The following is a 57,671-nucleotide window of genomic DNA, read 5'->3' as shown; positions in this document are numbered from 1 at the left end:
TTTTCCGGCATATTACGAGAATTCTCAACAATCTGCCCTCGCTCAACACGAAGACCGGCATCAAGCAGGAGGACGCTATGCCCCTTTGCCGAGATCTCTGTTGCCATCATCGCCCCCACAATTCCACTACCGACAATCACTACATCGGCTTCCCAATCCCCATTTGCTAACTGCTTAGCGCTATTTGTTACTCTATTTTCTGCCATATTACGCCCTCTTTCTTCTTATACTGATCTTCTTATACTGATCTATTTTTATGAGCCTTATTGGCTCTCTTATTGATCCCTATTAGGTCCGGATATCTCAATCGACTTAAAAAGTGATAGGAAAATCGGGTTCTTTAGTAATTCCCGGCGGTAGCGCTTTAAACCAGAGCTCACCGCGAAAGCAGTAAGTAGGTGTCGGCAAGCCATCCGCCGTTGGGCGATACATAAATGCATCCTTATAGGCAATAACGCGCACCTGCCCTGCTTCATTCGGGCCGACAGTACCGGTATACCAAGAGTGAAGAATCTTCTTCTGAAGTGTTTTATCACTTTCAAATTGGGGCGCTTCATCGGGGAAAAGTTCTAGAAAAGCGGCAAGATAACGGGTAGCTAATTCTCGATTAAGCGTTTCATAGCCGGTTAGTTTTCGTGAAAGATCTAAAAATGCATCGAGATGTTGCTCCACAAGTGGAGAGGCTATCTGTGCCATAGAGATGGGAGGCAAGAGAGAGGTAGAGAGAAGAAGAGCGCCGGCATAGATAAAGCGGCGGCGAGAGAGATCAACTCGAATCATAGAGGCCTCACTTCAGGTCGGTACCACGATATTCCCCTATCAATAGTCTCATCAATCATGCATCAATGATTGTGTGATAGATTGAATATTGGAAGCATCGGATACAAAGGGGTTAAGTGGCTATCTTCAATATCTATCATCCATTAACTGATCAATCGATCCATCGACAATTATTTCGTTAATGGTTATTGTTAATGGCTATATTTAATGTTTATTTTAATACTTCCATTAACGATCTATATTAAAAACAGATTAAGCCCCATTTAATCACACTGTTAGAAAATAGAATAGAATTCTATTTATTAAAATATTTAATAGCTATTTTATATTGATAACTGATCTCTATTAACTCTCTTTTTATTAGAGATTATCTTGTTTTAGCTCGATTTTATCAGCAGATTGCCACTAATATTCGAAGAGTATTCCAGCATTGCGCTGTGGCTAATTCTCTGCCGGTATAATTTCACCATCAATCAAGGGGACCTGATACTCTTCCCATAACTTTTTGATGCGTTCAAAGAGAATTAAAGGATCGGCCTTTTTGCTAATAATGCCCAAAAGTGCCGGCGGACGAGGAAGAGAGTGTAAAACTAAACGATCATTTTGCGTCACAATAATGCCGGGAACCTCTTTCGGCGCTAACTGCTTTTGCAGAAGATCTAAAGTCTCAACACCGGTGATAACAGGGAGGATCAGATCCACAATAATCAGATCTGGCGTATAGCCAGCATTTAAGAGCCTTGCCGCCTCCGCATAATGAAAGCAATATTGACACTGCTCCGCGTTAAAGAGCCCCCGAAACTTCTCCTGAAGTGAAGCATCTTCCGTGACTAATAGAATTCTCTCTAACATTAACATTGACGCTCCTTTTGACCACGATTTAATATTTGTTACCCAATCTTGAGTGATCTCTCTAATCAATCCTGTATCTCTTGATCTTTCTCTCTTTCCATCGACTTGATCTATCGACTTGATCCATCAACTTGATTTGCTTGACCTTGTTTACTTGATCTTTTTTGCAGCGCTAAAATAATCTCTAGAACGAAAGAGTGCCGAGCAAGTCTGCTTCGGCACTATTCATTCATCGCATTGAGATAATCTCATTGAGCTTATCTCATTGATGCGCATATCTCGCTAACGGTTTCCGGATACTCGACGATCATAAGCTAGAAAGGTATCTGACCAAAGAATCACTTCTTGAACTCTTGGCGTCACTCGCCGTAGCGCTTCTGCTCGGGTAACCCAAGCCCATTCGCTATGCTCAGGTCTTCCTAGTTCTGGATTGATCGGCAGACGAATGCCACGACGCTTTGTCTCGGCAACATAGTATCGTGCCACCTTCTTACCGCGAAAGTAGGGATCTGTCTCAAAATAGTCATATCCCCATGGAAAGGTGAGATCCCGAATGGTTGTCTCCTCTCGCACTTCCCGTAATGCTGTCTCTAAAGGGGTCTCTCCTGCTTCGATCTGCCCTTTGGGAAAGTCCCAAAAGTTATAAGCTCGGAGCAGAAGATAACGAAACTCCCGTCTATCCCATCGTACAATGACCGCTCCACAAGATAAAATCTCAGGAGGACTCTGTTTCATCTATTAGCCTTTAGTGATACTCGGGGCTAAACTCACGAACAGCGTCAACCATGGCTTTAACATTCTCAGGATTGATTCCCGGATGAATCCCATGCCCTAAGTTAAAGATATGGCCTTCATCTGCAGCCACTTTACCAAAGCCGGCAAGTACCTTCTTCACATTTTCACGCACGATTTCAGGCGTTGAGTAGAGAACACCCGGATCCATATTCCCTTGAAGCACAACCTGCTTACCTACTAAAGCTTTCGCTTCAGCAATATCGGTCATCCAATCTAAACCTAAGCCATTAGCACCGATAGCCGCTTGCTCTTTAAGCCACATGCCCCCATTTTTCGTAAAGACGATGGAAGGAATTTTCTGCCCATCATACTCCGTGATAAGGCCGGCAAGGATCTTCTCCATATAGCGAAGTGAGAACTCTTGGTAATGCTCTTTCGATAAGATGCCACCCCAAGTATCAAAGATCTGAACAGCCGCTGCACCATTTTTAATCTGGGCGTTGAGATAGTCGATCACGATATCGGAGAGCTTATCGAGCAGTTGATGCATCTCTCTTGGATGCTCATACATAAAACCGCGCACCTTACCAAAATCTTTACTACCGCCCCCTTCAATCATATAGGTGGCAAGTGTCCAAGGGCTTCCGGTAAAACCGATTAGTGGCACTTCATTCTTCAATGCTTTACGAATGGTTGATACCGCATTCATCACATAGCCTAATGAATCTTCCACATCAACGACCGGGAGTTTTGCAACTTGTGCAGGATCGGTAATCGGCGTTTCAAATACAGGACCTTTCCCAGGAACAAAGCTTAAACCTAAGCCCATTGCATCTGGGATTGTTAAGATGTCAGAGAAGAGAATCGCAGCATCAAAACCGAAACGATCGATCGGCTGCAGTGTCACTTCACATGCAAGATCGGCATTACGGCAGAGCGCCATAAAATCACCTGCCTCTGCACGCACACGGCGATACTCTGGTAGATAACGCCCTGCTTGACGCATCATCCAGACAGGAGTTCTGTCTACTTTCTCTTTTAAAAGGGCACGAATAAAACGATCATTTTTATAAGTCATTGTTCTGTCCTAACACTCAATTTATATCGGCACGATTATACCATATTCCCCCTTTCCCCTCTCTCTTTATTATTTTAAATCGCTAGCTTATAAGGCTTTTTTGGACTATAATACGGGGCTTGCTATTTTGATTACTTTCTACTCATTGAGCAACTCATTGAGAGGGGTAACAAGGGCAAAGAAGGCTGGTTTAACCCTTTTTATGACCCATAAACGGAAGGGCTATTCCGGTAAAATTTAACTTAAACTACTCACAGATGAAAACTCCTAGACGGGGGTGCTCTGTAGCTCTTAACTTCTCAATAACACTCCTTCTTCTTCAAAAAGAGCGTGTAGAGAGGTGCCCAAGAACTACCTAGAGTTACGTCTTAGGAAAATCTGGAGGCTTAACCCTAAATTTACAAAGGAAATTATATATGTCACAAGTTTCAATGCGCGATATGCTCGAAGCAGGCGTTCACTTTGGTCACCAAACTCGTTTCTGGAACCCAAAAATGAAGCCTTACATCTTTGGATCACGTTCTAAAATTCATATCATTAACTTAGAAGAGACTCTTCCTATGTTTAATGATGCGATGAACTTTATCTCTAAAGTTGCTTCACAAAATGGTCGTATCCTTTTTGTAGGTACAAAACGCGCAGCATCTGACATTATCACAGAGCAAGCGAAACGTGCAGGTATGCCTTACGTTAACCATCGCTGGTTAGGTGGTATGCTGACTAACTTCAAAACTGTTCGTAACTCAATTCGCCGTCTTCGTGAAATCGAAGAGATGCAAGAAGATGGTTCTATCGAGCGCTTGACGAAAAAAGAAGGTATTTTATTAGAGCGTGAAGTTGCGAAGCTCGAAAAAAGCCTTGGCGGTATTAAAGATATGCCTAATATTCCGGATGCGATCTTCATTATTGATGTTGGCTATGAGAGCAACGCAGTAGCTGAAGCGAGAAAAATGGGTATTCCGGTAATCGGTGTTGTAGATACAAACAGCTCACCAGAGAATATCGATTACGTTATTCCTGGTAACGATGATGCTATTCGTGCAATTCAACTCTATGCAACAGCAGCAGCTGACGCGGTTATCGAAGGCCGTGGTTCAAACGCACAACTCATCTCTGAAGATCTTCAAAAGAAAGATCAATTCGTAGAAGTTGAAGAAGTTGTAGTGGTAGAAGAAGCCGCAGAATAATCAGTAAGGTTAAGCGCTCATCTCGGTGGGCGCTTCACTTTATCACCAATTTCCGATTCACTTTTCATTTATTAAGGTATTTATAATGGCGACAATTACAGCAGCTATGGTAAAAGAACTCCGTGAACGTACAGGTTCAGGGATGATGGAATGTAAAAAAGCGCTCACCGAAACTAACGGCGATATCGAAGCAGCAATCGAATTAATGCGTAAAAGCGGTCAAGCAAAAGCTGATAAGAAAGCAGATCGCGCAGCAGCGGAAGGCGTTCTTTTAATTCGTAACGATGACAAATTTGGTGTAATCGTTGAAATTAACTGTGAAACTGACTTCGTTACTAAAAACGAAGACTTCATCGCATTCTCAAACAAAGTAGCGGATATCGCATTTGAAAAGCGTGCAAACACAATTGATGATTTAGCAGATATCACTGTTGATGGTGTATCTCTTGATGAAGCGCGTAAAAACCTCATCGCTAAGATCGGTGAAAATATCACTGTTCGTCGCGTAGCAGGTCTTCATGCTGAAGGTCGTATCGGTGCTTATGCTCACGGTATCCGTATCGCAGCACTCGTTGACGTTGAAGGTGGAAATGAAGAGCTTCCACGTGATATCGCAATGCATATCGCAGCTTCAAACCCTGTATGTGTAGACGCATCAGGCGTTCCTGCTGAACTCTTACAAAAAGAGCGTGATATCTTCACTGCACAAGCAGCAGAATCAGGCCGTCCTGCAGACATCCAAGAGAAGATGATCGAAGGTCGTATCCGTAAGTATCTTGAAGAAGTAACACTTGTTGGTCAAAGCTTCGTTAAAGATCCTGATATGACAGTTGAAAAACTTCTCAAATCTGAATCAGCAAAAGTAAACGCATTCGTTCGCTTAGAGCTTGGTGAAGGTGTTGAGATTGTTGAATCAGACTTCGCTGCAGAAGTTATGGAACAATTAAAATAACTCTATACTAAACATAGAGCTTATGATTAAAGCCATCTTCTCTTATAAAGAGATGGGCTTCTTCAAGAGAGAGTGGTGATAAATACAATCATCACTCTTTTTTTTAGTCAAAAGGAAAATACTAATGAAGCACTCCCCTTCTAATCTCTTAATCGATCGTCCATCTTCTAAAGATGTAGCACGTTTAGCACAAGTATCTCAGGCAACTGTCTCACGGGTACTAAATCATCCTGAAAAAGTTGGACCTAAAACTCGTGAAAAAGTTTATAAAGCAATTAAGACACTAAACTATCTACCTAATCAGAGTGCTAGGGATCTTGTATCAGGGAGCTCAAAAATCATTAGTCTCATTTCCGGCACCTTGGAAAATCCGTTTTTTGTAGAAAGCACTATGTGGATTGTACAGTATGCTACGCAACGCGGGTATAAAGTTAATATCTATATTATAGAAGATGGGGGTATAGAAGAGAGCTATCGTGCAGCACTTGCAACACAGCCAAAAGGAATCATTATGTCATGTATTCTTTATGAAGACCCTATCATTAAACAGCTTAATGCCCTCAATATCCCTTTTGTCTCGTATAATAGACGTCATCAAGAAAAATTAAATTATGTCGAGCTAGATAATTATAAAGCAGCTGCAATGGGATGTGAGTTACTCTATAAAAAAAAGTACGATTCAATATTTTGGGTTGGGGGCAGACTAGATGTCAGTACTTTTCGTCATCGATACGAAGGATTTTGCAAACAGTATTTTCACTGTTATAAAGAGGCTCCAAAAAAAGAATATAGTTATAATCCTGATGCTATAGACTTTTCTATTTTAATTCCAAAAATTAAAGAGTGGTATCAAACAGCACCTGGAAAAAAGGCTATCTTTGCAGCTACGGATGCTATTGCACTTGAAATAATGGATTACACAAAAAAAACTCTAGATCTTCAGTGCCCTAATGATATTGGAGTTTTAGGAATTGACAACGTCAAACTGAGTAGTCACAGTTATCTCGATCTTACCACAATTGGGCCAACAGAGAATCTTGGTCTTACAGCCATTAAACTCTTAATTGATAATATTGAGTTTCAAAAACAACACAACATCAATGTTACTTTTCCACCCCAAATTTTTGAAAGAGGATCTTTATAGTTAAATAAATCTCAATGATAAAAATATTTACTGATTGACCTCATAAAAGTAATCGTGCTATAGATAAATGAATACGTATTCATTATTCTTTATTTAAAATGCCCTAATAGGGATATTAAATAATCAAGAGGCATGAACACCATAAGCTTGATTCCTTGCTCAAAACTTCAAATAACCTCCCAAGGAGAATAGATCATGATTAAACAAACAACTCTTATTCCTAAGACCTATCATGGATGGGAAGTGGCAAAGTCTCTTAACACTATTATTGAGCCTATGAATGTCCGTAATATATTAATTGTAGCTGATCCTTTTTTAGTATCTTCAGGCTTAATAACTCAAATTACTGACTCTCTTAAATCTTACCAACTCTCATTTTTTACCGAAATAGAACCCGAGCCCTCACTTGCTTTAGGTGAGCGTATTGTCAACTATACACGCAACCAAAACTCTGATCTTGTTATCGGTATAGGTGGTGGTAGTGCATTAGATTTAGCTAAAATCGCAGCTACACTAGCAACCCATGAAGGTGAAGTTTCTCGTTACCTTAACTTAACTGGAGACCTTAAACCAACACATAAAGGATTGCCTAAAATTATGATTCCAACAACATCAGGCACAGGTTCTGAAGTAACAAATCTTGCTGTGCTCTCTCTTGCTCATAGCAAAGATGTCATTGCAAGTGATCACCTACTCGCTGATATTGCACTACTAGACCCTTCTCTAACAGTTACTGTACCTCCTCGAGTAACAGCAGCTACAGGCGTTGATGCACTAACACACGCAATTGAGGCTTATCTGTCAATTAATGCCGATCCCATTACTGACCAACTAGCTCTAAATGCTATTGAACTTATTAATCAGTCTTTGTTTAATGCCTACAAAAATGGGGAAGATCAACAGGCTCGTATCCAGATGAGTTATGGCAGTTATTTAGCTGGCATCGCCTTTTTTAATGCTGGAGCAGGAGCGGTACATGCTCTTGCTTATCCTCTCGGGGGGCAATTCCATATTAGCCATGGAGAATCTAACGCATTGCTTCTGCCATATGTTCTTACTGAGATTGAAACCTCCGCTCAAAAAAGACTGGCAAAAATAGGGGAAAAAATGAATCTTCCGCTAACAGGAAAATCTGTTAGTGAAGCCGCTAGAGTGACAATTTTGGCTATTCAATCTCTTCTGAAGTCAATTAATATTCCAAGCTCTCTGCAATTTTATGAAATCAAACAACAACATCTCACCAATTTAGCTACAGATGCGATTAAACAACAGCGCCTTCTAGTACGCACTCCTAAAAATTTAACTGAAAATGATATTTTTAGAATTTATAACGCTGCATGGCATGGAGAAATAGAGCTTTTACAAAATTAGAACTTTAAAAGTACATGGTCAAATTTTAACAATAAAAAAGACATGTTAGCAAAATTACAATCTACTACTACTTGATGATCTAAAGGAGGTTATCTTATGAGTAATAATAAAATTAAATTATATATGCTTCAAACAGGCAGCATTAAGTGTAAAGAAAATAATATCAAAATGAATGCTGACCCTAATCCCTATGAGATCCCAATTCCCTGGTTCTTAATTACTCACCCTAAAGGTAATGTAATTATTGATGGAGGAACTGCTGTAGAGTGCGCGCTTGACCCTAAAACACATTGGGGAGAAATAACGGATGTCTATTGGCCTATCATGACCGAAGAAGAAGGTTGCTATAATGCTGTTAAAACGTTAGATATTGATCCTGAATCCATTAAATTTGTTTTACAAAGTCATCTCCATCTTGATCATACAGGCGCTATCGGTCGTTTTCCAAATGCGACTCATGTAGTGCAACGAAAAGAATATGAATATGCATATAGTGCCGATTGGTTTGCTACAGGGGGGTACATAAAAAAAGATTTTGACCAGCCGAACCTGAAATGGCATTTCCTCTCCTTAGAAAATGATGACCAATTTGATCTTTACGGAGATGGTACTATCATTATGATCCCAACTCCGGGACACTCACCTGGACACTGTAGTTTTCTTATAACTTTACCTAATCAAGGATCTATACTACTAGCAATTGATGCGGCTTATACCACAGAACATTGGGATGACAAAGTATTACCAGGCTTCCTAACATCAGCAATAGAGTCCGCTCGTTCTGTAGCTAAACTACGCTTTATTGCTCAACAAACGGAAGCACTGGTAGTCACAGGGCATGATCCTGATACATGGGATAGCTTCCGCAAGGCACCTAAATATTATGATTAAAAATCACTTTGTTTGAAGTATAAACTTTCATGCGAAAACCCCCAATGGACTATTGGGGGTTTCTTATTTTGAAGAGTTAATTATTTCCACATAAAACTATGTGTTAATAATTACTGATAAAACCGATACTACCCTTACTCTCTACTTCTTCTTCGGTCTAAAGGCGGTGGTCACCGCTTCATTAACTTCGATATATCCGGCACCAATGAGATCTAGGCAGTATGGAATTGCGGAGAAGATTCCATTGACCACTGTTTTTCCATCACTATCTTTAACGCCGGCAAGCGTCTCTTCAATAGCTCTCGGGCGCCCTGGAAGATTGATAATCAGACTCTCTTTACGGATCACCCCAACTTGTCGTGAGAGGATCGCTGTAGGCACAAAGTAGAGGCTCACTTGACGCATCTGCTCGCCAAACCCTGGCATCTCCTTATCGGCAACCGCTAAGGTGGCATCGGGCGTCACATCTCGCTTTGTGGGGCCTGTTCCTCCGGTGGTCAAAACAAGATCACAATGGAGATTATCCACCAGATCTTTAAGCGCCTCTTCAATCACCGGTTGCTCATCTGCAATCAGGCGTTCATGAAATTCAATCTCATTTTTAATAGCTGAAGAGAGCCACGCTTTAAGATGGGGAATGCCCTCATCTTTATAGACTCCTTGGCTCGCTCTATCGGATACGGAGACAACACCTATCTTAATCACTTGCATCTTTAACTCCCTTCTTACGATTGATCTTTTCTAATCTTTCTCTAATCTTTCTCTAATCTGATCACTCATTTTATCAAATCACCTACTGAAATGCCGGAGATAAAAAAAGATCTTGTAACCGATGATTACAAGATCTTCTCTCTACTCTACTGGTCGATTTAATAATCGATCGACTGAACTATCGATTCTAGAAGAAGCTATAGAGCAGTGATGGGAAGACTCCTAAAAGAATTAAGAGCACCACATTGATATTGAAGAATACTTGGCTTGTACCCGTTGCTTCTAATGTCAACTCACGTCCTGATACCTCTTCATCAAAGAACATCACTTTGATAACACGGAGATAGTAGTAAAGACCGATCACAGACATTAAGAGAGCAAAGATCACAGTGTAGAGATGACCTGCTTCGAACGCTGCACGCAATACTACAAATTTTGCATAGAAGCCGACAAAGAATGGAATACCGCCCATCGATAACATGACACATGCTAAAAGAATCGCATACCATGCATGACTCTTCGCAAAGCCTTTAAGATCATCAATCGCTTGAATCTCTTTACCATTGATCTTCACAGAGAGGATAAAGCCAAATGCAGCTGTCGTCGTCAATGCATAAGTGATTGCATAGAAGATACCAGCGCTAAGCGCATTATCTGATTCTGCAGTAATGAGCAGACCTAGGAGGATAAATCCAGCATGTGAGACCGCTGAATAACCGAGCATACGGCGCAGATTATCCTGTTTAAGTGCCACTAAGTTACCGATGATAAAGGAGATAATTGAGATTGCGATAATAAAGGGCTGCCAATTAGGTGCAAATGCTTCTAAAGCACCGATTAAGAGGAATGCCGCCATGATAAAGCTGGCAATCTTAGGCGCCGCACCGATAAACATCGCAACAGCAACTGGAGCGCCTTCATAGACATCAGGCACCCAGTTATGGAACGGAGCGCCCCCTAACTTAAAGACCACACCCACAATCAAGAAGACTGCAGAGAAGAGCATTAAGCGTGCTTGACTATCGGTCATCCCATCAGCAATCACATTGTTGATATCGATAAATTGTAACGAGCTTGTCGCACCATAGAGAAGCGCCATACCGAAGAGTAAGATCCCCGATGACATCGCCCCGACAACAAAGTACTTCATTGCCGCTTCCGAACCTTTTTGGCTACGGCGATTGAGCGCTACTAAACCATACATCGGGAGTGACATCAGCTCAAGACCTACATAGACCGTTAAGAGACTTGCCGCAGAAACAAGTACTAACATCCCCAAGGTACTCAAGAGGATAAGAACATAATATTCTGCATTTGCAATATCACTATCGGCTAAACGTCCGTAGCTATAGATTAAGCCAAATGCCACAACAATCGTCATCGCCACTTTCAGGAGCAGTGAGATCGGATTATAGGTGATCTCCCCAAACCAGAAAGCATCTGCCCCCATAATGCCACCGGTGAGGTCCACATTATATTGGTAGAGCGAGAGAATTGCTGTTCCAAAGAGCGCAATAAGGGAAAGCGTATAGAGCATCGACTGCTTCGCATTCTTATTTAAGCTCTCATATAACAAGATGATGACGATCATACTCATCAAGAAGATCTCAGGAAGAGCAACGAGTATATCTGTCAGTTTAAATTCCATCATTTTTAACGTCCTTTAGAATTGAGCTGTCAAATGAACAAGAAGTCCATCAATCGTTGTCTGCATGAGATTCGCAATTGGCTCCGGCCAAACCCCAAGAAGAATGACAAGAATCGCTAATGAACCTAACATGAACCACTCGCGACCGTTGATATCTTTCATCTGTCTGACATGGTCATGAACGATATCCCCTAAGATCACTCGTTTTGTTAACCAGAGGTTATATGCCGCACTGAGAATCAATGATAAGGCAACTAAAAGAGCGATATAGATTGAATAGTGGAAGCTTGCAAGGATTGTCCAGAACTCACCAATAAACCCTGAGGTTCCTGGAAGTCCTGAGTTCGCCATTGCAAAGAAGATAAAGAATGCCCCAAATACTGGCATCGCATTGATCACACCACCATAATCTGCAATCTCTCTTGAATGGATACGATCATAGAGAACACCAATACAGAGGAACATTCCCGCAGATACAAGACCATGAGAGATCATCTGCATCATTCCCCCTTGAAGGGCCATCTGCATCGCTTCAGGATCGAGATCGCCACCGCCTAACATCGCAACAGGCAGGATAAATGCTAATGTTACAAAGCCCATATGGGAGATTGAGGAGTAAGCGATCATCTTCTTCATATCGCGCTGTACAAGTGCTACTAACGCAATATAGAGAATCGCAATCACACTGAGCGCCACTACAAACCACGCAAAATATGCCGCCCCTAATGGTGCAATAGGTAACATAAAGCGAACAAATCCATAACCCCCAATTTTAAGGGTAATCGCAGCTAGGATCACAGAACCACCGGTCGGTGCTTCAACGTGCGCTGAAGGTAACCAAGTATGAACCGGGAACATCGGCACTTTTACCGCAAATCCAGCAAGGAATGCGAAGAAGAGCCATTTCTGTGTACTCTCTGCGATCTCAAGATTTTGAAAGCCTAAGATATTGAAGTTACCGCTTTGGAGATAGAGATAGATCAATGCCACAAGCAGGAAGATCGAACCTAAGAAGGTGTAGAGGAAGAACTTCAATGCCGCAGTAATACGACCTGGTCCACCCCAGATCCCGATAATTAAGAACATCGGAATGAGCATCGCTTCGAAGAAGATATAGAAGAGAATCCCATCAACAGAAGCAAAGATACCATTCATCAATCCTTCAAGGATGAGGAATGCTGCAAAATATTGATGTGGACGATCTTTAATAATCTCCCAACCGGCGATCACTACCAAGATAGTGACAAAGGTTGTGAGGACGATAAAGGGCATAGAGAAACCATCTACCCCTAAATGATACCCAATTCCAAGATCTCGACTCCAGACATAGTTCTCTACAAACTGCATCGCAGTTGTGTCTGAATTGAACTGGAATATAAGTGGTAACGATATAATAAATGTAAGAATAGCAAAGGCTAATGAGGTCCAACGGACTCGGGTCGGCTCATTGCCAACCGCGAGTACCACTAACCCCCCGATAATCGGAAGCCAAATGACTAAACTTAACCAAGAGATTTGCATTGTTTCCATTGTTTATTCCTAGTTAAAAAATACGACCCATGTCATAAGCGCTAATAGACCAACTACCATTAAGAATGCTGCATGATAGATGTACCCAGTTTGAATACGACGGATAACGCCACCTACAAAGGAGGCTACATGTGCCGCACCAAATACAATCCCTCGGTCGATCAGTTTGTCATCGATCTTCTGCCAGAAGAAGCGACCTAAGCCCACAGAGCCATTCGCAATCACCTTCTGGTTAAAGTCATCGAAGTAGTATTTATTCTCAAATACTCTATAAAGACCGATCTTCTCAAGGATCTCTTTACCCTTCGCTGCCACTTTCGGCTGAATAAGGAAGCTATACCAAGCGACCGCAATACCGAGAAGCGTGAGATAGAATGCTGGCGCTGTCAATGCTTCTTTCGTCATCGCCCAAGAGCCTTCAAAGCCCTGCTTCATAATCTCTGTTGCCGGATTGACTGCATTATTGATATAGACAGAATCGGCTAAGAAGGTATTTTCAAACATCATCGGCGCCATATACCAACCGAGAATAACCGATGGAATCGCAAGAAGAATCAAGGGAAGTGTGACAACCCATGGTGACTCTTTTGGCGTCTCTGGTAAAACACTCTCATCTTCACTGTGATGATCATGTCCTAAGGACTCATCAACGGTGTAACGCGCTTTACCATGGAAGACTAAGAAGTACATTCTAAAGGTATAGAGCGCAGTCATAAAGACCCCGATCTCAAGTGCTAAGTGAGCAAAACCAGAACCAAATGTTGAGCTATGCTCAAGCGACCAGATAATCCCCTCTTTTGAGTAGTATCCAGAGAAGAATGGCATCCCCACAAGCGCTAAAGAACCGATCAATGTAGTGATCCAAGTAATCGGCATCTTCTTACGAAGACCTCCCATAAAGCGCATATCTTGAACATGGCTCATTCCGATAATCACCGAACCTGCGCCTAAGAAGAGAAGTGCTTTAAAGAATGCATGCGTTGTTAAGTGGAATGCTGCCAGTGAGTATGCAGATGCCCCTAATGCTACCGTCATATAACCTAATTGTGAGATTGTCGAGTAAGCAATAACGCGTTTAATATCATTTTGGAAGAGACCTAAAACTCCCATAAAGAGTGCGGTAATCGCACCAAGGATCATCACCATTGAGAGCGCTGTTGTTGAGAGCTCATAGATCGGTGACATTCTCGCAACCATAAAGATCCCTGCAGTAACCATCGTCGCCGCGTGAATCAATGCGGAGATTGGGGTTGGACCTTCCATCGAATCGGGTAACCAGACATGAAGTGGAACCTGTGCTGATTTACCCATCGCCCCGATGAAGAGGAAGACCGCTGCAAAGGTCATGATATTCCAATCAGTTCCTAAGAAGTGGAGTGTTCCTGCCGCTTCAGGAAGACGATCAAACGCCTCCGTATAGGTCAGTGAGCTCGTCATGTAAGCAACACAAGCGATACCGATTAAGAAACCGAAGTCCCCTACACGGTTCACTAAGAATGCTTTCATGTTGGCATAGGTCGCTGTTGGCTTTTTAAACCAGAAACCGATCAAGAGATAAGAGACAAGACCTACCGCTTCCCATCCGAAGAAGAGTTGCATGAAGTTGTTAGACATCACAAGCATCAACATGGAGAAGGTAAAGAGTGAGATATAGCTAAAGAAGCGGTTATATCCCGGATCACCTTTCATATACCCTACAGAGTAGAGATGAACCATTGTTGATACAGAGGTGATAACCACCATCATCATCGCCGTTAAGTTATCGACTAAGAAGCCAACACCGACGCTTAATGATCCTGTATCCATCCAGGTGTAGATATTTTCATCAAAGATTGGTGCACGTCCTGACATATGCTCAATAAGAACATAGCCAGAGAGAAGTGCCGCAATCGCGACAAAAACGATCGTGACAGTATGTGCCACCTTTTCATTAATTACTCGGCAGAAAAGACCCGAGATAATTGAACCAAAGAGGGGCAATAAAACGATTAAAAGATAGATATACTTTAAGTCCATTGCACTAGCCTCTTAATTCCGTAATTTCATCGACATTAATGCTACCGCGATTTCTGAATACTAACACTAAGATTGCAAGACCAATCGCCGCTTCCGCAGCTGCAACCGCTAATGTAAAGAAGACAAAAATCTGCCCATTTAAATCGCCCGAGAACTGTGAGAATGCAACAAAAAGCGTACTACTTGCTAGTAACATTAACTCGATACACATCAAGAGAACAATCAAGTTCTTACGATTGATGAAGATCCCCGCAGTACTAATTCCAAATAGAATCGTCGAGAGAATAATATAATCATCTATGACTAAATTCATACCTATTTTTCCTCCTCTTCTGTAACTGCGTCTTCGCTCTCTTCCTTCACAGGTGCCGGCGCTAAAACCGCAGAATCCATCTTCACCATACGTACACGTTTTGTTGGATCTGCCTTAATTGCCCAGCTGACAGAGACATCTTTACGACGAAGTGGTCCGATACGGCGTGTTAAAGCGATCGCCGCAATCATCGCTACTAAAAGAATCAATGCGGTCGCTTCAAATGCATAGATATAGTTAGTGTAGAGAAGCACCCCTAACTCTTGCGCATTAGTTAACTCAGTGCCTGCACGGATCGATTCAACACCACCTTCGAGCGCGAATTGATTCGCAATAAAGCTATCGCCCCCTAAGATTACAATAAGAATCTCTGCAATAAAGATGATCGCGACTAATACCGCAATCGGCAAGTAACGAACAAAACCCTCTTTTAAGAGATCATGCGGAATATCGAGCATCATCACGGCAAAGAGGAAGAAGACCATTACGGCACCACAGTAGATAATAATCAAGGAGAGTGCTAAGAACTCCGCTTGAAGAAGTAACCAACAGCAGCTCACCATCACAAAGATCAGAACTAGGTGCAGTACTGATGTCATGGTATTTTTTGCACTCACCACTCTAATCGCTGAATAGATCGTGATTAGTGCGAAGATATAAAATAGTATCTTAAATAACATCTTCCCCTCCTAGTATAAGTGAGAATCTGCAGCACGATCTTTAGCGATTTGTACTTCATACTTATCGCCAAGTGCTAAGAGAGATTCTTTTGTGATGATATTTTCGCCCTTCTCTTCCATATGGTATTCAAAGACGCGTGTTAAGACGATTGAATCCACAGGACATGCTTGTTCACACAATCCACAGAAGATGCATTTGAAAAGATCGATATCGTAACGTGTCGTACGACGAGTGCCATCGCCACGCTCTTCGGTATCAATCGTAATTGCTAATGCAGGACAGACTGCTTCACACAATTTACAACCGATGCAACGCTCTTCCCCATTCGGATAGCGACGCAATGCGTGAAGCCCACGAAAACGCCCAGATTGTGGGGTTTTCTCAAACGGATACTCAATCGTGAATTTCGGTCTAAAGAAATAACGTAAGGTAATTCCTAAACCTTTACGTAATTCTTTTAACGTAAATGTCTCGTAGAGTGATTTTAAATATCTAAACATATGTTAGTTCCTACCTATTCCTTTAAAACCATGGTTTTAGACCGACGCCGTACATTACGAGTACTACCGCAATCCACACAAGAGCTATCGGAATAAAGAATTTCCAACCTAGACGCATAATCTGGTCATATCGGTAACCGGGGAAGGTTGCACGAACCCAGATCATCGCAAAGAGGAAAAAGGCCATTTTGATAATCATCCAGAAGATGCTATCTGTCGCAAGTAATGAAAGAACAGGAATATTCTCTATCGCTTCTACGCCAGAGAGCGGTGCAAGCCATCCACCAAAGAAGAGCAAGCTCATCAATGCAGAGACCAAAATCATATTGGTATATTCTGCAAGGTAGAAGGTCACAAAGCCCGTTCCTGAATACTCCGTAAAGTATCCCGCAACAATCTCTGATTCCCCTTCCGTCACCTCAAAAGGCGCACGATTTAACTCTGCAAGACCGGCAATAAAGTAGATGACAGCCATTGGCAGAAGTGGAATAAAGTACCAATTGATCAGACCGAGTGATCCCCCTTGCCCTTTAACGATTTCGGTAAAGTTAAGGCTACCTGAGATCATCACCACCGTGATTAAAGCAAATCCTAACGCTAACTCATAAGAGACCACTTGCGCCGCACTACGAATGGCGCCGAAGATCGCAAACTTTGAGTTAGAACTCCAACCTGCCATTAATGACGCATAGACGCCAAGAGAGGTCATCGCCAAAATATAGAGGATTGCAGAATCCATCGAGGAGCTAACCCAGCCATCATTGAAAGGAACAACTGCCCACACACCAAATGCTGTTGTTACCGCAATAAATGGTGCAATAAGGAACATTGTCTTATTCGCAGCTGATGGAATGATAAACTCTTTAAAGAGCATCTTTAAAAGATCCGCAAATGGTTGGAGAAGCCCTTTAGGACCTACTCTATTAGGGCCTAAACGGATATGCATATAACCCAAAACTTTACGCTCTGCAAAGGTTAGATATGCCACCGATAGAACGATTGGCAAAAAGATGACCAATGTTTTTATCAGAGCCCACACAAGCGGATAGTGAATAATCGCCATTACGGTATCCATCTAATTTGCCCCCTTAATTGATTGATAAAACTTCGTGGTTCCTGCATATTCTGTAGGAATACGAACACAGCCCTCTGCTACCTTCTCCGATACTCTCGAAAGGAAGGTATTTTCACTATTGAGTAGAGGCATTACTGCACTCTCATCATTTGCGTTATTAAAGGCAATACGGGCACGCTTCGCTAAAGGTGTCTTCTGAAGTGCAACACCTCGTCTAACATAAGCATCTGTTGAGTAGAGAGAAGTTGTCGGTACTGCTAACAGACCCTCTTTCTTCAATGCTCGATAGTCAAAGGAGACTCCTGAAACCTTATTTTGGTTCTCTACTAATTTTGCGCCATTCTCCGCTTTCCACTTCGTTAGAAGCTCATCAGAAGAGATGTAATCGAAGCCATCGATCTCAAAATGGTTACCTAAAACACGTAAAATCTTCCAGATAGGACGCGCTTCACCATGTGGGAGCGATGCAGCTTGTAATGTCTGTAACGTTCCCTCAAGGTTAACGTAACTTCCTGAGGTCTCTGTCCAAGCAGCTCCCGGAAGAATGACATTTGCAACTGACTTTAATGTCTCGCTAGCAAATGGGGTAATTGCAACGACAGCTTCAGCAGTTTGCAGTGCATCGAGCGCTAATTTTGACTCAACAAAATCAGATTCTGGATCGATAGCGCCGACTAAGAGGTAAGCTTTTAAAGGAGAAGCTAACATCGTAGCACTATTGCTGCCTTCTGTTGTTAATGCCGTTAATGCCGCGCCTGAACTATTTGATCCTGGCGTGAAGTAACCGAGTTTCGCACCAGTTAAACGCGCAAGCTCAGCACTTAATGCACGGATTGTTGCAAATTGTGGATGGCTAATTGCATCATGCCCTAAAACGATCCACTCACGCTCCCCTTTGAGGAACTGCTCGGCAATTGAGATCACCGCATCTTCATTGATTGAATCGCTATTGATCACAGAAATAAGCTCTGTACGAACTGACTCACCCTTCATATTGGCAACTTTCGCCACAACTGCCGCAAGCTCACTCACCCAATCAAAAGGATGTGCAATAATCTCGGCATGGAAAGGATGAAGTTGATCTGCGCTATAAGATCCTAAGAAGGAGACTTTTGCACCCTTCTTCACCGCATCACGAAGACGAATCGCTAAAACAGGCACCTCCATACGTGGATCAGCACCTACGAGAAGTACTGAGTCGAGCTCATTTACTTCTGGAATAGAGAGTCCTAATGCACGGAAAGTCGGCTCTGCACGCTCACCACTAAAATCTCTCTGTGTAAAGCGATAATCGACATTCTTAATACCTAAGCCCGCCTGCAACTCTTTAACTAATTGCATCTCTTCAAGGGTTGCCATCGGTGAGACAAAGATTCCTACCTGATCTGCACCATATTTTTCAATCGCGCCTTCGATCAGAAGTTTTGTCGCTTTTAAAGCATCATCCCATGAGCTCTTAACCAATTCACCTTGACCATTATCTAAAAGTGGATGTGCTGCACGATCATCACTTGAGAGCGCTTCATAACTGAAACGATCACGATCTGAAATCCATGGCTCATTGATCTCATCATTACGGCGAGAAACAACACGTGCCACCTTACCGCGAAGGGTATGAATCTCCGTATTGGTGCCTAGCCCATCATGCATGCTGATAGAGTCATGATTCATATATTCCCATGGACGCGCTCCATATTTTGAAGGCTTCGCCGTTAACGCACCAACAGGACAGATATCGATAATATTGCCCGAAACTTCAGAGACTAAGGCATGTTTAATATAGGTTGTGATCTCTAGGCGATCACCACGATCAACGCCCCCCAATTCACGCATGCCGGCAATCTCATCACCAAAGCGAACGCAACGGGTACATTGGATACAGCGATTCATAAAGGTCTCAACTAAAGGACCGATATTGATCTTTTCAACATGGCGCTTCTCTTCAATATAGAGCGATCGATTTTGCCCATACTCTGCTGAGAAATCTTGTAATTCACACTCGCCCCCTTGGTCACAGATAGGACAATCAAGCGGGTGATTAATTAACAAGAATTCCATAATTGCTTTTTGTGCTGCACGCGCTTTCTCATTACGTGTGCGAACAATCATGCCATCCATAATGGGGGTTGCACATGCAGGTGCCGGTTTTGGCATCCGCTCAACATCCACAAGGCACATACGGCAACTCGCCGCAATGGATAATTTATCGTGATAACAGAAGCGAGGAATAGTGATTCCTTCACGATCTGCCACTTCAATCAACATTGTTCCGGCGGGTGCTTGAAACTCTTTACCATCGATATTAACGGTAAACATCTTCACTTCATTACTCATTATTTCGCCCCCTCAACCATACTTCTGCCATGTTCAATATAGTATTTGAACTCTTCAGGGAAGTGCTTAACAAAGCTGAGTACCGGCATAGCAGCTGCATCACCAAGCGCACAGATTGTTCGACCTCCAATATTGTTGGCAACATGAACAAGACGGTCGAGATCTTCTGGACGCCCTTCCCCTTTGAGGATGCGATCCATAATTCTAAATAACCAGCCTGTTCCCTCACGACAAGGCGTACATTGTCCGCACGATTCGCTAAAGTAGAAGCTCGACAATGTGCGCAATGCCTTAACCATGTCGGTTGTCTCATCCATGACGATCACCGCACCTGAACCCATCATCGATCCCGCTTTTTTCGCGATCGAATCGTAATCCATATTGGTCTCCATCATAATATGACCTGGGACGACAGGAACTGATGATCCTCCTGGAATAACCGCCTTAATTTTACGACCTTTCCAGATACCACCGGCAAGCTCTAAGAGATCTTTAAAAGGGGTTCCCATCGGGATCTCATAGTTTCCTGGCTTTTCCACATGTCCTGAGATGGAGAAGATCTTCTGTCCACCTGCACCTGGAATCCCATGCTCCTTAAACCAATCGGCACCATTGCGAATAATGCGACCGACAGATGAGAGCGACTCACAGTTATTGATCGTGGTCGGCTTACCATAGAGACCGACTGCCGCTGGGAAAGGTGGCTTAAAGCGCGGTTGCCCTTTCTTCCCTTCGAGGGATTCAAGAAGCGCCGTCTCCTCACCACAGATATAAGCTCCCGCACCCAATGCGCCATAGAGCTCAATGGAGATACCCGTTCCTTGGATATTTTGCCCAATTAAACCGGCATCACGTGCTTCTTGCACTGCCGCTTCAAAACGTTTGAAAGGCTCTTCGCTAAACTCTCCACGCATATAGTTGTAACCCACTTTCGCACCGATAGCGTAGGCGGCAATCGCCATCCCTTCCACCAATGCATGAGGGTTAAAACGGAGGATATCCCTATCTTTACAGGTGCCCGGCTCTGACTCATCCGAGTTACAGACAAGGTAGCTACTACCATCATCATTCTTCGGCATAAAGCTCCACTTCACACCCGTTGGGAAGCCTGCGCCCCCACGACCACGAAGCTCAGAAGCCTTCACCATCTCAATGACTTCCTCTTTAGAGAGTTCCCCTCTTAATATCTTTTTCCACCCGTCGTAGCCCCCTAAGCTCAAGTAGGTCTCGAGAGACCAAGGCTTATCGTGCCCGAGAGTGAAGTAACAAACTTCGTTTTGTACCATTAGTTTGCCTCTTTATTATCTGCTCTTGATTCGATACGGTCGAGAATCTCATCAATCTTCTCAATCGTTAAGTTCTCATGATACTCGTGGTTGATCAGTGCCGCGGGCGCTGCTGTACATGCCGCAATACATTCATCCTCATTCTTAAGCGAAAAAAGACCGTCAGGAGTTGACTCCCCGGCCTTAATACCTAAACGTTGCTCTACATGCGCTAAAATCTCTTCTCCGCCACGAAGCATACAGGAGATATTAGTACAGATCATAATGGCATTTTTACCACATGGTTTCGTTTCGAAATTGGAGTAAAAGGAAGCGACCTCATAGACCGCAATAGGAGGCAACTCCAGATAATCTGCAATTGCATCCATAATCTCAACCGTTAAATAACCACCATTTTCATGTTGAGCTTCACGCAGTGCAGCAAGGAGCGCTGATTGCTTCCGATCTTCAGGGAAGCGTGCGAGCCAGCGATCAATCTCTGCTCTCGTATGGCTACTTAATATACTTTCTCTATTTTTCATCTTAGCTACTCTATACTCTGTAATTGATTAAACTAGCGGTCAATATCCCCAAACACCATGTCTTGTGTTCCCAGTATTGCAACTAAGTCAGATAACATATGGCGTTTTGCCATCTCTTCTGTTGCGGAGATATGGGCAAATCCTGGCGCTCTCAATTTCACGCGATAGGGCTTATTGGCACCATCAGAGACGAGATAGACACCGAACTCCCCTTTAGGATGTTCTACAGCGGCATAAGCTTCCCCTTCAGGAACGCAGAAGCCCTCTGTAAAGACCTTAAATTGTTGAATAAGTGATTCCATGCCCTCTTTAACATCCCGTCTTTGCGGAATAGTGACACGGCTATCGGTACTCATTACAGGACCTTTGTTTTCACGGAGCCACTTAATACATTGCATCATCAAGTGTGCTGACTGCTCCATCTCTTCAAGTCTTACCAAGAAGCGATCATAACAGTCACCATTAACGCCCACAGGAACTTCAAAGTCGAGTTGGTCATAGACAGAGTAAGGTTGTGTTTTACGAAGATCCCATGCAACTCCTGAACCACGAAGCATTGGACCTGTAAATCCTAATTCAATAGCTCTCTCAGCGGAGACTGCACCGATACCAACAACACGCCCCTTCCAGATACGGTTACCCACAAGTAAGTTGCGATACTCCACCATATTCTGCTTTAAGAAGCGCTCACAGAAATCTTCTAAATAATCGAGAACATCCCCCTGACGCGCCGCGTTGATTCGCTCAAGTTTCTTCTTCGATCTAAACTTGCTCGGCTCATATCTTGGCATTGTATCGGGAAGATCTTTCGCAACGCCTCCAACACGGTAGTAGAAAGGATGGATTCGCGCACCAGTAATCGCCTCTTGAGCATCATAGAGCTCCTCACGATCACGGAAACAGTAGAGAAGCATCGCCATCGCACCTAAGTCATGACCATGTGCCCCTAACCACATTAAGTGGTTCATAATTCGGGTCGCTTCATCCATCAATACACGAATATATTGCGCACGAATCGGTACTTCAATTCCCAGTAGCTTCTCAACAGCTAAAACAAATGCATGTTCGTTATTTAAGCATGAACAGTAATCTAAACGGTCGAGATAACCGATCGATTGTGTATAGGGTTTCGCCTCCATCAACTTCTCAGTCCCACGATGGAGTAGACCGATATGAACGTCAGCACGCTCAACCGTTTCCCCTCGAAGCTCAAGGATCATCCGCATTACACCATGGGCTGCCGGATGTTGAGGTCCGAAGTTAATTGTATAGTTTTCAATATTTGTCATTGTTGTCATCTCTTACCCCTTACGAATCATACGTGGAATATTGACGCGTGACTCAATCGAAACCGGTTGATAGACCACACGGCGTAACTCTTCATCATAGATCACTTCCACATTTCCCGTCAGTGGGAAATCTTTACGAAGCGGGTGACCAATAAATCCATAATCCGTTAAGATTCGACGAAGGTCTGGGTGATTCTTGAAGGCGATACCAAACATATCGAACACTTCGCGTTCATACCAGTTAGCGCCACTCCAGATATCAGTTACAGAATCGAGCATGGGGATCACATTATTCTGTTCACCATCGAGATAACATTTCACACGAAGGCGAGCGTTATGAGTCAATGAGAGAAGGTGATAGACAACAGCAAAACGTTCATTCATCGACGCTTTATAAGCTGTCGCTTCAAGGTGATTGCCGGCACGACCCACCGCTTGTGGTGTTGTCCCACGGCTAAAACCATGATTGGAGGCTTCCACATCCCACTCAGTTAAGCCATAGGCAGCATAATCAACAGCGGTGATATCGGTGACCTGCTCAAACTTCAAGGCATCATTGTGTGCCAATTGCGCCATCACTTCATGCACATTTTTCGGGTCGATCGTAATCGTTAACTCACCATATGCCAGAACCGATTTTAAGATCTTATCGCCAAGCGTACTCTCTAATGTCTCGAGGAGCTCTTCTGGATTTCTAATAAATTTAGCCATCTTACACCTACCCTAATCTTGCAATCGTGCTAGTTCTCTTAATCTTATCGTGGAGACGTAAGATACCAAACATCAATGCTTCTGCTGTCGGTGGACAACCTGGCACATAGACATCTACCGGGACGACACGATCTGATCCTCTTACCACAGAGTAGGAGTAGTGATAATATCCCCCACCATTTGCGCAAGAACCCATAGAGATCACCCATTTTGGATCTGGCATCTGATCGTAGACTTTACGAAGTGGAATCGCCATCTTGTTTGTCAATGTTCCAGCAATAATCATTAGATCTGATTGTCTTGGAGAGGCTCTAAAGACCGCGCCCCCAAATCTATCTAAGTCATATCTTGCAGCACCCACATGCATCATCTCCAATGCACAACATGCAAGACCAAAGGTCACAGGCCATAAGGAACCTGTCCTCGCCCAGTTAATTGCTGAATCGAGAGTTGTTGTGACAAACCCCTCTTCTAATCTAGCTTCTAATCCCATTCAAGCGCTCCCTTCTTCCACTCATACGCAAAACCGACTGTCAATAAAACCAGAAAAACTACCACAGCCATAATGCCGGGTAGTCCAATCAGTTTCATGGCGGTCGCCCAAGGTATCAGGAAGATTAACTCTAAGTCGAAAATAATAAAAAGAATTGCGATAAGAAAGAAGCGGACATCGAACTTCATACGGGCATCTTCAAATGCCTCAAATCCGCTCTCATATGGAGATAGCTTTTCAGCGTTAGGGGCGTTCGGCCCTAAAAAGTATCCAAGGGCTACCAGAATGCCGGCGAAGACAATACTGAAGCCTACAAAGACCGCTACAGGAAGATATTCCATCATAGCCAATTTTCCTCCAAGACTTTGATTTTACTCATCAATTGATATAAACAAGTGCAAAGCCTACCCGACTCGCCACCGAATATGCTTCAAAACACTGACATGAAATTGTATCCTAACCCCACTATACTAATGGATTAATGGACAAAATTAAAGTTTATCGTCAATTATACTTTCCTGATACTTATCCCAATTGGAGACCGCTATGAACAACAATGACCGCATCTCAAGACTCCTTAAAAACCCCGATTCTCCGCTCATACAATTTCTCAAGGAGAATGATGCGAAGTTCAGAGCATTACGTCAAAAATTACATAGTTACCCTGAGCTCTCCCGCGAGGAATTTAATACCGCAAAATTGATCGAGGACAAACTTCACGCTTGGAATATTCCCACAGAGCGCCTTACTGAGACAGGTGTGATTGGGATTTTACAGAAAGGGGATTATGAAAATGCACCCCGTGTAGCGCTTCGAGCTGATACTGACGCGCTCCCAATCACCGAGAAAGGGGATCATCCTCACTGCTCGAAAGTTCCCGGCGTTATGCATGCTTGTGGCCATGATGGACATACGACAATGCTCCTTGCGGCCGCTAAGTATCTCGCTTTAGAGGCAGAATTTGATGGCACCATTATCTTTATCTTCCAGCCTGATGAAGAGGATCAAGCTGGTGCTCGCCGAATGGTAGAGGCGGGTCTTTTTGAGAAGTTTCCTGTTGATGCTGTCTATGCGATGCATAACTTTCCCGGAGCTAAGCAGGGAGAGATTCTGATCCGCAAAGGACCTCAGATGGCGGGAACTTGTGAGGTTCATATCGATATCTTCTCCAAAGGAGGGCATGCTGCCCATCCCTATCAGACAACTGACTCCGTTCTTGTCGCCTCTGAAGTGGTGGTCGGTCTGCAATCGATTATCTCACGCAATATCTCCGGGATCGATTCTGCCGTCATTACCATCGGTTCGATCCATGGGGGACATGCCAATAATGTCATCCCCAATAAGGTCTCGCTCTTAGGGACCCTTCGCTACTTTGATCTTGAGGTTCGAGATCGTATTAAAGCACGCATCAAACAGTTAACAGAAGGGATCTGTAGCGCCTATGGCGCCACCTGTGAAGTGCGTCTGATCGATGGCTATATTCCGACGATCAATCACGATAGAGAGACAGAGATCGCCATAGAGGCGGTCGATAAGTTGATTGCAGAAGATTCTATTATCCGAAACAAGGTGCCATCCATGGGCGCTGAAGATTTCGGCTTTATGCTTCATGCTTGCCCCGGCGCCTATTTCTATATTGGCAATGATCGAGATCATCAATTTGTTGGTCTTCATACCGACCAATATGACTTTAATGATGACAATATCCTGATCGGTGGCGCACTCTGGAGTGAACTTGCCCTGCACTTCCTAAAGCATCGATAAGCGCACACCCCATCACAGTTAAATAACTAAAAATAGACAACATTGAAAATGATATACTATTCACCTTTGCAAGGAGGAAGCATATGAATATCACAAAACCCCTATATCGCCCCCGCAGAATGCGCCGTAATCTTGCGATTCGCCAACTCGTCCAAGAGAGCTTTTTCGATCTTAACGATCTGATCTGCCCTATCTTTGTGGAAGAGAATATTGAAGAGAAGGTAGAAATTAAGACTCTTCCTGGCGTCTATCGCTATCCTGAAAAAGATTTAGCAAAAGAGGTGGCTGAGTTACAAGCATTAGGAATCCGCTACATTATGCCCTTTGGTATCTCCCATCATAAAGATGAGAGCGGTAGCGATACTTGGGAAGAGAATGGTTTCCTTGCACGTATGATTCGCACTATTCGTCAAACAGCACCTGAAATGATTATTATTCCCGATATCTGTTTCTGTGAATATACCTCACATGGACATTGTGGCGTAATCTGCGATGGTGAGGTTGATAATGACGCTACGATTGAAAATTTAGCCAAACAGGCTGTCACGGCGGCACGAGCGGGTGCCGATATTTTAGCCCCTTCAGCCATGATGGATGGTCAAATTCGCGCCATTCGTGAAGCGCTCGATGCTGCCGGCTTTGAACATGTCGGAATCTTAGCGCATGCGATCAAATTCTCTTCAGCTTTCTATGGCCCTTTCCGCGAGGCAGTTAACTCAGAGCTGAGCGGTAACCGTAATGGCTATCAGGCTGACTTTGCCAATGGACGCCAAGCGATGATTGAAGCAGCGCTTGATGAAGAGGAAGGTGCCGATATCCTTATGGTGAAACCGGGAACCCCTTATCTCGATCTTTTAGCGCGCTTACGCGAGAGAACTGATCTACCACTTGCATCCTATCAAGTCGGAGGGGAGTATGCCGCTATCAAATTTGCAGCACTTGCCGGCGCATTAGATGAAAAAGCAGTGGTTGCAGAGACACTCATTGGATTTAAACGTGCAGGGGCAGATATGATTGTCAGCTACTACACAAAAGAGGTAGCAACTTGGTTGAAAAATGGAGAGATCTCCAGCCTCAGCCGATAAGATCAATTGATCGGAGGATCTTTTATTACTATATGAAAACAAGTCAATTTTTAATCAACACACTCCGCGATACACCTAATGATGCGGAGATTAAATCACACCAATTGATGCTTCGTGCCGGCCTTATTCGCCGTGTTACTTCAGGAATCTATAGCTGGAGTCCTCTTGGGCTTCGCGTTCTGAAGAAGACAGAAGCTATTGTTCGTGAAGAGATGAATAATGCCGGGGCTCTAGAGATGTTGATGCCATCAGCACAGCCGGCAGAACTCTGGATTGAGTCGGGTCGTTGGGAACAATTTGGCCCTGAATTACTTCGCTTTAAGGATCGCCATACGCGTGAATATTGCCTAGGCCCTACTCACGAAGAGGTGATTACCGATTTTGCCCGTCAAGAGTTAAAGAGTTATCGTCAACTACCGATCAACTTCTATCAGATCCAGTGGAAGTTCCGTGATGAGATTCGCCCGCGCTTTGGGGTGATGCGTTCTCGTGAGTTCTTAATGAAAGATGCTTACTCCTTCCATATCGATGCAGAATCACTCGATGAGACCTACAACAAGATGTATCGCGCCTACTCTAATATCCTCGATCGCCTCGATCTTGAGTATCGCGCTGTTTTTGCTGACTCAGGTGCAATTGGTGGCAGTAAATCTCAAGAATTCCATGTGATCACACAAGCAGGTGAAGATGCGATTGTCTACTCGACGGAGTCCGACTACGCAGCGAACGTTGAAGCCGCAGAAGCGATTGCAGTAGGGACTCGAGGTGAAGCAACAAGCCCACTGAAAAAGCTTGAGACCCCTAATGTTCACTCTATCGAAGATCTAGCTAAATTCCTCAATTCGCCACCAGAGATGCATCTTAAAACCTTAATTCTCCATGGAAAAGAGGATGATGAACTCATTGCGGTCTGCCTCCGTGGCGATCATGAACTCAATGAGGTGAAGGCGGAAAATAGTGGCCTTTTCAAAACACCGCTTCAGTTTGCAACAGATGAAGAAATTGCAGAGAAACTCAATACTACACCCGGCTCTATTGGCCCGGTTAATCTCCCAATCCGTACTCTCTTTGATCGTCAAGCTGCATTGATGAGTAACTTCAGCTGTGGTGCAAATGAGACAGGATATCACTATATCGGCGTCAATATTGGCCGAGATCTCCCTGAGCCTGAGGTTCTCGATTTAAGAGAGATCAAGGTAGGCGACCCCTCTCCATGCGGTAAAGGGACCATTGCGATGGCGCGCGGCATTGAGGTAGGCCATATCTTCCAATTGGGAGACCGCTACTCAAAAGCGATGAATGCAACGGTTCTCGATCAAAATGGAAAAGCAACGGTGATGCAGATGGGTTGTTACGGCATTGGTGTGACCCGTATTGTTGCAGCCGCTATTGAACAACGCAATGATGAGGCGGGCATTATCTGGCCTAAAGCGATTGCACCTTTCACTCTCTCACTGATTCCGATGAACTATGGTAAGTCTGCCTTAGTAAAAGAGACTACCGATAAACTCTATGATGAATTGATGGCGCTTGGCATCGATGTTCTCTTAGAAGATCGCAACGTTCGTCCGGGCGAAGCATTTAGTGATCATGAGTTGATCGGCATTCCTTTCCGCATTGTTATCGGGGATCGTACCTTGAAAAATAGTGAGGTGGAGTTTAAAGCAAGAGGGGATGAAGAAGCAACAATGGTACCCCTTGATCAAATTATTCCATTTATTCAAGAGCAACTTCTCGCTTAATATGATTCATGGATGACTCATGGATCAGGCTCTAGCGCTGATCCATGATCGTTTCTCTTATCTCCCTACTCTTCTACCCTCGTATTCTCTGAGAGATGTTGAGAGGTGTTGAGAGGTGTTGAGAGGTGTTGAGAGGTGTTCAGGAATTATCAGAGACAAAAAAAGATCTACCAATAAATAATCTTGGTAGATCTTTTTATTTGAGTCCTTCTGTTAGAACCTACAGCCCTCTACGACTTATAGCTTATAGCTTATAGCTGAGATTCTTCTCGCTCTGCTTTCTCTCTCGCCTTCTCTTCTCGAAAAGCCTTCTGCTCTTCAATCGTCATTGCAATATTGTGACGAAGGTAGATCGGTGAGACTTGATCGGCATAGAGCCCTAATCCTCGATCGAGATCACGCTTAGCCAAAAGAGCGATATCTCCTGCTCGTGGATAGTGACGATCCTCTACTAACGTCACATCTAAGAGTGATGTCGCTCCCTCATCTAAGAGCCAGCCATCTCCCACGCCATAGAGCGTTACATTCTCATACTGCCCGGTCTTCGCTTCGATACTCTCTCGAATATCTTCCACCCGTGCGGAGATCTCCGCTAAGGTATTGACCTGATCCTTCTCGATAATCTTAAGATCACCCTCTTCATCAAGTCCGTAGATTGCCCAATAGACCTCATTCATCTTTGCATCGATCATCGGCATTACCAATGCATCAGGGTGCTCTTCCAAAATAGGATAGGCTAATGCCGCAAGCGTTGAGATCGGCACTATGGGCAGTTCCAGTCCGGCACCGAGCCCCTGAATAAACCCACAAGCAATCCTTAAACCGGCAAAGCTTCCCGGGCCGACCGCAAAGGCCAACCCATGAAGCTCATTAAGTTCAATCTCGGCCGCCTCTATCACCTCTTCTGTCATCGGCTTGAGAAGCTCGATATGCTTACGAGGAGCGACAGAGAGCCGTTCGACAATCTCGCCATTCACATAGACCGCTGCCGAACACGCTTCCATCGATGCATCAACTGCTAAAATTTTCATCTTTATTCAACGATATACTCTGTACTACAGTAAGGACAACGCACTTTCCCATCATGATTAGGCGCCAGATAGACGCGCGGGTGGTAACCCCATGCATCAACATCAATAGGGGGACAACAGATGGGAAGTTCCGCTTCTGTTAATTCTACTTCTTTCTGCTCTAATGCCATAATCTCAACTCCTTAGCGTGAAATCGGTTTGTACTTAATACGTTGTGGATTGTCTGCATCATCCCCTAAGCGACGGCGACGATCCGCTTCATACTCTTCGTAGTTTCCTTCAAACCATTCTACATGAGAATTTCCTTCAAAGGCTAAAATATGTGTTGCAATTCGATCGAGGAACCAACGGTCATGGGAGATAACGACGACACAGCCAGCAAAAGCTAAGATAGCATCTTCCAATGCACGCAAGGTCTCAATGTCGAGATCGTTCGTCGGTTCGTCAAGTAAAATGACATTACCGCCAGAGCGAAGCACTTTTGCCAAGTGAACACGGTTACGCTCACCTCCAGAAAGATCCTTGATAAATTTCTGCTGATCCGATCCTTTAAAGTTAAAACGACCACAATAAGCACGTGATGGGGTCTCATAGTTACCCACACGAATAATATCAGAACCTCCTGAGATCTCTTCCCAGACTGTTTTAGAACCATCTAAGGTATCACGACTCTGATCCACATATGCTAACTCAACGCTCTCCCCTACACGGAAAGTTCCCGCATCTGCTTCTAATTGACCTGTCATCAATTTAAAGAGTGTTGATTTACCGGCACCATTTGGTCCGATCACTCCCACAATTCCTCCGCGAGGAAGATTAAAGCTTAAATCTTCATAGAGAAGTTTATCCCCAAATGCTTTCGCCACACCCTGCGCTTCAATCACAAGATCACCTAAGCGAGGACCCGGTGGAATATAGATTTCCATCGTCTCATTACGCTCTTGGAACTCTTGACTCTCTAACTCTTCAAAACGAGCAAGACGCGCTTTAGATTTTGTCTGGCGACCTTTCACACCTTGACGAACCCACTCAAGCTCTTTCTTAATCGCTTTTGCACGAGACTCTTCCTGTTTTGCTTCCTGCTCTAAGCGTTTATTCTTCTGCTCAAGCCAGCTTGAATAGTTACCCTCATAAGGGATTCCGTGACCTCGGTCTAACTCCAAAATCCAGCCCGCAACATTATCTAAGAAGTAACGGTCATGCGTTACCGCAACAACAGTACCAGGATAATCGTGGAGGAATCGCTCAAGCCACGCCACAGATTCTGCATCTAAGTGGTTTGTCGGCTCATCGAGCAGCAACATATCAGGTTTTGAGAGAAGCAATTTACAGAGTGCAACTCGGCGACGCTCTCCCCCTGAAAGGGTGGCAACATCACGATCCATTGGTGGCAGGCGCAGTGCATCTGCTGCAATCTCAAGTTGACGCTCTAAGTTATGGCCATCCGTTGTCGCTAAAATCGCTTCAAGTTCAGCCTGCTTAGTAGCTAATGCATCAAAGTCTGCATCGGGTTCAGCATAAGCGGCATAGACTTTATCGAGCTCTTCTTGTGCATTCTTAATATCGCCGAGAGCTTCCTCAAGATTTCCACGAACATCGAGCGCTTCATTGAGCTTTGGCTCCTGCTCGAGATAGCCGATCTTTGTTCCAGGTTGAACACGCGCTTCCCCCTGAATATTGGTATCCACTCCTGCCATAATGCGAAGAAGTGTTGATTTACCAGCACCATTTAATCCTAAAACCCCAATTTTCGCACCAGGAAAGAAGGAGATCGAAATATCTTTTAAGATCTCTCGATTAGGCGGTACGATTTTACTGACACGATTCATCGTGTAGATAAATTGTCCTGACATATAATTTTAACCCTTATATAAAGACGACAAGATGAACGAGCGAAGGGATTCAATAAGAATCAATATAGCAATCAAAGCAGTATCACGAAAGAGAACCCTCTCTTTCCCTGCGCATCGATCCCACAATCACCCTATAAAAAGGCTCGATCACCGATCTGTTTACAAATAATTTCCCCGATATTCTACCCCATATTCCACTAAATTGATCCTCATCAGGCGAGAATTATTTCACGCACCCTGGAAAAAGAGCGCAAGCCACTTTCAGAGAATCTTCCGATAAACGCTTTATGGAGATCATAATATCTGATCCCGATTGATCTTAGTAACACCTGACATCCCCATTAACACCGTGATATGGTAAAGCGTATCCAATATTCATTCATACATTCACTAATATCAGCAATAGAATCAGCAACAAAACTTCATATAAATAGGTCGGCCAAAAATATTTGGCCACCATCATCAACAGAGGAGAAAAGAATGAGTTACCAAATTATCTTAAAAGAACAGGGAGATATCTCTAATTTTGAGAAGGTTGAAATCACCCTTCCAGCGCCAAAAGAGGGGGAGGTACGTATTGAGCAGAAAGCGATTGGGCTCAACTTTATCGATACCTACCATCGCGATGGACTCTATGCTTTAGAGACGCCCACCGTCATTGGGCAGGAGGGTGCCGGCATTATTACTGCGGTCGGGAAAAATGTCACCCAATTTAATATTGGAGATCGTGTCTGCTATGCGAGTGTTTTAGGTGCTTATGCCTCAGAACGCAATATTGCTACCGATCGCCTCATTAAAATTCCTAGTAGTATCTCTTATGAAGAGGCCGCTTCCTCCCTTATTAGAGGGGGTACAGCAAGCTATCTGCTCTTCGATCTCTTTCAACTCAAGCCGGAACATACCACTTTAATCCATGCCGGCGCCGGCGGTGTTGGCCAGATTCTGATTCAGTGGGCAAAAGCGATCGGTGCTACCGTGATCACAACAGTGAGTACTGAGGAGAAAGCAGACGTGGTTCGCGCTTTAGGAGCGGATCTTGTCATCAATTATCGTACAGAGAATTTTGTAGAAAAGGTGCGTCAATTTATCCCTGAAGGGGTTGACGTTGTCTATGATGGCGTTGGGAAAGAGACCTTTATTCCCTCGCTCGATACCTTAAAACCTTTAGGCATGATGGTCTCTTTTGGTAATGCATCAGGTGCGCCACCGGCGATCTCTCCACTCCTGCTTTTAGAGAAAGGGAGCCTCTTTCTAACGCGCCCTAACCTCAATGCCTATACCTCAACAAAAGAGCGCTATCGAACGGTGATGGATCGTTGGTTTCTTGCACTCAGCAGTGGAAAGATTAAGCTCTCTTTACAACAAAAGTTCCCATTATCGGAGGTCGGTCGTGCCCATCAAGCATTAGAGAATCGAGAGATTATCGGCTCAGCAGTTCTGATTCCTTAACGGCATTTTAGAAAGCAAAGCGTGATTTAAAACAAAATTAAGAGAGAAAGCGAGGATTCCTCGCTTCTTTTATTTCTATAAAAGATTACAATAAGAGGTTATTTCATTCTATCGATTTACATTATCTATTTAGACTATCTATCTAGGAACGCCCTTGAGAGGTGCTATGTAGAATCCCCAAAGAGCATCTAAAGGTGCGAATAACTCTTTTAACTAAAGTTGTCTAGTCAAGTTGTCTATTGAAGGCAATGATTAAGACTTAGATCACTATAAGAAGTACTTATTCACCTTATACTCATTAAATCTTATCAGTAAGATCGACTAACGGGTCTCTACAGCGATACTCTCGACAGACTTTGATAGAGTTCCTCTTATATAGATCATCTTTATAGATCCTCTTATATAGATCTTCTATTGAGATTCACTACTTGAGTAATCTCTTTAGCGAATCTCTTTAAGCGGCCTGCTTAGATTGACTGACTGAATTGACTGACTAGATGGAATGATTAGATTAACTATTTAGATGAACTATCCACCCCATCCTTAACTATGAGGTAATCTCTTAATTATGACTGAATTTATTGCGATGCTCTCCGGCGCCTTCTTTATCGGTTTTGCGGCACAGACCCACTGTGTGGGGATGTGTGGTCCGGTAATTGGTATCTTGGGAATGAACAACTCCTATAAACGTATTCCGGCAGCCATTCTCTATAACCTTGGCCGTATCTCTACCTATACCCTCTTAGGTGTATTAGGGGGATTGATTGCCGCCTCGGTCTCCGATATCACCTCAATTCAATATGTGATTCGTTATATCGCCGGGATTATTATGATCCTTATTGCGCTCCAACTCTTTGGGCTTCCCCAATTTTTAGGATTTATTGAGCGCCCCTTCCAACATATCTGGAAACCGATTCAACGCTTCTCACAACGCTTCTTCCCGATTCGAACAGCAAAAGGAACCTATCTAGTGGGGATGATCTGGGGGCTTCTCCCCTGTGGCGCGGTCTATGGTCCTCTCGCAGTGGCAATGGGTGCCGGCTCAGTCGCAAAATCTGCCGGCATTATGTTTGCTTTTGGGCTCGGAACACTCCCTATTATGTTGGGCTTAGCTATCTTTGGTAATTATATCGGCCACTTTTTTGCCAAAAAAGGAATTCGTATCCTTGCCGGCATACTCGTTTTAGCAATGGCGATCTACTATCTCGGCTGGATTGCACCGCAAGAGAAGGTAACTAAACGCGCCGCGATGGTGAGTGAGCAGACCCACAAAGTGCGAGAAGGTGAGATGAGTGCCGCAGAAGTATTAGAGCAGATGCAAAAAGGGGGAATGAGTCATGGTAAGAAGATGGAGCAAGGGGAGAACTCAATGCAAAAATCGATGAAAGATTCCATGCCGAACAACTCGGACCAAAAATCTTCGAGCCATTAATGGAAAGTTTCTCATAGAGAATCTTCTCAATAAATATTAAGAACCGAAACATTAATAATCAAAATATCAATACTATTAAGACCTTAAGCGATCGAGCCACCTTATCGGGTGTTCTGATGAACTTAAGGTCTTTTTTATACCAATTCTATCGTTGTTAAACGATTGTCATAAAGAGTTTTTATACTTCAAAAGTATTCTTAACCACATCATCGATACTTTTGAGGAGACATTATGCAACTGAAGGTTAAAAAAATCACCGCACTCTCACTACTAAGTGTTACGCTCTTTGCACAAAGTGCAGTAGCACAGACAGAGATTGAGTGGTGGCATTCAATGGATGGCGCACTCACCGATTGGGTTAATGATTTAGCTGAAGGTTTTAACGAATCCCAAACTGAATTTAGAGTCATTCCAACCTATAAAGGGGGATATGAACAATCGATGACAGCCGGAGTCGCTGCTGTTAGGGCTGGAGAGGCTCCCGATATTCTTCAGGTTTATGAAGTTGGAACCGCCTCGATGATCTATGCCGATGGTGTTACAAAATCAGTGACAGAGATTATGCAAGAAAATGGGATTCCCTTCGATCTCAATAGCTATATTCCCGCGGTAGCAAGTTACTATACGGCACCGAATGGAGAGCTGTTATCACTTCCCTTCAATAGCTCAACAACAGTAATGTACTACAATAAGGATGCGTTTAAAAAAGCAGGATTAGATGCAGACAACCCTCCTAAAACCTGGGCTGAAGTGCGTAAAGCCACTGAAACATTAAAATCCGCTGGGGTCTCCTGCCCTATGACAACTGAATGGATGGGATGGACACAGCTTGAAAGTTTCTCGGCATGGCATAATGCCCCTTACGCCTCTGAAAATAATGGTTTTGATGGCTTAGATACAGAGCTACTGATCAATAAGCCACTCCAATTACGTCACTTCAACAATCTCGATGAGATGGCAAAAGAGGGATTATTTCACTATAAAGGACGCGCAAGTGAAGCAGGCCCTGCCTTTAGGTCAGGAGAGTGTGCAATCACCTTTGGCTCTTCCGCAAGTTATGCCGGTTTGAAACGAGATGCGAAATTTGAATTTGGTGAATCGACCCTCCCCTACTATGCCGATGTTGAAGGTACTCCCCAAAATACCGTTATTGGTGGAGCAAGTCTCTGGGTGATGAATGGCAAGCCAGCAGATCATTATCGAGGCGTTGCTCAATTTTTTGATTATATCTCTCAACCTGAGATTCAAGCCGCAAGCCATATGCGTACCGGCTATCTCCCCGTCACAAAAGCTGCTTTTGAAATTACAGAAGCAAGCGGCTTCTATGAAGAAAATCCGGGTGCCAATGTGCCTGTAGAACAGATGATACGGAAAGCTACTGACAATACACGCGGTATCCGTTTAGGCAATATGCTTCAGATCCGTGCGATTGTCGATGAAGAGACAGAGCAGATCTGGACAGGGAAAAAGAGTCCAGAGGATGCTCTCAACAATATTGTTAAACGAGGCAATGAGTTACTCCGTCGCTTTGAACGCGTCAATAATCGATAATCTTCATCATTCTAAACGGGGCGATTACTAAGATCGCTTCGTTTTTTATCGCCCAAAATAATGGCGTTAACCGCTCTTCTCTATTTCCTCAATAATGAAGTTGGAAAATTATGAAACTATACTTTAAAGAGCATCGTTGGCTCCCCTGGATTCTCATTATTCCACAGCTATTGGTGATTGCTCTCTTCTTCTACTGGCCCGCTGTACAGGCGATGATTCAGAGCTTTCAGCTAGAAGATATCTTCGGTTTGAGTCGAGAGTGGGTCGGCTTTGAAAATTTTATCACCCTCTTTCAAAACCCCATCTATCGAGAAGCGATCTACACCACACTCTACTTCTCTTTTTGGGTTACATTTTTAGGCTTAACCATTGCGCTTCTACTCGCTTTCTTTATGCAGAAAGTTACAAAAGGAGTCCATCTCTACCGGACGGCGCTGATTCTTCCCTATGCGGTTTCCCCCATAGTGGTGGGGGTTCTCTGGACCTTCATGTTTGCCCCAGGATTTGGGCTCATCACCTATCTACTGAGCAAAATAGGGATCACATGGAACCATCAGCTCAATGCCAATCAAGCGATGTGGCTTGTGATTATGGCTTCTATCTGGAAGCAGATCTCCTATAACTTTCTCTTCTTCTATGCCGGACTACAAGCGATCCCTAAATCCCTCTCTGAAGCGGCAGCAATCGATGGTGCCGGCCCTTGGCGTCGATTTTTCACTATTGAATTCCCCCTCTTATGGCCGACAACCTTCTTTCTCTGCGTTATCAATATTGTCTATGTCTTCTTCGATACCTTCGCCATTATCGACGCTTTAACAGAAGGAGGCCCTGGCAATGCTACATCCACTCTGGTCTATCGTATCTACTTCGATGGCTTTAAGAGCATGAATTATGGCAGTTCCGCAGCACAATCGATCGTATTGATGGGATTTGTACTTCTCCTAACGGTCGTTCAATTTCGCTATATCGATAAGAGAGGAGCTTAAGAATGATTGAAAATCGTAAAGGACTCAAAATATTAGCGCACCTTACCATTATCATTGCGCTTCTAATGGTCTGCTTCCCTATCTATATTGCTATTATTGCTTCAACGCAGAGTGCAGAAGAGGTCGTCAATGTCCCTCTCTCACTCCTTCCTGGAGATCACTTTTGGGAGAACTATAAAGTAGCGCTATTAGGTGATGGAAAACGTAGTTCACTCTCCGCAGGGAAAATGCTCTGGATCTCTCTGGTGATGACCTTAATCATCGCCATAGGCAAAATCGCAATCTCAATCACATCGGCATTTGCAATTGTCTATTTCCGCTTTCCCGGCAGAATCATCCTCTTCTGGATTATCTTTATTACCTTGATGCTCCCCGTAGAGGTTCGTATTATTCCTACCTTTGATGTGGTAGCGAATCTACATATGCTCAATAGCTATGCCGGCTTAACGATCCCCCTCATTGCCTCGGCAACAGCAACTTTCCTCTTTCGGCAATTTTATAGCACCGTCCCCGATGAGTTATTAGAGGCAGCAAGGATCGATGGCGCTAGTGCGATGCGCTTCTTTAAAGATATTCTTCTTCCCCTCTCTACACCGACAATTGCAGCGCTCTTTGTCATTCAATTTATCTACGGCTGGAATCAGTATCTCTGGCCACTCTTAATGACAACTCGTGAAGAGATGTTCCCGATCTCGGTAGGATTACGGCAGATGATGGGATCCGGAGATGCTCTGGTCGATTGGAATATTGTGATGGCAACTACCATTTTAATGTTAATCCCGCCGATGGCAGTTATCCTCATTATGCAAAGATGGCTTGTGAAGGGATTAATCGATAGCGAAAAGTAACTGATCTTAGCAGCTAGTTGGTAAGAGCGCCGAAAAACAGTGATAAAACGGTCATAAAACGGTCATAAAACGATAATAAAAAGCTGAGGGAAAGCTAACGGGAAGCTGAGAAGAAACAGAAGATAGAAATAGATAATCGACAAAGAAAATTATCAAATCAATAGAAAGGATCTATTAAAGTGGCAAGCGTAACATTGAAAGGAATTACTAAACATTATGGTTCTAAACGAAATCCAGGTCCTCCCATCTTAAAAGGGATCGATATCGATATTACTGACGGAGAATTTATTGTCGTTGTTGGCCCCTCAGGCTGTGGAAAATCGACGCTACTCCGTGTTATCGCAGGTTTAGAGGCGGCTTCAAGCGGTACAATTATAATAGGTGATCAGGATGTTACCCATTTAGAACCTTCCCAGCGGGATATTGCGATGGTCTTTCAAAATTATGCGCTCTATCCTCATATGAGTGTCAGAGAAAATATGGCTTATGGCGTTAAATTAGCAAAAATGCCTAAAGCAGAGATTGAGCGACGTATTCAAGAGACCGCAAGAATGCTTGATATTGAGATGCATCTTGATAAAAAACCGAATGCCCTTTCCGGCGGGCAGCGGCAAAGAGTTGCCATGGGACGTGCTATTGTCCGGCAACCAAAACTCTTTCTCTTTGATGAGCCCCTCTCCAATCTAGATGCTAAACTCCGAACCTCTACTCGTTTAGAGATCCGTCGTCGCCATAATGAGATTGGTATTACCTCCCTCTATGTCACTCACGATCAGACAGAAGCAATGACACTTGCTGACCGAATGATTATCTTAAATAATGGCAATATTGAGCAATTTGGTACACCTGAGGAGATCTTTCATCAGCCCGCTTCCACCTTTGTTGCACATTTTATGGGATCACCGGCGATGAATCTTCTTCCTGTTACGATCGATAGAGAGGAAGTCTATTTTAAAAAAGAGAGACTCAATGGTGTTCGGGCTCCACAAAAGCTACTTAAAAAAGCGCAGAAAGAGTGGATCTTAGGCATTCGCCCTGAGCAGATTCATTTAGTTTCAAAGGCGTTAGAGTCCTCTCTAAAATCGGCTACAAACTCAGTTTCAGATTCGACTCAAATGCCGACAACAGACTCCACTTTAGAGAGCGCTTCCCTCCCCATTGAAGCAAACCTAACACTCACTGAGAATCTCGGCTCTGAGGTCTTGCTCTATTGTGATCTTGCCGGAGAGATGATTACTCTCAAGATTCCCCATACTGCTCAAAAAGTCGCTCAATATCGTTCTCGAGAAAAACTTTTCTTACAATTTCCAGAGCAACATCTCTTCTGGTTTGATCCAATAACTACTCAACGGATCGAAATAGATCACTCCATCTCCAAACTTTAAGGATCATTATGATAAGAGTTGAAAAAGAGACCACTCCCCATACGCTTACTAATCCTAACGCCTCCCCTTATCCCACCCTGATTGCCCATCGAGGTGCCGGTAAGGAGGCTCCCGAAAATACATTAACTGCATTCCGCTATGGTAGTCAGCAAGGTTTTACCATGTTTGAATGTGATGTGAAGCTCTCACAAGATCAAGAGCTCTTTCTGCTCCATGATACGACCTTAATGCGAACCACCAATGGTAAAGGGAGTGCTTATGAGTATTCTTGGGATGCGCTCTCTCGTCTAGATGCCGGAAGCTGGCACTCTGCTCAATATAGCGGAGAACCACTCGCCCGCTTTGAAAGCCTGATCAATTTTATCCTTAATAACCACTATCTCCTTGATGTAGAGATCAAACCCAATCCTGGAGAAGCTTATAAAACAGGTGTTGCAACGGCAAGTTTTCTCCAGAAAAAGATCATCGAATATCGATCACAGATACTTGATTTACCGCAGCCTCCTTTTCTTCTCTCCTCTTTTGCGCCAGAGGCACTACAAGGGGCCAAAGAGATTGCACCAGAAATTCCAAGAGCCTTACTTGTGAATGATTGGTCTCAGGGGGAGGCGACTATTTTTGAGCAGATCTCTCAATTATCCTGTTCTGGAATTATTCTAAACTACCAGATTGTCTCCTCCGAAATTATTGAAAAAGTGCATCAGATGGGAGGTTTTATTATGGTCTACACTGCAAATGAATGTTTACAGATCAATAAATTACTGAAAATGGGGGTCGATTCGGTTATTACCGATAATATGGATCTCTATAATATGGATCTTTCGCTGTAGATCTGAGCTTTAAGTTTTATATCTCAACCCTTACCAATAAACTTTTTAAGAGGCTGCATAACTTAAGAGTAATGATAGAGAGTAATCATAAAAGCAACCTAAAAGCTTAACTTTCGATCCTTTCAGCCATACGCTTGAATCTTGGCAAATAAGTGTGCATTTATCTCCCAAAGGGACCATAATGGAGGAATAATCACAGAAGTTACAGCTATAAAACAACGATAAAATTTAGGAGTAGCAGATGAGTAAGCGTTACAAAATTCATTCAAAAGTTTATGAGCGTTATGAAAACTTTATGCATATTATTGAAGATCTTGAGACACATGAAGCGATCATTATCGATCCTGCTTGGGATGAGGAGTACTTTACAGATGAGATCGAGCGCCTTGGCGTAAAGCCTGTTGCTATCTGGTTAACTCATGGACATCATGATCATGTCAGCGCGGTACAGATGCTTCGAGATTTCTACCCAATGCCGGTCTATGCTTCTGAAGTTGAGATCGATTTTATCAACTCCTATCCTAAAGGGGATCTCCCCCCTGCTTTTCGTGAATTACCCGATGATGTGATTCCCTTAGCAGATAATGATACTCTCTCCTTTGCCGGCGAAGAGGTTAGAATTATTCATACCCCTGGTCATAGCCCTGGATCGATCTGCTATCTCTTCTCTGATGATATTATTACCGGCGACACCCTCTTTGTCGATGGTGCCGGTCGAGCTGATCTGACAGGATCCGATCCGGAAGCACTCTTCCACTCTCTCAATCGCCTAGTTGAGGAAGTTCCCCATCATGTGGAGATTCACACAGGCCATGCTTATGGTCCTTCAGCAACAGCGACATTAAAGGATCAGATCCAAAGTAACCCCTTTTTACAAAGGATCGATGATCAAGAGGAATTTATCCGCTATCGTATGAGCCGTTAATAACGCTCAATAGGGATCAGATCGTAGCTATTAAGATGCATTTTTAATAGATACAGACAATAGCTGCGATTTTCCATCTTCATGATGAATGCTAGATACTCATACTTAACCCGATTAATTTAATTAAAAATATCTGATCATTACCCCCCGATTTTCAATAAAATAGCTACGTTTATCCCATCACTATTAATAAAATAGAGGGTGAGATCGATCACAAAGTAAATTTATTGTAAACGTTATCCCTTACTGAAAAAAAGATGCGATACTAAAGAGATAAAATCTGCGTAAATTATAATCAGCTTTGAATCCTGTTTAGTCGCGCTTGAATCGCGCATGAGTCGTGCTTAAGCTCTATTTATTGTAAGCAATTTAAGTCATACTCATTAAAAATTGTGATTTATGATCATAGACCTATGATCTATGATCTATGATCTATGATCAATAAAATTTATCACCTATAAAATAGGGTATAAAAAAGTAGAGCGATTGAGGGATCACAACGATTTATTAAAGAATATTTGAAATAGAGTCACTCATTAGGGAATAGTAAGATATTAGTATGAAGTCGATTATCCATAATTATCAAAGAGCTATAAGAAGACTCTTCAGCACACTCCTACTACTATTTTTGACGCTCCCATCGCTAATAGCTGCGGACTCCCCTATTAATGAGGGTAAGTTGCAGGATATTTTAGATCCCAAATATTATGATATTGATGGCGATCTTCTTGCAGATCCCCCGTTACTACCCCATCTACAAGTCGATCCAGCAACATTAGTGATCTCTATTGTTCCTAATGGAGATGAACATGCATACGCGCACCAGCTCAACCCCTTCTTTAACTATCTTCAAAGCTGTCTACAGCGACCTGTTATCTTCTACCCCATGCAAAGTAGCTATGCAGAGGTAGAAGCGATGCGTAATGGTTCCATTCATATTGCAAGCTTCTCAGCAGGAGCGCTCATTCATGCTGTTAATCGAGCAGGAGCGATCCCTTTTGCCGGCAAGGGTAATGAAGATGGATTATTAACAACCGATATGATTGTAATCGTCCGGCAAGATAGTCCCCTTTATAACCTCAAAGATCTGAAAGGCACTCGCGTTGCCCATGTCAATTTTGCTTCAAGTGCGGGGCATCTAGCTGCGCTCTCCCTCTTCCCGGCAGAGGGCATTACTCCTGGGGAGGATTATGAGATCTTCTTTTCAGGCAAACATCGACAATCTATTTTTGGGGTTAAATCGGGCGATTATGATGCTGCCCTCATCGCTCAAGAGGTTCTCGATCGTTTAGTACTCCTCGACCTTGCCAGTTATGATGATTTTAGAATTATCTATCGTAAAGGTTCAGCACCTTTTGCCGCCTATACTTACGCACACAATCTCGCGCCGGCACTTAAAGAGCAGATCCAAAACTGCTTCTATCAATATCGTTTTCCCGAAGAGATGCAGAGAATCTATCTTGGCGCAGATCGATATCTCCCTCTCAATTATCAAGAAGAGCTAGAGACTCTATTTCAGATCTATACGCCTCAAAAGCTCAATCAAGAGATTGATTAAAACGTAATGCATGGTAGTAGAAACGATTAGGATGAAGCGCCTCTCGTAGCGCTTGAGACAATTGCACATAAGAACAGCTTTCTGACTTAGGTAATAATTCCATACGAGACTCCATACTAGGCTCTATACAAAACTCTCCAATAATATAATCCCGTAAGAGCACAGCACTAATGGGCGCAGAGATCATCCCACGTGACCCGTGTGCCGTTGTTAAATAGAGCCCTCTTTCCCAGGGAATTGGAATCTTAGGAATTGCTTTAGCATCTGCACGTATGGCGGCAAAATCGGCCATAAAACGTTCTCGATTTGCGATGGGCCCCACGATCGGCATCGACCCCATAGCACTTGCTCGAGTAGCCGCCCGGCCTTCAAGCGCCAGTTGCTGAAGTGCCGTATCATCCATCTTTGAGCTAAGCCCTAAATCTGTTGCAAGTTCTGGAGAGCTCTTCTCTAACATCGCGATATTTTCTCGATGCTCTTCATCTGTTAAATATCCACCAGCCTCATGCCGGCGAAAAGTTGCGCCAAAGGTACTCCTTTTCAAACCAACTCCCTTTGCCGGCGCAATATAGCCTTCACCACTTATCACCATCTTCAGTGGATTATCTCGATTGATCGTGGTCGTCTGCCCGCGTACAACAGTAAAGGGAAGATGACGACAGGGCTCCAACGTCGCAACCCCTTCTGCCATCGCTAAAATCACCCCTTTACTGCGAAAAGTAGAACCATCTTCACAGCGCACCTCCCAAAGAGGGCAGGCTTCATCCAAAGCATCCAATGTCGCCAGATGCCCACTATCATCAGCTCCGGCAACACTTGAATTTCTCGCAGAGATCTCCTCTCTTTGAAGACGATTAATACTCGTTACAACCTTGCCACATAATCGCTCCGTATCAACACTTTTTAAGAGTGCCTCTACAAATGCCGGCGGAGAGATCCAGCCTGATGTAGGGAAATAGAGCCCTCCGGCAGTCAGTGGTACACCGGCTAATTGAATCGCCTCTGCTTGATCGACCCACTTGAGTAGTGATGGAGGATAAAGCTCCGCTAATTGTTGCTGTTTTTCTCCCTCTTTCTCAGAGCGAGTTAACTGAAGAAGACCACAATCATCCCAATCTTCTCCTTTCTTTAGTAGAGAATCTGCTGTTAACTTCTGCAATAACTGACGAACATAGTGTAAGCCAGAAATCAGAAGCTCATTTTGCACTTCGGTATGGGGAGAGAGCTTTAAGTAGAGCATTCCTTGTAGATTTCCCGATCCGCGAGAAGCAACCTCTGCTTCAGCCTCTAATAATAAGGTTCTAAACCCTGCATTTGCCAACTCATAAGCGCTCGAAGCTCCCGCAATACCACCGCCGATAATAATAAAATCATATGGAGGAGGCTCAATTCCTTCCGCCTGATATTGCTCAGTGCTCCATATGATCTTGGGTGCCTGATACCAAGGAATCATCCGTTCTTTTGTCACACAATACTCCTTACCTTAATGCGGTTTTTACCTCGACTGCTGAGCCGCGAATTGTCTCTAGAGAATTAATCACTTAGTCCATGCTCTTCCCTATTTTAACGGAAAGAGAGTAAAAAAAGGATTCTTTCCACCCATTCCCTACTTTTTCTACTGAAACATAGCATCCCCCACTTTTGTTCTATAGAATGGAAAAGAGTGAAAGTTAAAGGAAGTCCGTTAAAAAACTACGACAATTAAAACTAGGATAATGAAATTATGAAAAGATTATTAAAAATAGGCGCTGCACTGCTCCTTGCTGCAACTATAGCTGCCTGTAGCGAGAAAGAGGCAACACCTATCGAACAAGAGGTTTCGGTTTATGAGTTAAATCAGCCAGGGATCTCCATCAAAATGACCTTAGTAGGGGAAAATGATCAGCTCGTTGAACAGAGTACAGAGAGCATTATTGATTATGATCTGATTGAGGCAAAAAATGCTGCAGAGGCAAAGGCGATCCTAGATGAGTTGACAGGATATGTCGATTATAGTGATGTTAAAGGGATTACCTATGAGATGATTTATGGGGAGAAGAGCGCTAATGAAAAGATCGCCGTTGATCTCAAAGTTGCGGATCTCGTAGAGTTAGCAAATTTACCAGGTACTGCTTTCGAAGGGGATCCCACAATGGCGATCAGCTACTCCGCGACAGGCGATATGTTGGAAAGTTCTGGTTTTACCAAACAGCGTCAAATTGAGAATAAGAAAATAGAAGAGGAAAAGTCGAAATAGTAAAGCAATAGTATCAATCAAACAACCACAAAAAAGCTGAAGTTTAATCTTCAGCTTTTTTACTATCGTCATCTCATTGAGTGCCCACTCTACACATTATGACTTCTCATTATGGCTTCTCTATAGAGGGAGCCGATGCATCCAATGCATCATCCTCTTCTCTCTTTTGTGCCACTTCAGTCTGCGCCTCTACCAATAAAGCTCGCTTCTGTAGACCACGATAGTAACGGGTCATCATCCAGAGCGCCAAAAGACCGTAGACGCCTAACTGCACAACTAAAAGTATCAACTCAGGGATCATATTACTAAAACCGCCCCCCATCTGATTCATCGTGATCATGCTAGTAATTGCTGGAAAAATCGGCATTAGATAGGTGAAAATTCGTAAGGCCCAAGGAATCATCTCTGTGGGCCAACTCATCCCTGAAAGGAAGAAGATCAACATACTTGAGGGAAGAATAATTAAGAAGACTGAATCAAACTTTCTAAAGAAGAGGCCAATAAAGGTACTCATAAAGATCGTTGCGGATAAAAAGAGTAACCCAAAGAGCATCAATCGCGGCAATGAACCATGAAATGGTAACTCATAAAAGATCGGTGTTATCCCCATATAACAGATGAAGATCACAATACTCACCATGAAATAAGCAAGCCATTTACCGGCTAATGTCATAAAAGCAACAACAAATGGGGACGCTTTAGGATCAGCTACCAAACCTTTATCAAAATCTGAGTTACGCCCTAAAATAAGCGAAATCACCAATGCCAAGAAGAGACACTGGAAGACAATTAAGACATAAACCGGAGGAATGACATAGGTTGCATAGCCATTTTGTGGATTATAGAGCGGAATAACAACCGGAGTAATCGGGGTACTATTACCAAAGGCAACAGCGGGATCCACTCCCATCTGTATCTGCTTAACAGCCCCGATACTTCGGCTCATTGTCTTCACCACACTTTGGACCGCCGTCATCATACGACTATAGATAATGACGTAGCTAGCATCGCCATAAAATGAGAACCCACCGCTTCGCCCACTTAAGATATTTTGTTCAAACCCTGGGGCAATATAGAAGATCCCATAGACTTCACGATTACGCATCATATGTTCCGCCTCATCCATAGTATGAACGTGACTGACAATATCGATTCGATCTGTTGCATTCAATTTTCGTAAGATATCACGGCTTAATGTTGAGTTATCAAGATCAACCACCACCGCCGGAGCATTTCGCACCTCCTCATTATCGTAAGGAATAGGATAGTAGAAGAAGTAGAGAATCGATCCCGAAACAAGAATACTGATAATCGCCTCGACCGTGAAGATACGATTAAACTCCTTCAGAAAGATCTGCAAAATAGTCTTAAACACGTTTTGCCCCCTTTTTATAGAGATGGAGTCGAATAATCACAACGATATAGGTGATAAGAGCGATCAACAACAGCGAGAGAAGTGGTGAGAGATTATAGGGAAATTCATGCCCTCTAATCGTCTGATCTAGACGGATCTCCACATACCAGGTAATGGGTAAAACTGCGCCCCAAGCGATAGCATACCAACTCATAGCGATCCGGGGAAAGAAGAGTCCAATAAAACCAAAGGCAGGGGATGAGAAGCTACTTGCCGCTCCATAATTGATCACCTTTTCCGGTAACCAGAGGGCAAAAACAGCCGCCCAAAGTTGGGCCGCTACAATAAAGAGAGCCGTTCCTAAATAGAGTATAAAGAGGGATCCCCGTATCGGCATATCAAAAAAGAGTACTAAGACCGCATCTAAAACGATATGAACCGCTAAGAACCAGAGAAGATAGGGGATAATTTTATTAAAGAGATAACGGAAGTAACTGCCATTAGCCATCGCTAAGGGGACGGCAATACCGCCTAACTTATACTTATCCCGAACAATGGTAAAGACCATCGTTACCATAATTAAGATCTGTAGCAATGTGGGAACGACACCATTGGTTAATGTATAGTTATAGTTGAGCGTTGGGTTAAAGACCGGATGAATCTCTAACTCAATGGGAGAGAGCTGTTCAGCCGCAATTGGCCGAGCAATCCCCTGATCCATCATTGTTTCAGCTTGATAGTTGGTGATGATCGAAGTCAAAGCAGAAGAGAAACCACTCTGTAACGCCGAGCCTATCGACATATATTGATTGTTATAGAATGTTGTTACTTCAGGCGATTCATTCGCTAATAACAACTTCTCAAAATCGGTTGGAATAAAGACAATTCCATAAACCTCACGATTAAGAAGCTTCTGCTTCGCATCATGAAGAGAGCTATCCCTCGCTGCAACCAATACTTGTGGTGAGGCGGCGATATCCTGAATCAAGGAGCGTGATGTCACGGTCCGATCCATATCGACCACCGATACCGGCATCTTCTGAATAACGCCTTCAGAGAGTAATCCCGTATAGAAGATCACCACCAATAATGGATAGATAAAGAGGGCAAAAAAGAGACTCTTCTCTCGAAAGATCAGACGCATCTCCCGATAGAGAATTGAGAAATAGTGCTCTTTAACAACCGCTTCAGTAACTCTCTTTTCCATCAAAGTCCTTTAAATACGTCTTTTAAATACGCTGCAATGAATGGCGATTAATCTGCCGTATGGCGAGACTTCCAGTCGGCAATAACACTCATACCAGGTAATAAACCCTCTTCAGCTTTTACCGGCTTTGCTTTTACTTCAAAGGTGCGAAGATCAAAATCACCTGTTGCTTTGGTCGCTTGCCAGTTGGCAAATTGCCCCAATGGATTGATTGCTTGGATATAGACATCAATATCTTTCTTAAGCGCAGGAACATAGACGGTAAAATGATCCCCCACAGCGGCATAGTTGAGGTAATCTTCGCGGATATTAAATGTTAACCATAAATTATCCATATTAATTAAAGAGTAGAGAGGGGTTCCGGGATTGTAGAGTTGCCCCACTTCTGCAACACGAACAGTTACCTGACCATCTGATGGCGCATAGACTGTTAAGGCATCATAATCTGATTGCACTTGAGAGAGCGCCGCTCTTGCCTGCTCTACTTGTGCATCTGCAAGAGATTTCTGTTGCGGGCTACTACCACTCACTGCAAGCTCATAATTTGCTTTAGCTGCTGCAGCTGCTTCCATCGCTGATGAGAAGGCATTTCGCGCTACATCAAGATTCTGTTGTGAGACACCCCCACGCGGTGCGGCACCCTCCATTCTATCGAGATTACTCTTTGCTAAGAGCAGATCAGCCTCTGCTTTCTCATATTGTGCTCGCATCGCTTCAATGGTCTCAGGACGAGTACTATAGACAACATCTCTATTCGCTTGAGCGACGCGATATTGCGCTTCTGATGTTGCTAACTGCGTCTCAAGCGCTGGACTCTCAAGTCTTAATAGTAGATCCCCTTTTTTAACCTTATCGCCAATATCTGCCGTCAATTCAACAGCACGTCCTTGCACTCGAACCGAAATATCGACTCGATTTGCAGCGACTTCCCCTTGAATCACAAGCTCAGGTTTATGGTGAGAGATATAGAAAAGGGCTGCCACTAAGAGCAGGATTACAGCAATAATAATCGCGATAGTCGTTGTAATTTTTTGCATACGTTTTAATATCCGCGCTAAACCTAGTTTTAAATGAATGAATCAAATAAGAATCAACAAAAAGGAAACATAATGGTGCATATCATAGCATGAATGCATCTTATGCACATCTTTGATATCACGATCTTTATCAGTTTTTTCTCCTGAAAAAGGGATAAAAAAAGCGAATATAAATGAATATAAACGAGTATAAAAAAAGACTGTCACCTTGCGGATCCAGTCTCTTCTTGTTCGATTAACAGCGCCAAATAGGCATCCATTGATCACCTTCTAGCTAGTTGAGATCCTCTTAAGATCACGATAACTATAACTGTTAATCATGGGGAATAATTCCCCATCTATCAGCTCGAGATAACGCTCCTACCTCTTTTTAGAGCCCCGATATCTTAGTTTGCCACAATTAGGAGATTCAATCTCTCTAACTCTTATCATCAGCATTATGAGCGTGAAGTGGATACCGTTTATCTTAACGATTTATCTTCCCTTCTGCTGTGATAGGCAGTTCCTCCTCCACCTACTAGTGATATATTTTGCCTTCTTTAATAATGAGCTATTTTTTATTTTTATAAATATTACTAAGATCGGTAAGGGCTATTTAATACCCTTTAGCAGAAAGTCTCAAATGACATTATCGCGGAAGATATAACTTTTGGTTATACTCTTTAAGTCTTCTATTGAGAAATTTCTGAATAAGCTTCTGATAATCTTGCGATATTTTTCGTAAAGGCCGATCCGATTGATAGAGCATACAGAGGTCTAACATCATCGGTTCTTTAAGAGGATAGATCATGGAAAAGGGCAAAACTTCTGCCGCAGAGAAGAGATCGCTGATCGTACACCCGACTCTTCGCTTCACAAATTCAGCCGCCATATAGTAGGTATGTACATTAAGTTGCGTCGGTTTAAAGGTACGATATTGATGAATCATGGTTGATAATGAATCGGCACCAGGATTGATCCAACGATCATCATCGATCGCTTCAAGACTCATGACACCTTGCTCTAAAGGCTCTGCATCAAGATAGACAACCGGTATTTTCGCTAATGTAATAGAACTAATACCCTGCTCCTTAATCGGCCGAAAAGAGATTGCAAAATCGAGCTGATAACGATTAAGGAGATGGATTAACTCATCCGTATGATAAGTTGAGACCTCAACTCGCGACTGGGGATAACGCTCTAAAAAGAGCTTCGTCACCTCAGGAATAAGACTTAAACCTAAACTTGGCAGACAGCCAATGGAGATATTCCCCCGTGGTTTTTCCGCTAAATTTTCCGCCATTAACTGAAAGTCACTCAACTCTTGATAGATCATCTGCGCTTTATCGTAGAGAATACGGGCCTCTTTTGTCGGAATCAATTTACCACGTGTTCGCTCAAAAAGGAGATAACCTAAACGCATCTCTGCATGTTTTAAGGTTTTACTCACTGCAGGTTGTGAGATATGCAACATATCTGCTGCCCGTGAAATCGAGCCGCAGACCATAATGGCATAGAAGACCTCTAGATGCCTCGTATTCATTCTATTTCCCCCTAACTAATAATTATTTATCACCTTCGATTAATCTTAAATAGTAGATCTGCCTCTAATAGATCAACCTCTAATAGATCAGTCTCTAATGGATCGGCCGCTAATAGATCGACCTCTAGATCCCCTTCTACTTAAAGTAGTGACCGATAACCGCCCCTTCTTAAGCGCACTTATCATGCGTTCAGGACAAGCGTACAGATCAATCTTCACAAAACAATATACCTATCTGTATATTGTTTTTTCTTGAATGATTCGCTACCCTACAGGTTATACTCAATCCTATACCGGGGTTGCCCACAGAGTTATCCACAAGATGATCTCTTTAGTGTATCAGATAAACACAACAATCAATGGAAATGGATTGTTGAAAATAAGTTAGAAAGGAGTCTCATGAGCCAAAATAGATTTGACCGATATAAACTTCATCCAAAAAATAGATTTGACCGATATAAACTTCATCCAAGAATGATGCATATTCTTGTCCCCTTCTTCCTCTCATTTGGAATGTCCTGCATTGTCTCTCTGGTAAGTACCTTGATGAGTGTTGGTTTTTCCGGTTTTATTGTAGGTGAATGGTTCGGCGCTTGGATGCTCTCCTGGCTCGTTGCCTTTCCCTCTGTTCTAATTCTGCTCCCTATTATGCGACGATTAGCGCTACTTTTTGTCCGTAAGCCAGAGTAGTCACCTCTATAGGGAGCATAATGGATTAAGTGGTCATAAATTAGATAGTAATATATCGATATCACGCTAAAATCGGTGCAATAAAAAACCCCAGCTCAAAATGAACTGGGGTTTTTAGATGTTATAGAGATGATCTCTCTACTCAATGTACCTAATCGATGTACCACTAATCGGTATCACTAATTAGATCTAACTAATTACTCAACATCTTTCATCGTTAAACGGATACGTCCTTGACGGTCAATCTCAAGTACTTTCACCTTCACAACTTGACCAACATTGAGGTGATCCCCAACATTAGAGATACGCTCTTCAGAAGGGATCTGTGATACGTGAACCATACCATCTTGTCCTGGGCGAAGATTAACAAATGCACCGAAGTCCATAATACGAACAACTGGCGCATCATAGATCGCACCAATCTCAATATCAGAAGTGATCTCTTCGATACGTTTTTTCGCTGCTTCAGCTTGATCATTATTGACAGCAGAGATACGAACTTCACCTGTATCTTCGATCTCAATAATCGCACCTGTCTCTTCGGTAATAGCACGAATCGTTACACCACCTTTACCGATCACATCACGAATCTTATCGGGATTGATACGAATTGTTGTAATACGTGGCGCAAACTCAGAGATCGTTTCACGCGACTCACTAATTACGCTATTCATCTCATCAAGAATATGGAGACGCGCTACTTTCGCTTGTGAAAGTGCCGTATCCATAATCTCTTGGGTAATACCATCGATCTTAATATCCATCTGCAATGCCGTGATACCCTCTTTCGTACCGGCAACTTTAAAGTCCATATCACCAAGATGATCTTCATCACCTAAGATATCGGTTAAGACCGCATATTGATCCCCTTCCTTAATTAAGCCCATTGCAATTCCCGCAACAGGGGCTTTTAAAGGAACACCGGCATCCATCAATGCAAGCGAGCTACCACAGACAGAAGCCATTGAGCTAGAACCGTTCGATTCGGTAATCTCAGAAACAACACGGATCGTATAAGGATACTCTTCCATATTAGGCAATACTGCAGCAACACCACGTTTTGCAAGATTTCCATGACCAATTTCACGACGTTTGGGTGAACCCACGCGACCTGTCTCTCCAACTGAGTAAGGAGGGAAGTTATAGTGAAGCATAAAATTCTCTTTATATTCACCAGAAATAGCATCGATAATCTGTGCATCACGCTCAGTACCCAATGTTGCCACAACTAATGCTTGTGTCTCACCACGAGTAAAGAGTGCTGAACCATGTGTACGTTTTAAAACGCCAACGCGCGAGACGATAGGACGTACGGTTTTAGTATCGCGTCCATCAATACGAGGCTGCCCTGCAAGAATTTGACTACGAACAATATCCGCACTGATGCGACCAACTTCTGCAGCAACTTCAGCCTCTGTAAAGCTCTCTTCTGCATCTGTTACTAACTCGGCAATTGCACGCTCTTTTGCTGCATTAATAGCACTGCTACGCTCTTGCTTCACGGTAATTTTAAAAGCCGCTTCTAAATCAGCACGGACCAAGTCTGAAACTGCTTTTTTCAGTGCTTCATTCACTTCAGGAACTTCAAACGGGAATGGCTCATTACCCACTTTATCCGCGAGCTCTGCAATATTGTCGATAACAACTTGCATCTCTTGATGACCATATACAACAGCACCTAGCATTACCTCTTCTGAGAGAAGGTTAGCTTCAGATTCAACCATCAATACCGCACCTTTTGTGCCGGCAACGACAAGATCAAGATCTGAAACTTTTAACTCTGAACGTGTTGGGTTTAAGATATACTCATCATTGATATATCCCACACGCGCCGCACCTAAAGGTCCATTAAAGGGTAATCTTGCAATTGAGAGCGCTGCAGATGCACCAATCATCGCAACGATATCTGCACTGATCTCTGGATTGATAGAGACAACGGTTGCCACGATCTGAACTTCATTGGTAAATGCTTCATGGAACAGAGGACGCACAGGGCGGTCGATAAGACGCGCAACTAAAATCTCCTGCTCTGAAGGACGGCCTTCACGACGGAAAAATCCACCTGGGATCTTACCTGCCGCATAGGTTTTTTCCTGATAATCAACCGTTAATGGAAAGAAGTCACGCCCTGGATCTGCACTCTTTGCCGCAACGACTGAGACAAACAGTGTCGTTCCCTCAACATCTACCATCACAGCTGCTGTCGCTTGACGTGCAATTTCAGCTGTTTCAATTGTTACCTTACGACCACCGTAGGTAAATTCCTGTACAATCGGTTTTAATTCTAATGTCATATCTCTGTTTTCCTTTATTTTGATCTCTCTTTTCTGACCTTTTTCATACTCTTTCTTTAAATAAAGGATCTTCAAATTAAAGAACTATAGAACTCTAAGGGAACTGCTTCATCTCTTACAATAAAGCGTAAACTTGATGCCGCCTCAAACAAAAGATGAAGCAGTGCCCCTACAGATAACTCTATTTAAAGAGATTACAAAAAAGGATAAAAAGCCAAACTACAAAAAGCCCCCACAAAAGATGCGGGGGCTCAATTTTACAGGTACATTACACCTAGCGCATTATCAGTCATGAGCTGGGGATAATCTACAAAAAAATACATCTTTATCAATACAATTAACGACGTAATGATAAACGATCGATAAGATTTTGATAACGATCTAAATCGATAGATCTTAGGTATGTAAGCAACTTACGACGCTTGTTTACCATCTGTAATAGACCACGACGTGAGTGATGATCTTTCTTATGCTCAGCAAAATGTGCTTGAAGCGCATTGATGTTGAACGTTAAGAGTGCTACTTGTACTTCTGGTGAACCTGTGTCGTTAGCGCCACGACCGAAATCTTTAACGATCTCTGCTTTTTTTTCTACTGTTAACATGTATAAAAACTCCAAAATTTTATAAATAGTGTCAATGGCGATGACAGCATTTAATCTCGGCATTATAGTATGTTTCTCTCAAAACACCAACTACTAAAATAGGGATTGATCTCTCAAGGTGAAAATTGCGCAGCACGCTGACGAACCCTCTTGCAAAATCAATAACCTCAACACTCAATCTATCTGCCTTTTATCTAACGTCTAGCGCCACTGCCAACTAATATTGTCCCCAACCTTGAGTCCTAACTTTTCTGCCATCCCTTTATTGAGCTCTAAAACATACTTTCCAGGAGCTTTAGCAGGATAGGAAGGGCATCGGCTCGTACGACAAGGCTCTGCTTGGACAATATCAACCACTTCACCATCTTCAGCTATATAGATAATATCGAGCGGGATTAAGGTATTTTTCATCCAAAATGAGAGAAATTGCGTCTGAGGAAAGAGAAAGAGCATTCCCCGCTCCTCCGGCATCGACTCTCGATGCATCAATCCTTCTGCCTGTGCCCGGGAATCAAGTGCAAGCTCAACAATAATGGGGGTTTCATGAATACGCATCTCCCCTTCTCGCAATCCCGATTGTGGTGAAAACCCAAAGCCAGGCTTCACAATGCCGGCACCCTGCTCTAAAAAATGGCGAAGATCCGGGTTATCTCTTCGAACCTCTGTCGCCATAGCACTAGGAAGAAGCTGGAAAAACAGTAGTAGCAATATAAAATAGAGCGCAATATGAATATGCTCCCAGCGACTCACTCTCTGCTTCAGTGGATCCAATACTCTCTCCATTCATCTATCTCCCTTGACATTATCACCCATCGATCTCATCACACAACTACCCAACCCTATAAAGCGGATGCCCTATCTGAAACTGATTACTCATCAAGCTCGTCATCGAGTGCATCATCAAACTCATCTTCCGCCTCATCGAGAAGCAAAATTCCATCTTGAATCAATTGTAGAAGAAATTGTTGCGCTATAGGGGCGGTGAGCATCTCTACTAGCTCATCATAGCCCCACTCCGTCTCGACGGTTAATTGCTCTACAAGCACTCTTTCACTCAGGGGAAGAGAGTAACTTTTACCAGCAGCAAAGAGAAGAATCTCATCACCCGAGATATAGTGAAGGAGCGTTATGCCCGGATGAACTTCGAGATAACCACCATCATCGAGATACTCCATAAGCGCATCAAACGTTAAACACTCTTCGAGCGATTCAGGCACCTGAAACATCTTCGGCTCAGTGATAAAAGCACCGAACCATTTTGCAATCTCCGCACGATCTTGGGTCAATGCCGACTCTAAAATCGCCACCACTCGATCCACTGCCGCATCACTTAGAGCACCAGGTTGCGTTACAACTTCCAATTGTGGATCACAATAGCGAGCATCTTCTGCTACCTCATCAAACTTCATCTCCATATAGTCGCGCAACATCTCACGATGTTTTGGCGCACGGAAACCGATCGACCAGGTGACACTACGACCAATGTTCACTCCATAATGACCAATTCTCGGCGGAAGATAGAGAAGATCACCAGGTTCTACAATCCACTCTTCATCGGGGCGGAAGTTTTCAATCAAGCGAATATCAACGCCCTCAACAAAATCATCTTCCGAAACAGGAGCATAGCTGATCTGCCAACGCTTCTTCCCCATTCCTTGTAGAAGAAAGACATCATAATCATCCCAATGAGCACCGACATTGCCGGCATCTTCACCTAAACTGACTTGAAGATCATCTAAACGCCAATGGGAGATAAAGCGAAAAGGATCGAGCATCGACTTTAGCTCTGGAAGATTCTTCTCTACATCATTCACTACAAGCATCCATGACTTTTCAGAGAGTGTGGCAAAATCCTCTTCCGTTGCCGGCCCCATCTTCAGCTGCCAAGGGCGCTCCCCCCCACTTTCGTAGATAAATCGAGAGGGAATGAAGGGCTCAAAAGCAAGTCCCGCAATCTCATCCGCTGTTAAAGGATCTTCAAAGTTAGGAAAAGCCCCCTTTACAAAGAGTGGCTTCTTTTGCCAATACTCTTGCAAAAATTGCTCAGCGGTTAGGCCCCCTAAAAACGGTAAAGGTTGATTCTTCATCGACAATTCTCTCTCTATCTTCATCTACTATCTCAATTTCCAACTTAAATTAACGCCTTGAAATTAAGGTCTTGAAATTAACGTCTCGAAACTCGCTCTACCATCGGCAATAAACGGAGTTCCCGCATAATATCGGCAAGATGTTTTCGATCTTGAACATCCACAACAAAGCGAATCTTCACAATCTCATCGCTCATCGGCTCTGAAGTAAATTCACCAAAATCGAGATTCATCTCCGTCACTTTTGCACTCACAGATGCGATCGCACCACGACGATTTTTAGCAATAAGGGTTAATTGTACCGGGAAATCTCCGCGCGCTTTTTTACTCCACGCGAGAGGAATCCAGCGATCTTCATGCTTCTTATAATTCTCCACATTGGCACAATCGACCTGATGGATCACCATGCCGTGGCGCTGACTGAGATAGCCGATAATAGATTCCCCCGGCAATGGATAACAACAACGACCGAGCGTTGTCTTCATCTTCTCAGCACCGATAATAATATCGCTTGAAACTTCTAGTCCATCCTCATCTTCATCCGGTGCCTCATGCATCTCTACTTCTAACCCCTGCTTCACTAAGAAGCGGTTAATAATGTAGTGCATCGGATATTTTCCACGACCGATCGAAATTAAGAGCTCCTCTTTCGAACCTAGCTCTAACTCCTCGAGGAGAACCTCTTGATCTTTTTCAGCAAAGTCATCGAGAATAATCCCCTTATTCTCCAATTCAAGAGAGAGGAGACGCTCACCAATATTGTAAGCCTCTTCACTCGATAATTTAGAGAGATACCCAAGAATACTCGTTCTTGCTCGCGCACTGACCACATAATCGAGCCACTTCGGTGATGGTCTTGTGCCCTCTTCGGTAATGATCTCCACAGTCTGTCCATTATGGAGAGATTGGGAGAATGGTACCTGTTGTCCATCGACGATAATCGCCTGACAATGATTCCCCACTTCCGTATGCACAGCATAGGCAAAATCGATCCCTGTTGATCCTTTCGGCAACTCAATAATGCGCCCTTTAGGGGTAAAGAGATAGATCTCTTTCGGGAAAAGATTAGCTTTCATCGCCTCCATAAATTCAACAGAGGAGATGGCGCTATCTTGTAATTCTGTTACAGAATCGAGCCACTTATTGGTCCGAATCTGATTCTGCTGCCCTTCATAAGCATCTTTATAACGCCAATGCGCTGCCGCACCTGCCTCAGCAATCACATGCATATCACGCGTTCTAATCTGCACCTCAACCGGCAAACCATTACGTCCAAAGACAATGGTATGTAGACTCTGATAGCCATTCCCTTTAGGAATCGCAATATAATCTTTAAAACCACCAATAATCGGCTTATAGAGTTGATGCACCATCCCCAAAACGCGATAACACTCATCAACGGTTGAAACAATTACGCGAATAGCGAAGATATCATAGACCAACTCGATCTTACCCTTCACTTTCAACTTATTATAGATACTCCAGAGATGCTTCTTACGTGTCGAGATTCGAGAGAGGATATTGCCGCGGACTAAACGATCGTAGATTGTATCTTTGATCCGCGTTAAATTTTCACTCTCACTCTCATACTTCTCTTCAATCGCTTTGGAGAGGACGGCATAACGCATCGGATAGATATTCTCAAAACAGAGATTCTCTAAATAGACCTGTAAGGCATACATTCCTAAACGGGCAGCGATCGGCGCATAAATCTCCAGTGTTTCATTTGCGATACGGCGCTTCTTATAAGCCGCCAATGCCCCCAAAGTCCGCATATTGTGGAGTCTATCAGCAAGCTTTACCATAATGATACGCAGATCTTTTGTCATCGCGAGTATCATTTTACGGAAGTTTTCTGCTTTTGCTTCCTCTTTAGAACGGAACTTAATCTGCGTTAATTTTGTAACGCCATCAACAATCTGCGCGACCTCTTCCCCAAACTCATGGGCAATCTCATCGTAGCCAATATCGGTATCTTCAATGACATCATGCAACACCGCCCCCACTAAAGAGGCTTTATCGATCTGGACTTCCGTTAAGATCAAGGCAACCGCTAACGGGTGAAAAATATAGGGCTCGCCAGAGGAGCGAAACTGTTCCTGA

The 57,671-nt window shown here is 43.4% G+C and carries 52 protein-coding genes (2 of these 52 running past the window's edge); 19 read left to right on the top strand and 33 right to left on the bottom strand.

The features are described from left to right. From DC082_RS08215 to hemE, 5 genes are all read right to left on the bottom strand, one after another. Nucleotides 1–206, bottom strand: partial view of a GMC family oxidoreductase gene (locus DC082_RS08215; protein ID WP_109236558.1) — the 5' end (the start) only. It extends 1,462 nt beyond the left edge of the window; the window shows 206 of its 1,668 coding nt (coding positions 1–206); the start codon lies at nt 204–206; the stop codon falls past the left edge of the window. A 106-nt stretch (nt 207–312) separates the two neighbouring features. Further along, the gene (locus tag DC082_RS08210; RefSeq protein ID WP_109236557.1) at nt 313–780 is read right to left on the bottom strand and encodes a sugar dehydrogenase complex small subunit; all 468 of its coding nucleotides are present in this window, start codon (nt 778–780) and stop codon (nt 313–315) included. Nucleotides 781–1,221: 441 nt separating this feature from the next. Further along, nucleotides 1,222–1,632, bottom strand: a complete 411-nt coding sequence (locus DC082_RS08205; RefSeq protein WP_157957426.1) for a response regulator — start codon at nt 1,630–1,632, stop codon at nt 1,222–1,224. A gap of 282 nt (nt 1,633–1,914) precedes the next feature. Then, the gene (locus DC082_RS08200; RefSeq protein WP_109236555.1) at nt 1,915–2,367 is read right to left on the bottom strand and encodes an NUDIX domain-containing protein; all 453 of its coding nucleotides are present in this window, start codon (nt 2,365–2,367) and stop codon (nt 1,915–1,917) included. A 10-nt stretch (nt 2,368–2,377) separates the two neighbouring features. Further along, the gene (hemE, locus tag DC082_RS08195; RefSeq protein WP_109236554.1) at nt 2,378–3,445 is read right to left on the bottom strand and encodes a uroporphyrinogen decarboxylase; all 1,068 of its coding nucleotides are present in this window, start codon (nt 3,443–3,445) and stop codon (nt 2,378–2,380) included. 416 nt (nt 3,446–3,861) lie between these two features. On the opposite strand from hemE, the gene rpsB reads away from it, so the two are divergent. The 5 genes from rpsB to attM all read left to right on the top strand — a co-directional run bounded on the left by rpsB (nt 3,862) and on the right by attM (nt 8,990). Continuing rightward, nucleotides 3,862–4,632: a 30S ribosomal protein S2 gene (gene rpsB, locus DC082_RS08190; RefSeq protein WP_109236553.1), complete on the top strand. Its 771-nt coding sequence runs from the start codon at nt 3,862–3,864 to the stop codon at nt 4,630–4,632. Nucleotides 4,633–4,717: 85 nt separating this feature from the next. After that, complete coding sequence (gene tsf / locus DC082_RS08185; protein ID WP_109236552.1) at nt 4,718–5,584, top strand: translation elongation factor Ts; 867 nt, start codon at nt 4,718–4,720, stop codon at nt 5,582–5,584. 124 nt (nt 5,585–5,708) lie between these two features. Then, nucleotides 5,709–6,728: a LacI family DNA-binding transcriptional regulator gene (locus DC082_RS08180; protein WP_109236551.1), complete on the top strand. Its 1,020-nt coding sequence runs from the start codon at nt 5,709–5,711 to the stop codon at nt 6,726–6,728. A gap of 195 nt (nt 6,729–6,923) precedes the next feature. Next, on the top strand, nt 6,924–8,099 hold the full coding sequence (locus tag DC082_RS08175) for an iron-containing alcohol dehydrogenase (RefSeq protein WP_109236550.1): 1,176 nt from the start codon (nt 6,924–6,926) through the stop codon (nt 8,097–8,099). A 96-nt stretch (nt 8,100–8,195) separates the two neighbouring features. Then, nucleotides 8,196–8,990 carry an AttM family quorum-quenching N-acyl homoserine lactonase gene (attM, locus tag DC082_RS08170; RefSeq protein ID WP_229821683.1) on the top strand — a complete coding sequence of 265 codons (795 nt, stop codon included), beginning with the start codon at nt 8,196–8,198 and terminating at the stop codon, nt 8,988–8,990. A gap of 141 nt (nt 8,991–9,131) precedes the next feature. Here the strand turns inward: attM and mog are convergent, their stop codons facing one another. The 15 genes from mog to ndhC all read right to left on the bottom strand — a co-directional run bounded on the left by mog (nt 9,132) and on the right by ndhC (nt 24,442). Next, the gene (gene mog / locus DC082_RS08165; protein WP_109236549.1) at nt 9,132–9,701 is read right to left on the bottom strand and encodes a molybdopterin adenylyltransferase; all 570 of its coding nucleotides are present in this window, start codon (nt 9,699–9,701) and stop codon (nt 9,132–9,134) included. 187 nt (nt 9,702–9,888) lie between these two features. Next, nucleotides 9,889–11,352, bottom strand: coding sequence for an NADH-quinone oxidoreductase subunit N (locus DC082_RS08160; protein WP_189363332.1), 1,464 nt, complete (start codon nt 11,350–11,352; stop codon nt 9,889–9,891). A 12-nt stretch (nt 11,353–11,364) separates the two neighbouring features. Then, nucleotides 11,365–12,879, bottom strand: a complete 1,515-nt coding sequence (locus DC082_RS08155) for an NADH-quinone oxidoreductase subunit M (RefSeq protein ID WP_229821681.1) — start codon at nt 12,877–12,879, stop codon at nt 11,365–11,367. 9 nt (nt 12,880–12,888) lie between these two features. Further along, nucleotides 12,889–14,895, bottom strand: a complete 2,007-nt coding sequence (nuoL, locus tag DC082_RS08150) for an NADH-quinone oxidoreductase subunit L (protein ID WP_094567538.1) — start codon at nt 14,893–14,895, stop codon at nt 12,889–12,891. A gap of 4 nt (nt 14,896–14,899) precedes the next feature. Further along, nucleotides 14,900–15,208: an NADH-quinone oxidoreductase subunit NuoK gene (gene nuoK, locus DC082_RS08145; protein WP_094567539.1), complete on the bottom strand. Its 309-nt coding sequence runs from the start codon at nt 15,206–15,208 to the stop codon at nt 14,900–14,902. 2 nt (nt 15,209–15,210) lie between these two features. Beyond that, nucleotides 15,211–15,888, bottom strand: coding sequence for an NADH-quinone oxidoreductase subunit J (locus tag DC082_RS08140; RefSeq protein ID WP_109236548.1), 678 nt, complete (start codon nt 15,886–15,888; stop codon nt 15,211–15,213). A 9-nt stretch (nt 15,889–15,897) separates the two neighbouring features. Continuing rightward, nucleotides 15,898–16,389 carry an NADH-quinone oxidoreductase subunit NuoI gene (nuoI, locus tag DC082_RS08135; protein WP_094567541.1) on the bottom strand — a complete coding sequence of 164 codons (492 nt, stop codon included), beginning with the start codon at nt 16,387–16,389 and terminating at the stop codon, nt 15,898–15,900. A gap of 22 nt (nt 16,390–16,411) precedes the next feature. Next, entirely contained in the window at nt 16,412–17,464 is a 1,053-nt protein-coding gene (gene nuoH, locus DC082_RS08130) for an NADH-quinone oxidoreductase subunit NuoH (RefSeq protein WP_094567542.1), read from the bottom strand. After that, nucleotides 17,465–19,798, bottom strand: a complete 2,334-nt coding sequence (gene nuoG, locus DC082_RS08125) for an NADH-quinone oxidoreductase subunit NuoG (RefSeq protein WP_109236547.1) — start codon at nt 19,796–19,798, stop codon at nt 17,465–17,467. It lies immediately after the preceding gene. After that, nucleotides 19,798–21,084, bottom strand: a complete 1,287-nt coding sequence (gene nuoF / locus DC082_RS08120) for an NADH-quinone oxidoreductase subunit NuoF (RefSeq protein WP_094567544.1) — start codon at nt 21,082–21,084, stop codon at nt 19,798–19,800. The genes nuoG and nuoF overlap by 1 nt, the downstream gene beginning before the upstream one ends. Continuing rightward, a complete protein-coding gene (locus DC082_RS08115; protein WP_094567545.1) occupies nt 21,084–21,605 on the bottom strand; it encodes an NADH-quinone oxidoreductase subunit NuoE family protein in 522 nt (173 codons plus the stop codon). Before DC082_RS08115 ends, nuoF begins: the two co-directional genes overlap by 1 nt. Nucleotides 21,606–21,637: 32 nt before the next feature. Then, nucleotides 21,638–22,894 carry an NADH-quinone oxidoreductase subunit D gene (locus DC082_RS08110; RefSeq protein ID WP_109236687.1) on the bottom strand — a complete coding sequence of 419 codons (1,257 nt, stop codon included), beginning with the start codon at nt 22,892–22,894 and terminating at the stop codon, nt 21,638–21,640. A 12-nt stretch (nt 22,895–22,906) separates the two neighbouring features. Continuing rightward, nucleotides 22,907–23,605, bottom strand: coding sequence for an NADH-quinone oxidoreductase subunit C (locus tag DC082_RS08105; RefSeq protein WP_109236546.1), 699 nt, complete (start codon nt 23,603–23,605; stop codon nt 22,907–22,909). Nucleotides 23,606–23,612: 7 nt separating this feature from the next. Then, on the bottom strand, nt 23,613–24,098 hold the full coding sequence (locus tag DC082_RS08100; protein ID WP_094567547.1) for a NuoB/complex I 20 kDa subunit family protein: 486 nt from the start codon (nt 24,096–24,098) through the stop codon (nt 23,613–23,615). Further along, the gene (gene ndhC, locus DC082_RS08095) at nt 24,089–24,442 is read right to left on the bottom strand and encodes an NADH-quinone oxidoreductase subunit A (RefSeq protein ID WP_094567548.1); all 354 of its coding nucleotides are present in this window, start codon (nt 24,440–24,442) and stop codon (nt 24,089–24,091) included. The genes DC082_RS08100 and ndhC overlap by 10 nt, the downstream gene beginning before the upstream one ends. Before the next feature lie 202 nt (nt 24,443–24,644). On the opposite strand from ndhC, the gene DC082_RS08090 reads away from it, so the two are divergent. The 3 genes from DC082_RS08090 to DC082_RS08080 all read left to right on the top strand — a co-directional run bounded on the left by DC082_RS08090 (nt 24,645) and on the right by DC082_RS08080 (nt 28,689). Then, nucleotides 24,645–25,862: a M20 metallopeptidase family protein gene (locus DC082_RS08090; RefSeq protein ID WP_109236545.1), complete on the top strand. Its 1,218-nt coding sequence runs from the start codon at nt 24,645–24,647 to the stop codon at nt 25,860–25,862. Between the two features lie 83 nt (nt 25,863–25,945). Further along, a complete protein-coding gene (hemB, locus tag DC082_RS08085; RefSeq protein ID WP_109236544.1) occupies nt 25,946–26,947 on the top strand; it encodes a porphobilinogen synthase in 1,002 nt (333 codons plus the stop codon). A 32-nt stretch (nt 26,948–26,979) separates the two neighbouring features. Next, complete coding sequence (locus DC082_RS08080; RefSeq protein WP_109236543.1) at nt 26,980–28,689, top strand: proline--tRNA ligase; 1,710 nt, start codon at nt 26,980–26,982, stop codon at nt 28,687–28,689. 251 nt (nt 28,690–28,940) lie between these two features. Here the strand turns inward: DC082_RS08080 and tsaB are convergent, their stop codons facing one another. The 3 genes from tsaB to ettA are packed head-to-tail and all read right to left on the bottom strand — an operon-like array spanning nt 28,941 to nt 31,573. Further along, nucleotides 28,941–29,720, bottom strand: coding sequence for a tRNA (adenosine(37)-N6)-threonylcarbamoyltransferase complex dimerization subunit type 1 TsaB (tsaB, locus tag DC082_RS08075; protein ID WP_094567552.1), 780 nt, complete (start codon nt 29,718–29,720; stop codon nt 28,941–28,943). 2 nt (nt 29,721–29,722) lie between these two features. Beyond that, the gene (locus DC082_RS08070) at nt 29,723–29,890 is read right to left on the bottom strand and encodes a zinc-finger domain-containing protein (RefSeq protein ID WP_094567553.1); all 168 of its coding nucleotides are present in this window, start codon (nt 29,888–29,890) and stop codon (nt 29,723–29,725) included. Nucleotides 29,891–29,902: 12 nt separating this feature from the next. Beyond that, complete coding sequence (gene ettA / locus DC082_RS08065) at nt 29,903–31,573, bottom strand: energy-dependent translational throttle protein EttA (RefSeq protein WP_109236542.1); 1,671 nt, start codon at nt 31,571–31,573, stop codon at nt 29,903–29,905. Between the two features lie 480 nt (nt 31,574–32,053). Here ettA and DC082_RS08060 point away from each other — a divergent pair, with 480 nt between their 5' ends. The 9 genes from DC082_RS08060 (at nt 32,054) to phnD (ending at nt 42,537) form a co-directional block, all read left to right on the top strand. Then, nucleotides 32,054–33,022 carry a quinone oxidoreductase family protein gene (locus DC082_RS08060; protein WP_109236541.1) on the top strand — a complete coding sequence of 323 codons (969 nt, stop codon included), beginning with the start codon at nt 32,054–32,056 and terminating at the stop codon, nt 33,020–33,022. A gap of 568 nt (nt 33,023–33,590) precedes the next feature. Further along, the gene (locus tag DC082_RS08055) at nt 33,591–34,454 is read left to right on the top strand and encodes a sulfite exporter TauE/SafE family protein (RefSeq protein WP_109236540.1); all 864 of its coding nucleotides are present in this window, start codon (nt 33,591–33,593) and stop codon (nt 34,452–34,454) included. 231 nt (nt 34,455–34,685) lie between these two features. Continuing rightward, nucleotides 34,686–36,005, top strand: coding sequence for a sn-glycerol-3-phosphate ABC transporter substrate-binding protein UgpB (ugpB, locus tag DC082_RS08050; RefSeq protein ID WP_109236539.1), 1,320 nt, complete (start codon nt 34,686–34,688; stop codon nt 36,003–36,005). Between the two features lie 110 nt (nt 36,006–36,115). After that, complete coding sequence (gene ugpA / locus DC082_RS08045) at nt 36,116–36,991, top strand: sn-glycerol-3-phosphate ABC transporter permease UgpA (RefSeq protein WP_109236538.1); 876 nt, start codon at nt 36,116–36,118, stop codon at nt 36,989–36,991. A 2-nt stretch (nt 36,992–36,993) separates the two neighbouring features. Next, nucleotides 36,994–37,839 carry a sn-glycerol-3-phosphate ABC transporter permease UgpE gene (gene ugpE / locus DC082_RS08040; RefSeq protein WP_109236537.1) on the top strand — a complete coding sequence of 282 codons (846 nt, stop codon included), beginning with the start codon at nt 36,994–36,996 and terminating at the stop codon, nt 37,837–37,839. A 179-nt stretch (nt 37,840–38,018) separates the two neighbouring features. Beyond that, nucleotides 38,019–39,224: an ABC transporter ATP-binding protein gene (locus DC082_RS08035; RefSeq protein WP_109236536.1), complete on the top strand. Its 1,206-nt coding sequence runs from the start codon at nt 38,019–38,021 to the stop codon at nt 39,222–39,224. A gap of 8 nt (nt 39,225–39,232) precedes the next feature. After that, a complete protein-coding gene (locus tag DC082_RS08030) occupies nt 39,233–40,054 on the top strand; it encodes a glycerophosphodiester phosphodiesterase family protein (protein ID WP_109201668.1) in 822 nt (273 codons plus the stop codon). Between the two features lie 241 nt (nt 40,055–40,295). After that, the gene (locus DC082_RS08025; protein ID WP_109236535.1) at nt 40,296–40,979 is read left to right on the top strand and encodes an MBL fold metallo-hydrolase; all 684 of its coding nucleotides are present in this window, start codon (nt 40,296–40,298) and stop codon (nt 40,977–40,979) included. A gap of 559 nt (nt 40,980–41,538) precedes the next feature. Continuing rightward, nucleotides 41,539–42,537 carry a phosphate/phosphite/phosphonate ABC transporter substrate-binding protein gene (gene phnD / locus DC082_RS08020; protein ID WP_109236534.1) on the top strand — a complete coding sequence of 333 codons (999 nt, stop codon included), beginning with the start codon at nt 41,539–41,541 and terminating at the stop codon, nt 42,535–42,537. Here the strand turns inward: phnD and mnmC1 are convergent. Continuing rightward, nucleotides 42,518–44,005: an FAD-dependent 5-carboxymethylaminomethyl-2-thiouridine(34) oxidoreductase MnmC1 gene (gene mnmC1, locus DC082_RS08015; protein WP_109236533.1), complete on the bottom strand. Its 1,488-nt coding sequence runs from the start codon at nt 44,003–44,005 to the stop codon at nt 42,518–42,520. The two genes, phnD and mnmC1, sit on opposite strands and share 20 nt — an antisense overlap. A 255-nt stretch (nt 44,006–44,260) precedes the next feature. Between mnmC1 and DC082_RS08010 the strand changes: the two genes are divergently transcribed. Further along, entirely contained in the window at nt 44,261–44,773 is a 513-nt protein-coding gene (locus DC082_RS08010) for a DUF1307 domain-containing protein (protein WP_109236532.1), read from the top strand. Nucleotides 44,774–44,882: 109 nt separating this feature from the next. Here the strand turns inward: DC082_RS08010 and DC082_RS08005 are convergent, their stop codons facing one another. The 4 genes from DC082_RS08005 to DC082_RS07990 all read right to left on the bottom strand — a co-directional run bounded on the left by DC082_RS08005 (nt 44,883) and on the right by DC082_RS07990 (nt 49,893). Continuing rightward, entirely contained in the window at nt 44,883–46,148 is a 1,266-nt protein-coding gene (locus DC082_RS08005) for an ABC transporter permease (RefSeq protein ID WP_157957425.1), read from the bottom strand. Next, a complete protein-coding gene (locus DC082_RS08000) occupies nt 46,141–47,334 on the bottom strand; it encodes an ABC transporter permease (protein ID WP_109236530.1) in 1,194 nt (397 codons plus the stop codon). Before DC082_RS08000 ends, DC082_RS08005 begins: the two co-directional genes overlap by 8 nt. Before the next feature lie 47 nt (nt 47,335–47,381). Beyond that, nucleotides 47,382–48,371 carry an HlyD family secretion protein gene (locus tag DC082_RS07995; protein WP_109236529.1) on the bottom strand — a complete coding sequence of 330 codons (990 nt, stop codon included), beginning with the start codon at nt 48,369–48,371 and terminating at the stop codon, nt 47,382–47,384. Nucleotides 48,372–48,999: 628 nt separating this feature from the next. After that, entirely contained in the window at nt 49,000–49,893 is an 894-nt protein-coding gene (locus tag DC082_RS07990) for a LysR family transcriptional regulator (RefSeq protein WP_094567567.1), read from the bottom strand. Between the two features lie 399 nt (nt 49,894–50,292). On the opposite strand from DC082_RS07990, the gene DC082_RS07985 reads away from it, so the two are divergent. Beyond that, nucleotides 50,293–50,583, top strand: coding sequence for a DUF2798 domain-containing protein (locus tag DC082_RS07985; protein ID WP_109236528.1), 291 nt, complete (start codon nt 50,293–50,295; stop codon nt 50,581–50,583). Between the two features lie 197 nt (nt 50,584–50,780). Here DC082_RS07985 and pnp read toward each other — a convergent pair whose 3' ends face one another. The 5 genes from pnp to DC082_RS07960 form a co-directional block, all read right to left on the bottom strand. Further along, nucleotides 50,781–52,877 carry a polyribonucleotide nucleotidyltransferase gene (gene pnp / locus DC082_RS07980; protein WP_109236527.1) on the bottom strand — a complete coding sequence of 699 codons (2,097 nt, stop codon included), beginning with the start codon at nt 52,875–52,877 and terminating at the stop codon, nt 50,781–50,783. Nucleotides 52,878–53,214: 337 nt separating this feature from the next. Next, a complete protein-coding gene (gene rpsO, locus DC082_RS07975; protein WP_094567569.1) occupies nt 53,215–53,481 on the bottom strand; it encodes a 30S ribosomal protein S15 in 267 nt (88 codons plus the stop codon). Between the two features lie 201 nt (nt 53,482–53,682). Then, entirely contained in the window at nt 53,683–54,264 is a 582-nt protein-coding gene (locus tag DC082_RS07970) for a DUF192 domain-containing protein (RefSeq protein ID WP_109236526.1), read from the bottom strand. Between the two features lie 86 nt (nt 54,265–54,350). Then, a complete protein-coding gene (locus tag DC082_RS07965; RefSeq protein ID WP_157957424.1) occupies nt 54,351–55,568 on the bottom strand; it encodes a cupin domain-containing protein in 1,218 nt (405 codons plus the stop codon). Between the two features lie 77 nt (nt 55,569–55,645). Continuing rightward, nucleotides 55,646–57,671, bottom strand: partial view of a RelA/SpoT family protein gene (locus DC082_RS07960; protein ID WP_109236524.1) — the 3' portion only. The gene runs 152 nt beyond the window's last position; only the last 2,026 of its 2,178 coding nucleotides appear in the window; its start codon lies beyond the right edge, outside the window; its stop codon occupies nt 55,646–55,648.

It is taken from the genome of Ignatzschineria indica, assembly GCF_003121925.1.
In the GTDB taxonomy this organism is placed as follows: Bacteria; Pseudomonadota; Gammaproteobacteria; order Cardiobacteriales; family Wohlfahrtiimonadaceae; genus Ignatzschineria; species Ignatzschineria indica.
The sequence above is the reverse complement of the archived record's forward strand: the minus strand, read 5'-3'. Positions and strand labels throughout refer to the sequence as shown.

Coding starts and splice junctions, on each gene's coding strand:
- DC082_RS07970 (WP_109236526.1), bottom strand. CDS start 54,264: ATGGAGAGAGTATTGGATCCACTGAAGCAGAGAGTGAGTCGCTGGGAG.
- DC082_RS08025 (WP_109236535.1), top strand. CDS start 40,296: ATGAGTAAGCGTTACAAAATTCATTCAAAAGTTTATGAGCGTTATGAA.
- ugpE (WP_109236537.1), top strand. CDS start 36,994: ATGATTGAAAATCGTAAAGGACTCAAAATATTAGCGCACCTTACCATT.
- nuoK (WP_094567539.1), bottom strand. CDS start 15,208: ATGAATTTAGTCATAGATGATTATATTATTCTCTCGACGATTCTATTT.
- DC082_RS08090 (WP_109236545.1), top strand. CDS start 24,645: ATGAACAACAATGACCGCATCTCAAGACTCCTTAAAAACCCCGATTCT.
- DC082_RS08175 (WP_109236550.1), top strand. CDS start 6,924: ATGATTAAACAAACAACTCTTATTCCTAAGACCTATCATGGATGGGAA.
- pnp (WP_109236527.1), bottom strand. CDS start 52,877: ATGACATTAGAATTAAAACCGATTGTACAGGAATTTACCTACGGTGGT.
- rpsO (WP_094567569.1), bottom strand. CDS start 53,481: ATGTTAACAGTAGAAAAAAAAGCAGAGATCGTTAAAGATTTCGGTCGT.
- DC082_RS08115 (WP_094567545.1), bottom strand. CDS start 21,605: ATGAAAAATAGAGAAAGTATATTAAGTAGCCATACGAGAGCAGAGATT.
- ugpB (WP_109236539.1), top strand. CDS start 34,686: ATGCAACTGAAGGTTAAAAAAATCACCGCACTCTCACTACTAAGTGTT.
- DC082_RS07990 (WP_094567567.1), bottom strand. CDS start 49,893: ATGAATACGAGGCATCTAGAGGTCTTCTATGCCATTATGGTCTGCGGC.
- tsaB (WP_094567552.1), bottom strand. CDS start 29,720: ATGAAAATTTTAGCAGTTGATGCATCGATGGAAGCGTGTTCGGCAGCG.
- nuoI (WP_094567541.1), bottom strand. CDS start 16,389: ATGTTTAGATATTTAAAATCACTCTACGAGACATTTACGTTAAAAGAA.
- DC082_RS08010 (WP_109236532.1), top strand. CDS start 44,261: ATGAAAAGATTATTAAAAATAGGCGCTGCACTGCTCCTTGCTGCAACT.
- ugpA (WP_109236538.1), top strand. CDS start 36,116: ATGAAACTATACTTTAAAGAGCATCGTTGGCTCCCCTGGATTCTCATT.
- nuoL (WP_094567538.1), bottom strand. CDS start 14,895: ATGGACTTAAAGTATATCTATCTTTTAATCGTTTTATTGCCCCTCTTT.
- ettA (WP_109236542.1), bottom strand. CDS start 31,573: ATGTCAGGACAATTTATCTACACGATGAATCGTGTCAGTAAAATCGTA.
- nuoG (WP_109236547.1), bottom strand. CDS start 19,798: ATGAGTAATGAAGTGAAGATGTTTACCGTTAATATCGATGGTAAAGAG.
- rpsB (WP_109236553.1), top strand. CDS start 3,862: ATGTCACAAGTTTCAATGCGCGATATGCTCGAAGCAGGCGTTCACTTT.
- DC082_RS08060 (WP_109236541.1), top strand. CDS start 32,054: ATGAGTTACCAAATTATCTTAAAAGAACAGGGAGATATCTCTAATTTT.
- hemE (WP_109236554.1), bottom strand. CDS start 3,445: ATGACTTATAAAAATGATCGTTTTATTCGTGCCCTTTTAAAAGAGAAA.
- tsf (WP_109236552.1), top strand. CDS start 4,718: ATGGCGACAATTACAGCAGCTATGGTAAAAGAACTCCGTGAACGTACA.
- hemB (WP_109236544.1), top strand. CDS start 25,946: ATGAATATCACAAAACCCCTATATCGCCCCCGCAGAATGCGCCGTAAT.
- ndhC (WP_094567548.1), bottom strand. CDS start 24,442: ATGATGGAATATCTTCCTGTAGCGGTCTTTGTAGGCTTCAGTATTGTC.
- DC082_RS08000 (WP_109236530.1), bottom strand. CDS start 47,334: ATGGAAAAGAGAGTTACTGAAGCGGTTGTTAAAGAGCACTATTTCTCA.
- DC082_RS08100 (WP_094567547.1), bottom strand. CDS start 24,098: ATGGGATTAGAAGCTAGATTAGAAGAGGGGTTTGTCACAACAACTCTC.
- DC082_RS07985 (WP_109236528.1), top strand. CDS start 50,293: ATGAGCCAAAATAGATTTGACCGATATAAACTTCATCCAAAAAATAGA.
- DC082_RS08160 (WP_189363332.1), bottom strand. CDS start 11,352: ATGATGGAATTTAAACTGACAGATATACTCGTTGCTCTTCCTGAGATC.
- DC082_RS08030 (WP_109201668.1), top strand. CDS start 39,233: ATGATAAGAGTTGAAAAAGAGACCACTCCCCATACGCTTACTAATCCT.
- DC082_RS08105 (WP_109236546.1), bottom strand. CDS start 23,605: ATGGCTAAATTTATTAGAAATCCAGAAGAGCTCCTCGAGACATTAGAG.
- DC082_RS08200 (WP_109236555.1), bottom strand. CDS start 2,367: ATGAAACAGAGTCCTCCTGAGATTTTATCTTGTGGAGCGGTCATTGTA.
- nuoH (WP_094567542.1), bottom strand. CDS start 17,464: ATGGATACCGTAATGGCGATTATTCACTATCCGCTTGTGTGGGCTCTG.
- nuoF (WP_094567544.1), bottom strand. CDS start 21,084: ATGGTACAAAACGAAGTTTGTTACTTCACTCTCGGGCACGATAAGCCT.
- DC082_RS07965 (WP_157957424.1), bottom strand. CDS start 55,568: ATGAAGAATCAACCTTTACCGTTTTTAGGGGGCCTAACCGCTGAGCAA.
- DC082_RS08110 (WP_109236687.1), bottom strand. CDS start 22,894: ATGACAAATATTGAAAACTATACAATTAACTTCGGACCTCAACATCCG.
- DC082_RS08080 (WP_109236543.1), top strand. CDS start 26,980: ATGAAAACAAGTCAATTTTTAATCAACACACTCCGCGATACACCTAAT.
- DC082_RS08070 (WP_094567553.1), bottom strand. CDS start 29,890: ATGGCATTAGAGCAGAAAGAAGTAGAATTAACAGAAGCGGAACTTCCC.
- DC082_RS07995 (WP_109236529.1), bottom strand. CDS start 48,371: ATGCAAAAAATTACAACGACTATCGCGATTATTATTGCTGTAATCCTG.
- DC082_RS08140 (WP_109236548.1), bottom strand. CDS start 15,888: ATGTTATTTAAGATACTATTTTATATCTTCGCACTAATCACGATCTAT.
- DC082_RS08055 (WP_109236540.1), top strand. CDS start 33,591: ATGACTGAATTTATTGCGATGCTCTCCGGCGCCTTCTTTATCGGTTTT.
- DC082_RS08210 (WP_109236557.1), bottom strand. CDS start 780: ATGATTCGAGTTGATCTCTCTCGCCGCCGCTTTATCTATGCCGGCGCT.
- DC082_RS08180 (WP_109236551.1), top strand. CDS start 5,709: ATGAAGCACTCCCCTTCTAATCTCTTAATCGATCGTCCATCTTCTAAA.
- phnD (WP_109236534.1), top strand. CDS start 41,539: ATGAAGTCGATTATCCATAATTATCAAAGAGCTATAAGAAGACTCTTC.
- attM (WP_229821683.1), top strand. CDS start 8,196: ATGAGTAATAATAAAATTAAATTATATATGCTTCAAACAGGCAGCATT.
- DC082_RS08155 (WP_229821681.1), bottom strand. CDS start 12,879: ATGGAAACAATGCAAATCTCTTGGTTAAGTTTAGTCATTTGGCTTCCG.
- DC082_RS08205 (WP_157957426.1), bottom strand. CDS start 1,632: ATGTTAGAGAGAATTCTATTAGTCACGGAAGATGCTTCACTTCAGGAG.
- mog (WP_109236549.1), bottom strand. CDS start 9,701: ATGCAAGTGATTAAGATAGGTGTTGTCTCCGTATCCGATAGAGCGAGC.